Origin of the sequence: Actinomyces sp. HMT897 (assembly GCF_016626125.1) — a bacterium.
Classification (GTDB): Bacteria; Actinomycetota; Actinomycetes; order Actinomycetales; family Actinomycetaceae; genus Actinomyces.
The window spans coordinates 170,639-228,309 of the sequence record NZ_CP067336.1; the positions used below are offsets into that span (position 1 = coordinate 170,639).

General features: G+C 73.3%; 34 protein-coding genes and 4 tRNA genes (2 of these 38 running past the window's edge). 8 read left to right on the forward strand and 30 right to left on the reverse strand.

Going from position 1 to position 57,671, the window contains the following annotated elements; translation table 11 throughout:
* The 5 genes from JJJ15_RS00725 to rapZ all read right to left on the reverse strand — a co-directional run.
* Positions 1-968 carry the 5' portion of a phosphoglycerate kinase gene (locus JJJ15_RS00725; protein ID WP_106109100.1) on the reverse strand. 226 nt of this gene lie to the left of the window's left edge, so only the first 968 of its 1,194 coding nucleotides appear in the window; the start codon lies at positions 966-968; its stop codon lies beyond the left edge, outside the window.
* Between the two features lie 154 nt (positions 969-1,122).
* Positions 1,123-2,127 (reverse strand): type I glyceraldehyde-3-phosphate dehydrogenase, encoded by a 1,005-nt coding sequence (gap, locus tag JJJ15_RS00730; RefSeq protein ID WP_200511102.1) that lies wholly within the window; start codon positions 2,125-2,127, stop codon positions 1,123-1,125.
* A gap of 257 nt (positions 2,128-2,384) precedes the next feature.
* Positions 2,385-3,365 carry a DNA-binding protein WhiA gene (gene whiA / locus JJJ15_RS00735; protein ID WP_200511103.1) on the reverse strand — a complete coding sequence of 327 codons (981 nt, stop codon included), beginning with the start codon at positions 3,363-3,365 and terminating at the stop codon, positions 2,385-2,387.
* Between the two features lie 70 nt (positions 3,366-3,435).
* Complete coding sequence (gene yvcK / locus JJJ15_RS00740) at positions 3,436-4,449, reverse strand: uridine diphosphate-N-acetylglucosamine-binding protein YvcK (protein WP_200511104.1); 1,014 nt, start codon at positions 4,447-4,449, stop codon at positions 3,436-3,438.
* A 1-nt stretch (position 4,450) separates the two neighbouring features.
* Complete coding sequence (gene rapZ / locus JJJ15_RS00745) at positions 4,451-5,428, reverse strand: RNase adapter RapZ (RefSeq protein WP_106109103.1); 978 nt, start codon at positions 5,426-5,428, stop codon at positions 4,451-4,453.
* A gap of 106 nt (positions 5,429-5,534) precedes the next feature.
* Here rapZ and purT point away from each other — a divergent pair, with 106 nt between their 5' ends.
* Complete coding sequence (purT, locus tag JJJ15_RS00750; protein WP_246742092.1) at positions 5,535-6,782, forward strand: formate-dependent phosphoribosylglycinamide formyltransferase; 1,248 nt, start codon at positions 5,535-5,537, stop codon at positions 6,780-6,782.
* A 135-nt stretch (positions 6,783-6,917) separates the two neighbouring features.
* On the opposite strand, the gene JJJ15_RS00755 is transcribed toward purT, so the two are convergent.
* The 4 genes from JJJ15_RS00755 to uvrC all read right to left on the reverse strand — a co-directional run bounded on the left by JJJ15_RS00755 (position 6,918) and on the right by uvrC (position 13,543).
* On the reverse strand, positions 6,918-8,357 hold the full coding sequence (locus JJJ15_RS00755) for a glycoside hydrolase family 1 protein (RefSeq protein ID WP_200511106.1): 1,440 nt from the start codon (positions 8,355-8,357) through the stop codon (positions 6,918-6,920).
* A gap of 48 nt (positions 8,358-8,405) precedes the next feature.
* Complete coding sequence (locus tag JJJ15_RS00760; RefSeq protein ID WP_246742093.1) at positions 8,406-10,196, reverse strand: beta-glucoside-specific PTS transporter subunit IIABC; 1,791 nt, start codon at positions 10,194-10,196, stop codon at positions 8,406-8,408.
* A gap of 215 nt (positions 10,197-10,411) precedes the next feature.
* Entirely contained in the window at positions 10,412-11,323 is a 912-nt protein-coding gene (locus tag JJJ15_RS00765) for a PRD domain-containing protein (RefSeq protein ID WP_200511107.1), read from the reverse strand.
* Positions 11,324-11,356: 33 nt separating this feature from the next.
* On the reverse strand, positions 11,357-13,543 hold the full coding sequence (uvrC, locus tag JJJ15_RS00770) for an excinuclease ABC subunit UvrC (RefSeq protein WP_200511108.1): 2,187 nt from the start codon (positions 13,541-13,543) through the stop codon (positions 11,357-11,359).
* A 263-nt stretch (positions 13,544-13,806) separates the two neighbouring features.
* Between uvrC and JJJ15_RS00775 the strand changes: the two genes are divergently transcribed.
* Entirely contained in the window at positions 13,807-14,649 is an 843-nt protein-coding gene (locus JJJ15_RS00775; protein WP_200511109.1) for an HAD family hydrolase, read from the forward strand.
* Between the two features lie 55 nt (positions 14,650-14,704).
* Here JJJ15_RS00775 and JJJ15_RS00780 read toward each other — a convergent pair.
* The 3 genes from JJJ15_RS00780 to JJJ15_RS00790 form a co-directional block, all read right to left on the reverse strand.
* Positions 14,705-14,779: transfer RNA gene (locus JJJ15_RS00780), tRNA-Val, on the reverse strand.
* A 1-nt stretch (position 14,780) separates the two neighbouring features.
* A tRNA-Cys gene (locus JJJ15_RS00785) sits at positions 14,781-14,851 on the reverse strand.
* Between the two features lie 38 nt (positions 14,852-14,889).
* Positions 14,890-14,962, reverse strand: a tRNA-Gly gene (locus JJJ15_RS00790).
* 150 nt (positions 14,963-15,112) lie between these two features.
* On the opposite strand from JJJ15_RS00790, the gene JJJ15_RS00795 reads away from it, so the two are divergent.
* A tRNA-Val gene (locus JJJ15_RS00795) sits at positions 15,113-15,185 on the forward strand.
* 101 nt (positions 15,186-15,286) lie between these two features.
* On the opposite strand, the gene JJJ15_RS00800 is transcribed toward JJJ15_RS00795, so the two are convergent.
* Together JJJ15_RS00800 and JJJ15_RS00805 are read right to left on the reverse strand one after the other, a co-directional pair.
* Entirely contained in the window at positions 15,287-16,072 is a 786-nt protein-coding gene (locus tag JJJ15_RS00800; protein WP_200511110.1) for an inositol monophosphatase family protein, read from the reverse strand.
* An 85-nt stretch (positions 16,073-16,157) separates the two neighbouring features.
* Positions 16,158-17,534, reverse strand: coding sequence for a UTP--glucose-1-phosphate uridylyltransferase (locus tag JJJ15_RS00805; RefSeq protein WP_200511111.1), 1,377 nt, complete (start codon positions 17,532-17,534; stop codon positions 16,158-16,160).
* 180 nt (positions 17,535-17,714) lie between these two features.
* On the opposite strand from JJJ15_RS00805, the gene JJJ15_RS00810 reads away from it, so the two are divergent.
* A complete protein-coding gene (locus JJJ15_RS00810) occupies positions 17,715-20,381 on the forward strand; it encodes a DUF2339 domain-containing protein (protein ID WP_200511112.1) in 2,667 nt (888 codons plus the stop codon).
* A 33-nt stretch (positions 20,382-20,414) separates the two neighbouring features.
* Here JJJ15_RS00810 and uvrA read toward each other — a convergent pair whose 3' ends face one another.
* On the reverse strand, positions 20,415-23,261 hold the full coding sequence (gene uvrA / locus JJJ15_RS00815; RefSeq protein ID WP_200511113.1) for an excinuclease ABC subunit UvrA: 2,847 nt from the start codon (positions 23,259-23,261) through the stop codon (positions 20,415-20,417).
* Between the two features lie 107 nt (positions 23,262-23,368).
* On the opposite strand from uvrA, the gene JJJ15_RS00820 reads away from it, so the two are divergent.
* Together JJJ15_RS00820 and JJJ15_RS00825 are read left to right on the forward strand one after the other, a co-directional pair.
* Positions 23,369-23,653 carry a YciI family protein gene (locus tag JJJ15_RS00820; protein WP_200511114.1) on the forward strand — a complete coding sequence of 95 codons (285 nt, stop codon included), beginning with the start codon at positions 23,369-23,371 and terminating at the stop codon, positions 23,651-23,653.
* Between the two features lie 278 nt (positions 23,654-23,931).
* Positions 23,932-24,795, forward strand: a complete 864-nt coding sequence (locus JJJ15_RS00825; protein WP_200511861.1) for a hypothetical protein — start codon at positions 23,932-23,934, stop codon at positions 24,793-24,795.
* A 212-nt stretch (positions 24,796-25,007) separates the two neighbouring features.
* On the opposite strand, the gene JJJ15_RS00830 is transcribed toward JJJ15_RS00825, so the two are convergent.
* Positions 25,008-25,289: a DUF1540 domain-containing protein gene (locus JJJ15_RS00830; RefSeq protein WP_200511115.1), complete on the reverse strand. Its 282-nt coding sequence runs from the start codon at positions 25,287-25,289 to the stop codon at positions 25,008-25,010.
* Between the two features lie 302 nt (positions 25,290-25,591).
* On the opposite strand from JJJ15_RS00830, the gene JJJ15_RS00835 reads away from it, so the two are divergent.
* On the forward strand, positions 25,592-26,173 hold the full coding sequence (locus JJJ15_RS00835; protein WP_200511116.1) for a YbaK/EbsC family protein: 582 nt from the start codon (positions 25,592-25,594) through the stop codon (positions 26,171-26,173).
* Between the two features lie 62 nt (positions 26,174-26,235).
* On the opposite strand, the gene JJJ15_RS00840 is transcribed toward JJJ15_RS00835, so the two are convergent.
* From JJJ15_RS00840 to JJJ15_RS00875, 8 genes are all read right to left on the reverse strand, one after another.
* Positions 26,236-27,387: a glycerate kinase gene (locus JJJ15_RS00840; RefSeq protein WP_200511117.1), complete on the reverse strand. Its 1,152-nt coding sequence runs from the start codon at positions 27,385-27,387 to the stop codon at positions 26,236-26,238.
* Between the two features lie 29 nt (positions 27,388-27,416).
* Positions 27,417-28,901: a sodium/proline symporter PutP gene (putP, locus tag JJJ15_RS00845; RefSeq protein ID WP_200511118.1), complete on the reverse strand. Its 1,485-nt coding sequence runs from the start codon at positions 28,899-28,901 to the stop codon at positions 27,417-27,419.
* Between the two features lie 217 nt (positions 28,902-29,118).
* Positions 29,119-29,571 carry a holo-ACP synthase gene (locus tag JJJ15_RS00850; protein ID WP_348641481.1) on the reverse strand — a complete coding sequence of 151 codons (453 nt, stop codon included), beginning with the start codon at positions 29,569-29,571 and terminating at the stop codon, positions 29,119-29,121.
* Between the two features lie 329 nt (positions 29,572-29,900).
* Positions 29,901-39,365: a type I polyketide synthase gene (locus JJJ15_RS00855; protein WP_200511120.1), complete on the reverse strand. Its 9,465-nt coding sequence runs from the start codon at positions 39,363-39,365 to the stop codon at positions 29,901-29,903.
* A gap of 98 nt (positions 39,366-39,463) precedes the next feature.
* Positions 39,464-41,032, reverse strand: a complete 1,569-nt coding sequence (locus tag JJJ15_RS00860) for an acyl-CoA carboxylase subunit beta (RefSeq protein ID WP_200511862.1) — start codon at positions 41,030-41,032, stop codon at positions 39,464-39,466.
* 65 nt (positions 41,033-41,097) lie between these two features.
* Positions 41,098-42,951 (reverse strand): biotin carboxylase N-terminal domain-containing protein, encoded by a 1,854-nt coding sequence (locus tag JJJ15_RS00865; protein ID WP_200511121.1) that lies wholly within the window; start codon positions 42,949-42,951, stop codon positions 41,098-41,100.
* Between the two features lie 456 nt (positions 42,952-43,407).
* On the reverse strand, positions 43,408-43,650 hold the full coding sequence (locus JJJ15_RS00870; protein ID WP_210338794.1) for a type II toxin-antitoxin system mRNA interferase toxin, RelE/StbE family: 243 nt from the start codon (positions 43,648-43,650) through the stop codon (positions 43,408-43,410).
* Between the two features lie 51 nt (positions 43,651-43,701).
* Positions 43,702-43,938: a type II toxin-antitoxin system RelB/DinJ family antitoxin gene (locus JJJ15_RS00875; protein WP_200511122.1), complete on the reverse strand. Its 237-nt coding sequence runs from the start codon at positions 43,936-43,938 to the stop codon at positions 43,702-43,704.
* Positions 43,939-44,251: 313 nt separating this feature from the next.
* Between JJJ15_RS00875 and JJJ15_RS00880 the strand changes: the two genes are divergently transcribed.
* Positions 44,252-45,139 carry a hypothetical protein gene (locus JJJ15_RS00880; protein ID WP_210338795.1) on the forward strand — a complete coding sequence of 296 codons (888 nt, stop codon included), beginning with the start codon at positions 44,252-44,254 and terminating at the stop codon, positions 45,137-45,139.
* A gap of 174 nt (positions 45,140-45,313) precedes the next feature.
* Here JJJ15_RS00880 and rpe read toward each other — a convergent pair whose 3' ends face one another.
* The 6 genes from rpe to JJJ15_RS00910 form a co-directional block, all read right to left on the reverse strand.
* A complete protein-coding gene (gene rpe, locus JJJ15_RS00885; protein WP_106109122.1) occupies positions 45,314-46,015 on the reverse strand; it encodes a ribulose-phosphate 3-epimerase in 702 nt (233 codons plus the stop codon).
* 382 nt (positions 46,016-46,397) lie between these two features.
* Positions 46,398-48,053, reverse strand: coding sequence for a transcription antitermination factor NusB (locus JJJ15_RS00890; RefSeq protein WP_200511124.1), 1,656 nt, complete (start codon positions 48,051-48,053; stop codon positions 46,398-46,400).
* Positions 48,050-49,012, reverse strand: a complete 963-nt coding sequence (gene fmt / locus JJJ15_RS00895) for a methionyl-tRNA formyltransferase (protein ID WP_200511125.1) — start codon at positions 49,010-49,012, stop codon at positions 48,050-48,052. Before fmt ends, JJJ15_RS00890 begins: the two co-directional genes overlap by 4 nt.
* Positions 49,013-49,755: 743 nt before the next feature.
* Positions 49,756-50,394, reverse strand: coding sequence for an HAD family phosphatase (locus JJJ15_RS00900; protein ID WP_106109124.1), 639 nt, complete (start codon positions 50,392-50,394; stop codon positions 49,756-49,758).
* Positions 50,395-50,841: 447 nt separating this feature from the next.
* A complete protein-coding gene (locus JJJ15_RS00905; RefSeq protein ID WP_200511126.1) occupies positions 50,842-56,313 on the reverse strand; it encodes an endo-alpha-N-acetylgalactosaminidase family protein in 5,472 nt (1,823 codons plus the stop codon).
* 121 nt (positions 56,314-56,434) lie between these two features.
* Positions 56,435-57,671: the 3' portion of a primosomal protein N' gene (locus tag JJJ15_RS00910; protein ID WP_246742095.1), read on the reverse strand. The gene runs 806 nt beyond the window's last position; the window shows 1,237 of its 2,043 coding nt (coding positions 807-2,043); its start codon lies off the right edge, out of view — the gene reads right to left on this strand; it ends in the stop codon at positions 56,435-56,437.

The window sequence follows — 57,671 nt, forward strand, 5'->3', positions numbered from 1 at the left end:
ATGGGGCCGTTCCACACCACCGTCTTGGAGGTGGCGATGGCCTCACCGAAGAGCTTGCGGGTCTTGGGGCCGATGTCCAGGCCCATCTGGTCGGCCGGGATCTCGGTGGAGGGGACCACCGTGGCCGGGGCGTCGGCGGCGAAGACCGGGGCCACCACGGTGTCCACCGGCAGGAGCAGCTCCACGCCGTTGGCCTTGGCGGTGTCCAGGTAGCCCTTGACGGTCTCGACCTGGTCCTTCTCCAGCAGGGAGGTGCCCACCTGGTAGCCCTGGGCCACCAGGAAGGTGTAGGCCATGCCGCCGCCGATGAGGAGGCGGTCGGCCTTGCCCAGGAGGTTGGCGATGACACCGAGCTTGTCGGAGACCTTGGAGCCGCCCAGGATGACGGTGTAGGGGCGCTCGGGGTCCTTGACGGCCCGGCCCAGGGACTCGATCTCCTTGGCCACCAGCAGGCCGGCGGCGGCGGGCAGGAGCTTGGCGACGTCGTAGACGGAGGCCTGCTTGCGGTGGACCACGCCGAAGCCGTCGGAGACGAAGACCTCGCCCAGGGCGGCCAGCTCCTTGGCGAAGGCGGCGCGAGTGGCGTCGTCCTTGGAGGTCTCGGCGGCGTTGAAGCGCACGTTCTCCAGCAGGACGATCTCGCCGTCCTTCAGGGCGGCGACCGCGGCCTTGGCGGAGGGGCCCACGGTGTCCTCGGCCAGGGTGACGTGCACGCCGGTGACCTCCGCCAGGCGCTTGGCCACCGGGGCCAGGGAGTAGTCGGGGTTGACCTTCCCCTTGGGGCGGCCCAGGTGGGCCACGATAATGACCTTGGCCCCGGCGTCCAGCAGGGTGCGCAGGGTCGGCAGGGCGGCCTGGATGCGGCCGTCGTCGGTGATGTTCTTGTCGGCGTCGAGCGGGACGTTGAAGTCGGAGCGGACCAGGACGCGCTTGCCCTTGAGGTCGCCCAGGGACTCGATGGTCTTCATGAAACCTCTCATCGGTGGTGGGTTGGATGGCGGGGCCGCCGTCGGCCCCAGGGGCGGGGCCCTGACCGTGAGGCCTGGGTCCCTGAGCGGACTGCGCCCGCGCACGGGGGTGTGCGCGGGCGCAGTCTCTAGAGAGTCATGCTCTCGTCCGGCCTCAGGCGAGCTTGGAGCCGACCAGGGCGGTCAGGCGGACCAGGGCGTTGGAGTAGCCCCACTCGTTGTCGTACCAGGACAGGACCTTGACGAGGTTGCCGATGACCTTGGTCTCGGTGGCGTCGAAGATCGAGGTGTGCGGGTCGCCCATGATGTCGGTGGAGACGATCGGGTCCTCGGTGTACTCCAGGACACCCTTGAGCTCACCCTCGGCGGCCTTCTTGACGGCGGCCTTGACGGCCTCGACGGAGACCTCCTTCTCGGCCACGAAGGTCAGGTCGGTCAGGGAGCCGGTCGGGGTGGGGACGCGCACGGCCAGGCCGTCGAACTTGCCCTTGAGGGCGGGCAGGACCAGGGCCACGGCCTGGGCGGCACCGGTCTTGGTGGGGATCATGTTCAGGGCGGCGGCGCGGGCGCGACGCAGGTCCTTGTGCGGGGCGTCCAGGACACGCTGGTCACCCGTGTAGGAGTGGATGGTGGTCATAATGCCGCGCTCGATGCCAAAGTTCTCGTGGAGGACCTTGGCCAGGGGGGCGAGGCAGTTGGTGGTGCACGAGGCGTTGGACACGATGGTCATGTCGTTGGTGTAGTCGCCGTCGTTGACGCCCATGACGAAGGTGCCGTCGACGTTCTTGGCCGGGGCGGAGATGACGACCTTCTTGGCGCCGCCCTCCAGGTGGGCCTTGGCCTTCTCACCGTCGGTGAAGAAGCCTGTGGACTCCACGACGACCTCGACGCCGAGCTCGCCCCAGGGCAGGTCGGCGGGGTTGCGCTGGGCAAGGACCTTGATCTTCTTGCCGTTGACGATGATGCCGTCCTCGTCGTGGGAGACCTCGCCGTCGAAGCGGCCCTTGATGGAGTCGTACTTCAGCAGGTGGGCGAGGGTCTTGGTGTCGGTGAGGTCGTTGACGGCGACGACCTCGATGTCCGCACCCTGCTCGAGGGCGGCGCGGAAGAAGTTACGGCCGATGCGGCCGAAGCCGTTGATACCAACGCGGGTGGTCACTTTGTGTCCTCCTAGTGCGCCGGCAGGCGCACGGTGTCGTGGGTCTTCACACACGGTGTGTGCCCCGGACCTTGTGGGACGGATCCCTTATCTATCCGGCAGGCCTGAGTTTAGCGTGACGGACCCCTCCTTCGGGGGCACTTGGCACGCCAGGGGCGAACAGGAGGGGATTGACCAACGTTTGACAGGTCCGCGCCCGCCCCGGCGGGACCCTGGTCCTAGACGGCCTGGCGACCGACCGTCCGGACGGGAGGGGCCTAGAGGTCGAGCATGTCCTGGGTGAGGACCGACTCGGTGTCGGGCACCCCCAGCTCCTGGGCCCGCTTGTCCGCCATGGCCAGCAGGCGGCGGATGCGCCCCGCGACGGCGTCCTTGGTCAGCGGCGGGTCGGAGTACTGGCCCAGCTCCTCCAGGGACGCCTGCTTGTGCTCCAGGCGCAGGCGCCCGGCCTCGGCCAGGTGGGACGGCACGTCGTCGCCCAGGATCTCGAAGGCGCGCTCCACCCGCGCCCCGGAGGCGACGGCGGCCCGTGCCGAGCGCCGCAGGTTGGCGTCGTCGAAGTTGGCCAGGCGGTTGGCGGTCCCCCGGCTCTCCCGGTGGCTGCGCCGCTCCCCCCAGACCCGGTAGGCCTCGTGGGCGCCCATGCGCTGCAGGAGGATCCCGATCCCCTCCCCGTCACGGACGACGACCCGGTCCGAGCCGCGGACCTCACGGGCCTTGGCGGCGACGTCGAAGCGCCGGGCCGCCCCCACCAGCGCCAGGGCCGCCTCCGACCCCGGGCAGGTGACCTCCAGGGAGGAGGAGCGGCCGGGCTCGGTCAGCGATCCCCGGGCCAGGAAGGCCCCGCGCCAGGCCGCGGCCGCCGCCGTGCGCCCGCCCTGGACCACGGCCACCGGCATGCCGCGCACCGGCAGGCCCCGGGTGTCGACCAGGCCGGACAGGCGGGCCAGGTCCTTGCCCCGCTCGGCCACCCGCAGCACGTAGCGCGAGCCCCGGTGCAGGGAGCCCCCCTGGATCATCATGACCTCGGACTCGATCCCGTAGAGCTCGCGCAGGTCACGGTGGAGGCGGCGCAGGGCGCCGACGTGGTCGAGCTCGACCTCCACCACGATCTTCCCGGCCACGATGTGCAGGCCGCCGCCGAAGCGCAGCGTGGCCGCCAGCTCGGCGCGGCGCACGGCGGAGGCGGTGGTGCTCACGTGGGCGAGCTCGTCCTTGACGATGACCGTCAGTGACATGAGGCAGGATCTCCCTAGGTAGGTTTGAGGACGGGGCGGGGTGGCCAGCCCGGGGCCAGCCGCGCCGGGCTCAGGTGTCGAGGTCGGAGACGACGCCGTCGAAGGCGTCACGGAAGGCGGCTGCCAGCCGCAGGGGGTCATGGTGGCACATGGACTCCCCCGTGCGCACCTGGCGCAGCAGCAGGGACGCGCCCAGGTCCGAGGCCACCCGCTGGAGGTCGTCCACGTCGCCCACGGCCATCGGGTCGGCGACGACCGTGTCCAGCCGCAGGCCGGGAGCGTACTCGGCCAGGACCCGCAGGTGGTCGGCGGCGCTCATGCCGTCGGTCTCCCCCCGCTGCACGGTGAGGTTGAGGACCACCGCCTTACGGGCCCGGGTGCGCTCCAGGGCCTGGCGCATGGCCGGCAGGATGAGGTGGGGCAGCACCGAGGTGTACCAGGAGCCGGGCCCCATAACCACCCAGTCGGCCCGCTCGATGGCCCGCACCGCCTCGGGGTGGGCGTCCGCGTCGGTGGGCACCACGCTGACGTTCTCCAGCCGCCCGGTGCTGGTGGCCACCGCCACCTGCCCGCTGACGCGGCGGCGCCGTCCCCCGTCCACCACGTCCGCCTCGATGACCAGCGGGGAGGCGCTCATGGGGACCACCCGCCCGTGGATGGCCAGGAGGCGCCCCACCCAGTCCAGGCCCTTGATCTCGTCGTCGAGCAGCTGCCACAGGGCCAGGATGAGCAGGTTGCCCAGCGCGTGGTTGTCCAGCTCCCCGTGGCCGGCGAAACGGTGCTGGAGGACGTCCCTCCAGGTCAGCCCCCACTCGGAGTCGTCGCACAGGGAGGCCAGCGCCATGCGCAGGTCCCCGGGCGGCAGGCAGTCGAACTCCCGGCGCAGCCGGCCCGAGGAGCCGCCGTCGTCGGCCACGGTCACCACGGCGGTCAGGCGGTGGGTGACGTGCCGCAGGGCCCGCAGGGTGGCCGACAGGCCGTGCCCCCCGCCCAGGGCGACCACCGCGGCGCCCTCCTCCCCGCGCAGGGGCCAGCCTGCGGCGTCGAGCATGGTCCCGGTCTTGCGGGTGACTCGCTGGGGCATGTCACTGCCTCCCCAGGTCCCGGTGCTGGACGACGACGTCGAGGCCGCGGGCGCGCAGGCGGGCGGCGATGCGCTCGGCGGAGGCCACGGAGCGGTGCCTGCCGCCGGTGCAGCCCACGGCGAGGGTCACGTAGGGCTTGAGCTCGTCGAGGTAGCGCGGCAGGGCCGGGGCCAGCAGGTCGGCGTAGGCGTCGACGAAGGCGGCGGCGCCGTCCTGGGCGAAGACGTAGTCGGCCACGGGCGCGTCGCGGCCGGTGAGGTGGCGCAGCTCGGTGACCCAGTAGGGGTTGGGGATGAAGCGCACGTCCAGGACGTGGTCGGCGTCCAGGGGCAGGCCGTGTTTGAAGCCGAAGCTCACGACGTTGACCTGTAAGGCGATGTCGGACTCGTCGGCGACCAGGTCGCGGACCTGGCGGGCCAGGTCGTGGACGGACAGGTCGGAGGTGTCGATGACGGTGTCGGCCATGGAGCGCAGGCCGCCCAGGAGGGTGCGTTCCTTGGTAATGCCCTCCAGGACCGAGGTGGTGCCCAGGGGGTGGGGGCGGCGGTTGGACTCGAACCTGCGGACCAGGGCGGCGTCGGAGGCGTCCAGGAACAGGAGGCGGACGTCGGTCCCGGACTCGCGGACCTGGCGGAGGTAGGTCATGAAGGAGGCGAAGAACTCCCGGCTGCGTACGTCCACGACGGCGGCCAGGCGGTGGACGCCGGCGCCGACGGTGGTCATCATGCCGGCCAGGGCGGGCAGGAGCTGGGGCGGGATGTTGTCCACGACGTACCAGTCGAGGTCCTCCAGGGCCATGGCGGCCCGGGAGCGGCCCGCGCCCGACATGCCGGTGACGATAATCATCTCGGGGCGCCCGGCCGGGGAGACGGGCGGGGCCGCGGCGTCCATGGCGGGGATCTCCGCGGGTACGGTGTCCGGGCGGGGCGAGCGGGTGCGTGGGGGGCGTGCCCGTGGGGGGCGGTCCTGGGCGTCCATACCACCACCTTCTCACGGACGGCCCTGGCCGCGCTGGAGTGTGGCTACCGGTGTGTGGCGCCGGTAGCCTGGGCGGTGTCGTCCCTACCGTTTGCCAAGGAGCATGATGAGCGACGTCGTTGCCGCCCCCCACGGGGGCCCGGGAGCCCCGGTTATCGGTACCCCCTGGACGGGCTGTGCCACCAGGGTCGCGCTGCTGGGGGCGGGTGAGATCGGTAAGGAGGTGGCGATCGCGCTGACCCGCCTGGGCGTGGAGGTCACGGCCATCGACCGCTACGAGGGCGCCCCGGCCCAGCAGGTGGCGCACAACGCGCTGACGGTGGACATGGGTGACCCGGCGGCGCTGACCGCGGCGGTCCTCTCCAGCGGGGCGGACGTCGTGGTCCCCGAGATCGAGGCGCTGGCCACCGACGCCCTGGTGGCCCTGGAGGCCGGGGGGCGGGTGCGGGTGGTGCCCACGGCCCGGGCCGTGCAGCTGACAATGAACCGGGAGGGGATCCGGCGGCTGGCGGCTGAGGAGCTGGGGCTGGCCACCAGCCCCTACGCCTTCGCCTCCGGCCCCCAGGAGCTGGCTCGGGCGGCGCAGGACGTGGGCTTCCCCTGCGTGGTCAAGCCGGTCACCTCCTCCTCGGGCCACGGGCAGTCGGTGGTGCGCGGCCCTGACGAGCTCGCCGCGGCGTGGCGCCATGCGGCCGATGACGGCCGGGTGGACCGCGGGCGGGTGATCGTCGAGGGGTTCGTGGACTTCGACGCCGAGGTCACGCTGCTGACGGTGCGCTCGCGCGACCCGCGCACCGGCGGGACGGTGACGGGCTTCTGCGCCCCCATCGGGCACAGGCAGGTGGGTGGGGACTACGTGGAGTCCTGGCAGCCCCAGGCCCTGGCCCCGGTGGTCCTGGAGCAGGCCCGGGCGGTGGCGCAGCGGGTGACGGAGGCCCTGGGCGGCTGGGGCGTGTTCGGGGTGGAGCTGTTCGTCCGCGGCGAGAAGGTGCTGTTCTCGGAGGTCTCCCCCAGGCCCCACGACACCGGCCTGGTGACGTTGGCCAGTCAGCGTCTGAACGAGTTCGAGCTGCACGCCCGGGCCCTGCTGGGGCTGCCGGTGGACACCTCGCTGCGCTGCCCGGGCGCCTCGGTGACGATCAGGGCCGGTGGGGACTCGGCGCCGGGCCAGGGGGTGAGCTTTGCCGGCGTGGAGGCCGCGCTCGCCGTTGAGGGCGTCGACCTGCGCCTGTTCGGCAAGCCCGAGGCGCACCCGGGCCGGCGCCTGGGGGTGGTGGTGGCGTGCGCCGAGGACGTGGGTACCGCCCGGGCCCGGGCGGCGACGGCGGCCGCGTCGGTGCGTCCCAGCGTCTGAGGCGTGCCCCCGGGGCTGCGCGATCCGCGCAGGCCCCGGGGGACGGCCGGTGGTGGCCGGGCCTCTGGCGGCCCGTGCCCCGGCCGGTACCTGACCGAGCCTCTGGTGGCCGGGCCAGGTACCGGGCTGTGCCGCTCAGTCCTGCGCCCCGGTGCGCTCCACCAGGGTGGCCCCGTTGGAGGCAATGAGGTCGCGGTACCAGTAGAAGGACCTCTTGCGGTAGCGCTCCAGGGTGCCGGTGCCGTCGTCGTGGCGGTCCACGTAGATGAAGCCGTAGCGCTTGGACATCTGGGCGGTGGAGGCCGAGACCAGGTCGATGCAGCCCCAGGAGGTGTAGCCCAGGACCTGGACGCCGTCGGCGATCGCCTCGCGGACCTGAACAAGGTGGTCGTTCATGTAGTCAATGCGGTAGCCGTCCTTAACGGTGGGGCCGTCGGGGCCCGCCACGAGGACGTCCTTGGCGCCCAGGCCGTTCTCCACGATGAACAGCGGCTTGCCCCAGCGGTCCCAGTAGTCGTTCAGGATGGTGCGCAGCCCCAGCGGGTCAATGGCCCAGCCCCACTCCGAGACCTTAAGGGTGGGGTTGACCACCCCGCCCATGAGGTTGCCGCCCCCGGACTCGCGCTCCTGGGAGACGGTCTCGCAGGAGGACATGTAGTAGGAGAAGGACACGAAGTCCACCGTGTGCTCGGCCAGCAGCGCCCGGTCGGCCTCGGTGACCTCCAGCTCCACCCCCTTCTCGGCGAGCTTGCGCAGGAAGTAGCCGGGGTAGGCGCCGCGCACGTGGACGTCGCCAAAGGCGTAGTTGTCGCGCTCGGCCTGCTTGGCGGCCCACACGTCGCGCGGGTCGGGGGTCAGCGGGTAGAAGGGGATGGCCAGGATCATGCAGCCCACCTGGATGCCGGGATCGATCTCGTGGGCGATGCGGGTGGCGGCTGCGGAGGCCACGAGCTCGTGGTGGACCGCCTGGTAGAGGTCCTGCTCGCTGAGCTCCTCCTTGGGGGTGTTAATGCCCCCGGACATAAAGGGCTCGTGGAGCACGGAGTTGATCTCGTTGAAGGTCAGCCAGTACCTCACGCGCCGCCCGTAGCGCTCGAAGAGGGTCCGGGCGTAGCGCTCGAAGAAGCCGACCATGCGCCGGTCGGCCCACCCGTCGTAGGTGCGGGCCAGGTGCAGGGGGGTCTCGTAGTGGCTAATGGTCACCAGGGGCTCGATGCCGTACCTCTCGAGCTCGTCCAGGACCCGGTCGTAGAAGGCCAGGCCCTCCTCGTTGGGCTGCTCCTCGTCCCCGAGCGGGAAGATCCGCGACCAGGCGATGGAGAAGCGGAAGACCTTGAAGCCCATCTCGGCGAAGAGGGCGATGTCCTCCTTGTAACGGTGGTAGAAGTCGATGGCCTCGAGCTTGAGGTTGTCCGGCGTGGGCTCCTGCGTGCGGGGCCTGACAATGCCCCCGGGCATGACGTCCTGGACGCTCAGGCCCTTGCCGCCCTCGTTGTAGGCGCCCTCGACCTGGTTGGCGGCGGTGGCCCCGCCCCACAGGAAGCCGTCGGGGAAGGCAGGGGTAGTGGCTGTCATGGTGGTTGTCGTCCCTTCGTTGCTGTCGTTCCGGATGCGCCTGCGTCCTCAGTGGTCGATCTCGACCACGGTGGTGGCGGTGGTGACCTCGCCGTCCACGACGGGCACGACGGCGCCCAGGGAGGCGGTGTTGGTCACCACCAGGACGGTCGTGGGGTCGTAGCCGGCCTGCCGCACCGCGGCCAGGTCCACGTCCACCAGGGGGTCGCCGCGGTCCACCCGCTGCCCCGCGCCCACCCTGGGGCTGAAGCCCTCGCCCTTGAGGTTGACGGTGTCCAGGCCGACGTGGACGAGGACCTCGACGCCGTCGTCGGTCCTAATGCCGTAGGCGTGGCCGGAGTCCATGGCGGTCACCACGGTGCCCGCCACCGGGGCGCGCACGTGGCCGTCGGAGGGGACGATGCCGACGCCGTTGCCCAGCGCCCCGGAGGAGAAGACGGGGTCGGCCACCTTCTCCAGGGGCGTGGCGGTGCCGGCCACGGGCGCGGTCAGGGCGGTGGTGGGCTCGGCGTCCGACGCGGTCGTCGGCGCGGCCGGGCCCTGCGGCCTGCCCTCCACGGCGTCGTCCTTAACCCCGAAGAAGAAGGTGAGGGCGAAGGCGATAAAGACGGCGAGCACGACGCCGAAGGCCCACAGGGGGAAGTTCGGGGTCTCGAGGTAGGCGGGCAGCCCGATGAGGGACGGGAAGACCCCGGCCTGGGAGACGCGGCCTCCGGCAATGGCCCCGATGGCGCCGCCGATGGCACCACCGACGACACCGAAGTAGAAGGGGAGCTTGCGCGGCAGGTTGACACCGTAGATCGCGGGCTCGGTCACGCCGGCCAGGAACCCGGACAGGGACGCCGGCCCGGCGAGCCCCTTCGTCTTCTTGTCCCTGGTGCGGATCATGACGGCGAGGGTCGAGGCGGCCTGGGCGAGGACGGCCGCCTCGATCGGGCCGTAGATCAGGGAGTAGCCGTTGGACGTGATCTCCTGGGTCATAATCGGCACGAGGCCCCAGTGCAGGCCGAACATGACGAAGACCTGCCAGAACCCGCCGATGACGATCCCGCCGACGACGGGGACGGTGACGAAGAGCCACTGGACGCCGGAGGCGATGCCGTTGGCGATGATCGTGGTCACCGGGCCGATCGTGAGCAGGGTGAGCGGGACCATAATGAGGACCGTGATCCACGGCGTCATAAAGTTGCGGAAGGCGCTGGGGATAAAGCGGTTGCAGCAGCGCTCGACGTAGCCCTGGACCCACACCGCGACAATGATCGGGAGCACCGACGACGTGTAGCTCATAATGACGAGCGGGATACCCATGAAGGTGTGTGAGTGCCCGTCGTTCATGGCGATAATGGAGGGGTAGACGAGGGCGCCGGCGATCGCCATGGCGGTGAACTGGTTGGTCTTGAAGTGGCGTGCCGCCGTGACCGCCAGGACGAGCGGGAGGAAGTTCATGAACGCGTCCGCGGCGGCGTAGAGCACCTTGTAGGTGTCGGACGTGTCACTGATCCAGCCGAGGGTGAGGAACATGGCGAGGAACGCCTTGAACAGGCCGGTTCCCGCCAGCGTCCACAGCATCGGGGAGAAGATCGCGGAGACGAGCCCGATAAAGGCGTCGAGCGGGTTGAGCTTCTTCTTGGTCCCGCTCTCCCCCGAGTCCGCGCCCAGGCCGGGTAGGAGCCTCGTCAGCTCCTCGTAGAGGATGGGCACGTCGTTGCCAATGACCACCTGGTACTGGCCGCCGGCCTGGACCACGGTGACCACCCCGTCGAGCGCCTTAATGCCCTCGGTCGCGGCCTTGGACTCGTCCTTGAGGACGAAGCGCATGCGGGTGGCGCAGTGGCTCATGGCGGAGACATTGGCCTCACCCCCCCACGCGCTCCAGCAGGCGCGGCGCCAGTGCCGCGTAGTCCGTCTTCGCCATTGGTATCCTCCTTGATCCGGCGAACCTGTGCGGGGGAACAAAAAAGACCCGAGACCCCGCAGCGCGTCAACGCACACGTGTCTCAGGTCTTGCCCCCTTGGGTCACAATCCTGGAAGCCCTCACGGGCCGGTAACTATTCTACGGCGACCGGTAGTCCGTCGGACAGGTCTCACGCATATGATCCACATCACCTTCATGGCTGGTCGGCGGGCGTGCGGCGGCCGCGTCCTCGAGGCGGGCCACGTGCACCGTCAGGTAGGCGACCTCGTCCTCGGAGACGGCGGTACCGAGCCTCAGCTCGAGGAGGTCCCTGACACGCCGGGCGACCTGGTAGGCGTGGGGCCGGGCCTGGCGCAGCGCGGCACCGATGGTGGAGGCGGCGCCGTCGGCGACCTGGATCCCGCTGCGGGCCCGGGCCAGGAAGTAGCGCAGGTGCGCCGCGAAGCGGGCGACGTCAATGGAGTCGGGGTCGAGGCCGCTGCCGTAGGCGGCCCGGAGGACGTCCATGACCTGGCCGATGAGCCGCGACCGGCGGGCGGCCTCCCGGGTCGAGCGCGCCCCGACGGCGGCGGTGAACAGGTGGAGGGCCAGCGCGACCGCCTCCCCCGCGGGCAGCTGCACGTCCTGGGCCGCGTTGAGCTCGGCCACCATGGCCTCGGCCAGGGCCAGCTCCTGGGGGTGGAGGTGGGCGGCCTCGGCGCGCAGGGGGTAGTCCATGACCAGCCCCTGGCGTACCCGCTCCATGGCCTGGTTGACGTGGTCCACGACCGCGACGATGGTGGAGGAGGGCACCCCGGTGCCCAGCTCCCGGGCAGCGCGCCGGAAGACGCGCTCAATGAGGGCCAGGCGCTCCAGCGGGATCCCGGCGATCACCTCGGCCACGGACTCGGCGTTGTCGGCCGGGACGTAGCGGCGGGCGACGAGCGAGGCGTCCACGTCCTGGCCGGGCCTGCGCCCGAAGCCGAGGCCGCGGCCGGTGAGGATGGCCTCACGCCCGATCTCGTCGCGCGCCAGTACGACGTTGTTGTTGAGGACCCTCAGGATCACCATGCCCTGATTGTGCCACGAATCACGCGAAAGTCCTCACGGGGGCGTCCTTTCTTCGCGGGGCCCGGAGCCGCCGGGCGCGGGGTCCGGGCCGTTGAGGTAGGCCAGGATCGTACCCGCCAGGGCCTCCCCGATGCCCCTGACCCGGGTGAGGTCCTCCACGCTGGCACCGCGTAGGCGCTTGACGCTGCCGAACTCCTTGAGCAGCGCGGCCTGGCGGGCGGGCCCCAGGCCGGGGACGGAGTCCAGGACCGAGCGGGTCATGCCCGCCGAGCGCCTCTTACGGTGGTGGGTGATGGCGAAGCGGTGGGACTCGTCGCGCAGGTGCTGGAGCAGGTAGAGGGCCGGTGAGGTGCGGGGCAGGATGACGGGGAACTCCTCACCCGGCACCCACACCTCCTCCAGGCGCTTGGCCAGGCCCACCAGGGGTACCTCCACGCCCAGGTCGTCCAGGACGGCGCGCACGGCGCGCACCTGGGGCAGGCCGCCGTCGACCACCACCAGGCTGGGGGCGTAGGAGAAGCGGCGGGCGCGGCCGGTGGCGGGGTCGATCGGGCCGGAGGCAATGGGGAGGCCGTCGTCGTCAGCCCCGACGGGCCCCCCGCCGGTCCCGGCGCCCGCGTCCCCGGGCCCGGCGCCCTGCTCGGCGACGAGCCGCCGGAAGCGGCGGGTGAGGACCTCGGCCATGGCGACGGTGTCGTCCACCGCCCCGGCCCCGTCCTGGCCGCGGACGGTGAAGCGGCGGTAGTCGGCCTTGCGCGGCGCCCCGTCCTCGAAGACGACCATGGAGGCGACCTGGTAGGTGCCCTGGGTGTGGGAGACGTCGTAGCACTCAATGCGCAGGGGGGCCTCGGGCAGGTCGAGGGCCTCGGCGAGCTCCTCCAGGGCGGCCGAGCGCTGGGTCAGGTCCCCGGCCCGGCGGGTCTTGTGCAGGCGCAGGGCCTCCTCGGCGTTCCTGCGCACCGTGTCCATGAGGGCGGCCTTGTCGCCGCGCCGGGGGACGCGCACCTCCACCCGGCCCCCGCGCAGGCCGCAGAGCCAGTCCGTGACGGCCCCGGCGTCCTGGGGCAGGACCGGCACCAGGATCTCGCGGGGCACCGCGGTGGTGGCGGTGTGGGCCACGTCGTCCACGCTGGTGGCCGCCCGGCGGGCGGACCCGGGGGCGGGGTCGGCACGCGGCGCCGGGTCGGCGGGGGCGCGCTCCCCCACCCCCAGGCTCGTGGTGGGGCCCGAGCGCGGGGGTGCGCCCGCGGCCCGCGCCCCGGGGCCCGGGTCGGCGGGGTCGGGCAGGGCCCCGTAGACCTGCTGGAGCAGCCTGTGGACGAGCTCGGCGTCACCGGGGGCGTCCACCAGGTCGATGACCCACCCGCGCTGCCCGCGCACCCGCCCGCCCCGGACGTGGAAGACCTGGACGGCGGCGGTGAGCTCGTCGCGTACCAGGGCGAAGACATCGGCGTCGGTGGCGTCGGGCAGGACGACGGCGTTGCGCTCGACGACCTTGCGCAGGGCGGCGGCGTCGTCGCGCAGGCGGGCGGCCCTCTCAAAGTCCAGGGCGGCGGCGGCCGCCCTCATCTCGGACTCGACCTGGCGCAGGTAGGGGCCGGTGCGCCCGGCCATGAAGGCGCACAGGTCCTCGGCCAGGGCGCGGTGCTCCGCCTGGCTGACGCGACCCACGCAGGGAGCGGAGCACTTGTCGATGTAGCCCAGCAGGCAGGGGCGCCCCGAGGCCTGGGCGCGCCGCAGGACCCCGGGGGCGCAGGAGCGCACCGGGAAGACCCGCAGGAGCTGGTCGAGGGTCTCGCGTATGGACCAGGCCTGCACGAAGGGGCCGAAGTAGCGGGTCCCGGCCCTGCGGGCCCCGCGCACCACCTGGACGCGCGGGTAGGTCTCGGACATGGTGACCGCCAGGTAGGGGTAGGACTTGTCGTCCTTGTACATGACGTTGAAGCGGGGGTTGAACTCCTTGATCCAGGAGTACTCCAGCGCCAGGGACTCCACCTCGGTGGACACCACCGTCCACTCCACGGCGGCCGCGGTGGTGACCATTGTGCGGGTGCGCGGGTGCAGGGCGGACAGGTCCTGGAAGTAGCTGGACAGGCGGGCGCGCAGGCTCTTGGCCTTGCCCACGTAGATGACGCGGCCCTGACCGTCCAGGAATCGGTAGACGCCCGGCGCGGCGGGGATCTCCCCGGGAGCGGGCCGGTAGGTGGACGGGTCGGCCATGCACGGCAGCCTACGGGCTCCGCCCCCGTCGGCGCCACGGCCCCGGGCCGGGTGGCCCGGGGCGTCCCGGTGGCCCTGCTGCACACCGTCGGCGCCACGGCCCCGGGGGTCCACGGGCTGGGCAGGCAGTGGTGGGCGCGCGGCCCCGGTACGAGGGCGGGGGCTCCGGGTGGGAGCCGGGTACCGGGCCCGGGTATGGTGGTGCCCGGGCGCGGGGCGCCCACGACGACGGGGTCCTGCGGCCCGGGAAGGCGGTTCCTGCAATGGGGCACAACAGCCAGGTCGTCCTCCTGGACGTGGACGGCACCCTCGTGGACTACGACAACCAGCTGCCGCCCTCGGCGGTGCGGGCGGTGCGCCGCGCCCGGGCGGCGGGCAGGCGCGTCTACGTGTGCACCGGACGCTCGCGCGCGGAGGTGCCCGAGGAGATCTGGGACATCGGCCTGGACGGCATGATCGGCGGCAACGGCGCCTACGTGGAGGACGACGGCCGGGTCCTGCTCCACCGGCACCTGTCCCGGGAGCAGTGCCAGGCGGTCACAGTCTGGCTGCGCGCCCGCGGCCTGATCTTCTACCTGGAGGCCAACTCCGGCCTGTACGCCCCACCGGCCTTCCGCGAGGGGGCCCGCCCCGCTATCCGGTCCTACGCGGCCGGGCGGGGGCGGGACGCGCGGGACCTGGAGGTGGAGGACGTCCTGACCGGCCTGGTCCTCACCGAGGACCTGGTGCGCGGTGACGTCAACAAGATCAGCTTCGTGCTGTCCTCCTGGGCCGACGTGGAGGCGGCCCGGGAGCGCTTCCCCGACCTGCTGGTGGGCTCCTGGGGCGGGCGCGGGCACGAGGCCCTGTTCGGGGACGTCGCCCTGCCCGCGGCCAGCAAGGTGGAGGCCGTGGACGTCCTGCTCGCCGCCCTCGGGGCCCGCCTGGAGGACACGGTCGCCTTCGGGGACGCCGTGGTGGACATCGGCATGCTCCGGCACTGCGGCACGGGGGTGGCCATGGGCAACGCCGCCCCGCAGGTCAAGGAGGCGGCCGACCTGGTCACCGACGACGTGGAGGAGGACGGGCTGGCCCACGCCTTCGAGCGCCTGGGGCTGACCGGGTAGCGGCCGGGCCCGCCGCGCGGTGGTAGCGGGTGGCGGTGTCGCGGCGCCGGGCTGGTGGTGGGCGATACTGGGATCGAACCAGTGACCTCTTCCGTGTCAGGGAAGCGCGCTACCGCTGCGCCAATCGCCCGAGGTGGGTACCGGATTCGAACCGGTGTAAACGGCTTTGCAGGCCGGTGCCTAGCCTCTCGGCCAACCCACCGCCGAGACGCTGGGGGCTGGGCGCTCCCGGCTCCTCGGAGCGGATGACGGGACTCGAACCCGCGACCCTCACCTTGGCAAGGTGATGCTCTACCAACTGAGCCACATCCGCGTCGCCTCAGACCACCCCTGCCGGGGTGCCCGGTGCTGGAGAACCATAACACCCCCGCCCGGCCCGGACGCAAACGGCGGGCCGGTGATTCACCTCACCGGTCACGGAGTTGCCCCGGTGGGGGCCACCTGGCTAACCTACCTGCGCAGCGGGCGATTGGCTCAGGGGTTAGAGCGCCTCGTTCACACCGAGGAGGTCACTGGTTCGATTCCAGTATCGCCCACTCCCGGCCCCCGCGGGGGGCGTACGGGGTCGGAGCCAGGTGGCTCCGACCCCGTCTTTTTCTCCGCTGCCCGCCCCTGGCCGGTAGACAGTCGCGGGCCCTCAGCCGAGCTGCTCAGCGACCCCGGCCAGCAGCAGGGCGTGGGTCGCGGCGTCGGCGGCGCACAGGAGACCGTCGTGGCCGAGGTGGAGCGGCCCACCGCGCAGATCGGTCAGGACGCAGCCAGCGGCTCGGCAGATCCCGATCCCGCTGGAGAAGTGGACGCTGGCCTCGCGCCACCCCGGCAGGACGAAGCCCGCACGCAGTCCGGTGGCCACCCAGGCCAGGGCGATCCCGGTGCCTACGAACCGGGGGCTCAGGGTCCGCAAGGCCGGGGACCGCCAGAATCGAGCTGAGGAGAAACCCTGCTCGTCGGGGTCGACCGTCTCCATGAGGATCTCGACGATCCGCGAGGATGCGCTCGGGGCGGTGGGCTCGTCGCGACCGGCGACACGGGTGAAGGCCCTCGTCCCGTCCGTCCAGGTCAGCCGGTGTGGCTCCGCGACGGCTGCAGCCAGCACGTCGTCGCCGCGCGTGAGGGTCACCGAGGCGCCGTAGGGCCCCTGCCCGGCGGCGTAGTTGAGAGTGCCGCACAGCGGGTCCACGAGCCACACGCGCTCCGCGTCCTGCGGCCCGCTGCGACCGGACTCTTCGGCGACCACCGCGTCGTGGGGGCGCTGCTCACGCAGGACAGCCAGGACGGCGGCCTCAGCCGCGACGTCCACGTCGGTGGCGAAGTCGGCCCCGGACTTCCAGCGCCGTCCCAGCTGCCTGCCGGCCCACGAGCGATGGACCCGCGCGGCGGCCTCGGCTGCGACAGTGGTGGTCTCGACGTCAGTCAGGCTCATGGGGCCATGATAGTGCGATGCGACACAGCCGTCTCAGGAAGGTGCGGCAGAGCACGGCCCCCGGCGCGGGGCCGCCCCGGCCCTCTTAGATGCGGGCGCCGTCGGGGACGGTGCCCGGCGCGCCGTCGGGGCCCAGGTGGGCGTCACCGGTGGCCACGACGCCGGCCCCGAAGGTCCAGTCCCCCTCCACCCTCAGGGTGCGGGCACCGCGCAGGGAGGGCGGGCCCGCGGGGAAGCGGGCCTCGAAGTCGGCGATCGTCCTGTAGTAGCGGGCGTCCAGGCTCACCGTGCAGGCCTGCTCCGCCACCTGGACCAGCAGCCCGTCGGCGTTGAGCTCGTAGGCGTCGGAGCGCACCAGGAGCAGGTCGTTGGTGGTCTTGACCGGCTGGAAGCGGCTGCGCGGCACCTCCACGGCGGTGGCCCCCTCGAAGGCCTCCACGGCCGCCCCCATGGCGGTCTCCAGCTGGATGACGGGGGTGGAGGAGGGGTCGGCGGGGTCCACCGTCTTGGTGTTCCTGATCAGGGGCAGGCCCAGGATGCCGTCGCGCTCCTCCAGGGTCTGGCGCAGGACGCGCAGGTCGAACCACAGGTTGTTGGTGTGGAAGAAGGGGTGGCGGAACTGGTCGGTGAAGTAGTGCATCTGGTCGGCCGGCGTCTGGGCGGTGTCGCGCAGGATAATGCGCCCGTCGCTCCTGCGCACCGCCAGGTGGCCGCCCTTGACGTCGGCGGGGGTGCGTCGGCACACCTCGGGGGCGTAGGGGGCGCCGGTGGCCGCGAACCAGCCGGCGATGCGGGCCGAGGGGGCGGCACCCAGGTTGTCGGCGTTGGCGGTCATGGCGTAGCGGTAGCCGCGCTCCAGCAGGGCGTCCAGGACGCCGGAGGACACCAGGGCGGTGTAGATGTCGCCGTGCCCGGGGGGGCACCACTCCAGCGCGGGGTCGGCGTCCCAGGTCACGGGCGTCAGGTCGTCGGCCCTCAGCTTGGGCTCCTGGTTCTGCACGAAGTCCAGGGGCAGGCCCTCCACCTCCAGGTCGGGGTAGGCGGCCAGGGCCGCCAGGGTGTCCTGGCGGGTGCGGAAGGAGTTCATGAGGACCAGGGGCAGGGTGACGTCGTACCTGGCGCGGGCGGCCATGACCTGGGCCACCAGCAGGTCCAGGAAGGTCCTGCCGTCGCGCACGGGCAGCAGGGTCTTGGCCCGCTCCAGGCCCATGGAGGTGCCCAGCCCGCCGTTGAGCCTGATCAGGACGGTACGGCCCAGGGCCTGGCGGGCGTCGTGCTCGCTGACCTCGACGTCGTCCACGGAGGCGACCTGCCTCAGCGGCTCAATGGTCTCCTCGGGGACGAGCCCGGTGGCCCCCCGCTCGAGCTCGCCGTAGTAGTGGCTGAAGACGTTCATGGCCTGGGGCGCGACGCCGGCGTCGCGCATCTTGGCCAGGGCTGCGGACAGGCCGTTCTTGCTCATGGGACGAGCCTATCCTACGATGAGCGATTCTGTCCCTATTTGGTCGAGTCTGTTCGGTTGAGGGGGCGGTGTTCCTACAGCCCCACCATTCAACCACATCTGACAACTATCTGCGGCTACCTCTCGCTAAGGACGGAAATCCGGGATATCCTTCAGGTACCCGAACCACGAGGAGGTGCCATGTCGGCCCCCTACCCTCCCGGTCTCACCCCCGAGCCGGCCCCACCGGCCCAGGCAGACGCCCTGGACCCCGTGGACGTCGATGTCCTCGCCCGCCTGGACCGCCTGGAACGCAAGCTGGACTGGGTGGCCACCCGGGTCGCCCGGATCGCCGCCAGCCCGGCCGCCCGCTACCAGCCCGCACCACCGCAGGCGGCCGCACCGGCCGGACCGGCGCAGGCACCCCGGCCGCGCCCCTCCCCCGCCGCAGGGTCCCCCGGCGGGGCGGGGCCGGACGGCGCGCCCGGAGCGGCCCACGACCCGCGCCCGCACGCCGCCCCGGCGACGCGCCCCTCTCTGGCCGTCCCCGGTGCGTCCGCGGCGACGAGGGCCGTCATCGCGGCTATGGACGCATGGTCCCCGGATGAGGCCCCGGCCGTCAGGGCGCAGCCGGTCAGCCGCCCGGGCGACCAGGCCGCCACGCCGCGGCCCGCCCCGTACGCACCGCCCTCCCGCCCCTCCCCCGCCCCCTACCAGCCGCCCCCGGAGCAGCGCTCCGAGATCGAGGACGTGGACGCCCTGCCGGACTGGATGGCACGGATGACCCAGGAGGGCAACCTCGGACGCTACCTGCTGTCCGCCGCCGCGGCCCTGCTCGTGGCCCTGGCCGGCATCAGCCTCATCGCCCTGACCTGGGACTCCATCCCCGACCTGGTCAAGGTCGGCTCCCTGGCGCTCCTGGCGGGCGGGCTGACGGCCGCCGGGACGTGGGTGGCCGGCCACCGCCCCGGCCTGAGGGTGGCGGGGGCCACCCTGACGGGGACCGGCGGGGTCCTGGGGTTCGTGTCCGCCATCGGGGCGGTGCTGCTGGAGACGCTCCCCGCCTACCCCGCCCTGGCCCTCATGGCCCTGTGGGCCCTGTTCCTCCTGGTCCTGTCGGCACGCACCCGCCAGGTCTTCACCACCGTGGTCTCCACCCTGGGCGCCCTGGTCACCGTGTGGTTCGCCACCGACTGGGCCGTGCGCACCCCCGACCAGACGTTCCTGGCCTGCGCCACGACCCTGCTCTACGTCGTGCTGTTCGCGACCGGCACCGCCGTCCTGTCCGAGCAGGGACGCTCCGGCCGGTGGAGCCCCGGGATGCCCGCCGCCTCCCTGGTGCTGACCGCCTTCACCCTGGTCCGCCTGCCGGTGCCCACCTTCCAGGCGGCCAGTCCCCTGGTGGACACCCTCATGATCCTGGCCACCGGCACCCTGGGGCTGTGCCAGGCCGCCCACTGGTCCTCCCTGCTGTGGCGCAACGGGCACCGCTCCCTGACCGGCGCCGACTGGTGCCTGGGCCACGCCCTGGTGCTGGGGGCGGTGGCGCGCGTCCTGCACGGGGCCGCCCAGCGCAGCCTGACGGGCGCCACCCCCGCGGCGGTGCACGGCCAGCAGACCCTGGTGATCCTGCTGGCCCTGGTGGTCACCGGGGGCTCGGCCCTGCTCCTGCTGACCCCCTTCGCCGAGCGGGCCTGGCGCCAGCGCGCCGCCCCCACCGTCCTGGGGGCCTCCGTCCTGCTGGGGCTGGTCGCCGTCAGCGTCGAGCCCCACACCTACCTGACGACCGTGCTGGTCCTGGTCGTGTGCGCCCTGTCGGCCCTGCGCGTGGGCGCGTTCGTGCCCCTCCTGACGCTCCTGGCCGCCGGGACCGCGCTCATCCTGCCCGGGGACACCCTCACCGACGTCCTGCTCCTGGCCGCCGGGGCGGCCGTCGCCCTCGGCGGCTCCCTGCTCCTGGAGTACCTGCTGCCCGAGCGCGAGACGGCGGACCAGGAGCCCGGTCGGGAGAACCTCCTCACCGCCGCGGCCTGGGTGGCGGCCCTGGTCCTGACCGTCCTGCCCGCCAACCTCCTGTGGCGCCGCCTGCCGTCCGGTGACGTCGCCCGCACCCTGCCGGTCCTGGTGGCGGCCCTGGTCGTCATGGCCCTGGTGGGCCTGGGGCTGTGCGCCAGGGAGCTGACCCCCCTGGTCCTGCTGGGCGGTGGCGCCCGGGGCCAGCGCGCCGGCTCCCCGGGGACGCCCGGGGTCACCACCCTGCCCACGCCCCAGATCTGGGTCACCACGGTGGCCTCGTGGGCCCTGGCCGTGTCCCTGCTGTCCGTGGGCCAGGCGGACTCCTCGTGGCCGTGGAAGGCGGCCTGCGCCGTGGTCGTCCTGGCCCTGTGCGCCACCGCGGTCTGGCTCATGGCCCCGTGGACCCGTGACGAGCCCGGCCTCCTGCTCCTCGTCACGGCGACGACCACCCTCCTGGTGTGGGGGACCGTCGTCGCGCTCACCGACGTCACGGTGCAGGGGATGACCATGTCCGGGGTCGTCCTGGCCACCGGCACCGTGTGCATTATCGGAGGCTTCCTCAGGCGGCTGACCACCCTGCGCCACTACGGGCTGCTCGTGGTCCTGGCGGCCGTGCTCAAGCTCGCGGTCGTGGACGTGGGCACGCAGAGCTCCCTGGTACGCATCGCGGCCCTGGCCGTCGGGGGGCTGGTCTGCTTCCTGCTGTCCCTGGCCTACAACCGGCTGGCCGCCCAGGAGCCCGCACCGCCGCAGGCCCCGGGCGCGCCGCTCCCGGCGCCGCCGCTCTCGGACGCACCGTTCCCGGCGCCGGACGCGCCGCCGGGGCCCGTACGGCCCCCCTCCGCCCCCTAGGCCCGCGCGCCGGGCCGGCTCAGTCGGCCCGGCTCAGTCGGCCCGGCGGGCCAGGAGACGGGCCAGGAAGCGCCCGGTGTAGGAGCCCTCCACCTGGGCCACCTGCTCGGGGGTCCCGGCGGCCACGACGCTGCCACCGCCCGACCCGCCCTCAGGTCCCAGGTCGACCACCCAGTCGGCGTTGGCGATGACGTCGAGGTTGTGCTCGATGACCACCACGGTATTGCCCTTGTCCACCAGGCCCTGGAGCACCGACAGCAGCCTGCGGATGTCCTCGAAGTGCAGGCCGGTGGTGGGCTCGTCCAGCACGTAGACGGTCCGGCCCGTGGAGCGGCGCTGGAGCTCGGCGGCCAGCTTGACCCTCTGGGCCTCACCCCCCGACAGGGTGGTCGCCGACTGGCCCAGACGCACGTAGCCCAGGCCCACGTCGGTCAGGGTGGTCAGGTGGCGGGCGATCACGGGGGTCGAGGCGAAGAAGTCGGCGGCCTGGCTGATCGTCATGTCCAGCACGTCGGCCACCGTCCTGTCCTTGTAGCGGATCTCCAGGGTCTCGCGGTTGTAGCGGGCCCCGTGGCAGACCTCGCAGGGCACGTAGACGTCGGGCAGGAAGTTCATCTCGATCCTCAGGGTGCCGTCGCCCTTACAGGCCTCGCAGCGCCCGCCCTTGACATTGAAGGAGAAGCGCCCCGGGCCGTAGCCGCGCACCCTCGACTCCGGCACGGAGGCGAAGATCTTGCGCACGTGGTCCCACACACCGGTGTAGGTGGCCGGGTTGGAGCGCGGGGTGCGCCCGATGGGCGACTGGTCGACGTGGACCACCTTGTCCAGGTTCTCCAGGCCGCGCACGGTCCGGTGGCGTCCGGGTACGCCCCGGGCGTGGTTGAGGCGGTTGGCCAGCACCTGGTAGAGGACTGAGTTGACCAGGGAGGACTTGCCCGACCCGGAGACCCCGGTGACGGCGGTCAGCAGGCCCAGGGGGAAGGAGACGGTGACGTCCCTCAGGTTGTTCTCCCGGGCCCCCACCACCGTGACCTCCCGGCCCCGCTCGCGCCTGCGCCGCCTGTCGGGGACCTCGATGCGACGGCGACCGGCCAGGTAGTCCCCGGTGACGGAGCCCGGCACGTCGGCCAGGGCGCCCACCGGCCCGGAGTGGACGACCTGCCCGCCCCTCTCCCCCGCGCCCGGGCCAATGTCCACCACCCAGTCCGCCGAGCGTATGGTGTCCTCGTCGTGCTCGACGACAATGAGGGTGTTGCCCAGGTCCCGCAGCCGCTGGAGGGTCTCAATGAGACGGGCGTTGTCCCTCTGGTGCAGGCCGATGCTGGGCTCGTCCAGCACGTAGAGCACACCCACCAGCCCCGACCCGATCTGGGTGGCCAGGCGGATGCGCTGGGCCTCCCCGCCCGACAGGGTGGCCGCGCCCCGGGACAGGCTGAGGTAGTCCAGGCCCACGTCCACCAGGAAGCCCAGGCGGGCGTTGACCTCGGCCAGCACGCTGCCGGCGATCCGCGCGGCCTGGCCGGTTAGGGACAGGCCCGCCAGGAAGTCCCGGGCCTCACCCACCGGTAGGTCGCACAGCTCGGCGATGGACCTGCCCCCCACGCGCACCGCCAGGACCTCGGGGCGCAGGCGGGCGCCGCGGCACGCGGGGCAGGGGACCTGGCGCATGTAGGCCTCGTAGCGCTCCCGGGACAGGTCGGACTCGGTCTCGTCGTGCTTGCGCATGACGTAGTCCAGCACGCCCTCGAAGCCGGTGGAGTAGACGCGCTCGCGGCCCCAGCGGTTGCGGTAGCGCACCTGGACCTGGTAGTCCCGGCCGCGCAGGATCGCCTGCCTGGCGCGCTCGGGCAGGGCCCGCCAGGGGGTGTCCACGCTGAACGCCAGCTCCTCGCCCAGGGCCGCCAGCTGGCGGGTGAAGTGCTTCTGGTGGACGGTCCAGGGGGCGACGGCGCCCTGGGCCAGGGTGAGCTCCTCGTCGGGGACCACGAGCTCGGGGTCGACCTCCAGGCGGGTCCCCAGGCCCGAGCACTCCGGGCAGGCCCCGTAGGGGGCGTTGAAGGAGAAGGTACGCGGCTCCATCTCGTCCAGGGCCAGGGGGTGCTCGTTGGGGCAGGCCCGCCGCTCGGAGAAGCGGCGCCAGCGGTCCGGGTCGTCGGCCCCCAGGTCCACCTGCTCAATGACCACCAGGCCGTCGGCCAGCCCCAGGGCGGTCTCCACTGAGTCGGTCAGGCGCTGGCGCACGCCCTCGCGCACGACCAGGCGGTCCACGACCACCTCGATGTCGTGCTTGAGCTTCTTGGACAGGGCCGGGACGTCGTCGAGCCGCCAGACCTGGCCGTCCACCCGGACGCGGTTGAAGCCCCGGCCCCGCAGCTCCCCGAACAGCTCGGTGTACTCGCCCTTGCGCCCGCGCACCACGGGGGCCAGGACCTGGAAGCGGGTACCCTCGGGCAGGGCACGGACCTGGTCCACGATCTGCTGGGGGGTCTGGGAGGAGATGACGGCGTCGCACACCGGGCAGTGCTGGATCCCGGCGCGGGCGTAGAGCAGGCGCAGGTAGTCGTAGACCTCGGTGACGGTGCCCACCGTGGAGCGCGGGTTGCGGGAGGTGGACTTCTGGTCGATGGACACCGCCGGGCTCAGGCCCTCGATGAAGTCGATGTCCGGCTTGTCCATCTGGCCCAGGAACTGGCGGGCGTAGGAGGACAGGGACTCCACGTAGCGGCGCTGGCCCTCGGCGAAGATCGTGTCGAAGGCCAGGGAGGACTTGCCCGAGCCGGACAGCCCGGTGAAGACGATCATCTTCTCGCGCGGCAGGTCCAGGTCCACGCCCTTGAGGTTGTGCTCTCGTGCGCCGCGGACAATGAGGGAGTCGTTCACGGCCGTGAGTCTAGGGCGGGGGCGCTGAGCGGCCCCACCGCTCGTACACGTGTTCGACGACGGCGGAGCGGTGCTTGGTCACACCGCCCCGGCGCTAGGATGGCCTGGTGAGCACCGTCTTCGCCGTGGAGTACCAGTACGTGACCGACCGGGACCAGGACCTGGACCGGATCCGCCCCTCCCACCGGGCCTTCAACGCGGCCCTGGCCCAGGCCGGCGACCTGCTGGCCGCCGGCCCCTACGTGGGCACGCACGAGGCGCTGATCCTGGTACGCGCCCGGGACGAGGCGGCGGCCCTGGCGCTGCTGGAGGAGGACCCCTTCAACCAGGCCGGCCTCATCGCCCGGCGCACACCCCGGGAGTGGAACCCCGTGATCGGCGTCCTGGCCTGAGGACCGGCGCCCCGACCTGGGGCCGTAGGGGCAGGGCCCGCCGGGGCGTGCGCGCCCTGGCCCCCTGCGCCGTCCCGGACCCACCCCCGCGCCGGCGTCCACCAGCGGTAGACCCCGGGCAGTGGTGCCCCGGGGCCGTGAGGGCAGGGCCCGCGGGGGCGTGCGCCCCCTGGGGGCGCTGGCGGGGGACCCGCGGGGCGTGGCGGCGGCCAGGGCCACCTCACGGGGGCGCCACCCTGGTCAAGAACGGGCTCTGAGGGTAGCCTCACCTCGTGCCCATGAACGCCGACTCCCCAGACGCCCGCGCCCGCCGCACCGCACGTCGGCTCCTGGCCGGCGCCGGCTGCGCCAGCCTCACCGCCTACCACAGCGCCCCCAACGAGACCACCTACGTGGCCCACGCCCTGACCGACGAGGGCTACGTACTCGTCGCCGTCCGCCCCGCCGCCGGCTCGGCCCTGTGCGAGGACCTGGCACCCGAGGACGAGCTCCAGCACGTACGGCTGGACGTCACCCTGGACGCCGCCGACGCCTCGGTGAGGGTGACCGCGGCCACCGCCCACCTCCTGGGGCACCTGCACTGGGTGCCCGCGTCCATGCGGGAGACGGTCCTGACCACCGCCCGCACCCCCACCTGCCACTGCGCCGTCACCGGCGAGGACCCGCTCCTGGGGGTCGCCGAGCTGGCGGCCGTGGAGGGGGGCCGCCTGGCCCTCATCGAGACCGACAGGGTGGTGGTGCACGACGTCTCAGGGGTCAGCGCCCACGCCATCGAGGACGTGGTCGCGCTGAGCTCGGAGCCCACCGTCTCCTGGGGCTCGGCCGAGCTGCTGGTGGCCACCGAGGCGGTGCGCAACCTGGGGGACCTGTCCCTGAACGCCCTGTGCGACGCCGTCGCCTCGGGGAACGTCCCCGGCGTGCTGTGCTCGGAGCGGCCCAGCGAGGGGATCTGCCCGGGACTGGTCGGACGGGTCCTGTGCGTGGACGCCGACGCCCGCTCGGTCACCCTCATGCAGCTGGGCAGAGCCCGTACGCGCACGGTGGTCCTGCTCTTCCCCGACGCGCCCCTGACGCCCGCGGCGCTGGGACCGGCCCTGGAGGGGCTCTCCCTGAGCGCCCTGAGCCTGTCCCTCCTGGGCTAGGGGCCTCCTGGGCTAGGGGGCGGGCGCGGGCGGCGCAGCGAGACCACCCTGATACGGGCACGGGCCGGGGGCGCCCGCACCGGTCAGGACGGACGCCCCCGGTGCCAGCCGTTCTCACGGCAAACAAGTACCGTTCTCGCGAGCAACAAGTACCGTTCTCGCGACGAATAAGTACCGTTCTCGCGGTGGGTGGGTGGGCGTGGTGTGGGTGGTCAGCGGGCCCGGTAGGTCAGGCAGGTGGCCGTCTCCCCGCCCAGGGAGATGCCCTCGGCGGTGCACATGAGGTTCTGGTTGTGGACGCACTCCAGGCGCTGGCAGGTGCCCACACGCCCCTGGGCGACCGGCAGCCCGCCACGGGCGTCCAGGACCACGAGGGTGCCGCAGGCCGGGGCGCCGGTGGTGCCGCCGACGGTGATGGCGGGGGCCGTGCAGCCGTCGTGGTTGAAGGCGCAGGCGGTGGCGGCGCAGGAACGGATAGCGGTGAACGCGGTCATAATGAGCCTCCCGGTGTGAGTGGTGTCGCGCGAGGCGCGGTGACATTTAGAAAGGTAACCGCCCTCCTACCGCCCCGCAAGGAACCCAATGGATCAGAGCCGTGACCGTTCCGCCCGTCGTTGCCATATCAACGAAAGGTGAGAGTCAGTAAGGCCTGCCTGAGAAGACCGGGAGGCTCTGGCGAGGGCATTAATTACGCAACCTGATCGTTTCGGGAACGGAAGCGGGCCGCCTACCGGCCACCGTCCCGACCGCCGCCCACCAGGGCTAGGCTTGAGGCCGACGCACGGAAGGGAGCACCATGACCGAGCAGCTTCGTAACCCCGAGGACGTCTTCGAGTGGGTAGCCGCCCTGGACCACCCTGAGATGCTGGCGGCCCCGGTCCACGCGGCCCTGGCCGACCTGGCGGCCCGCTCGCCCCAGGACGCGGACCTGGTCCACCGGGCCAGGGTGGTGGGCATCGACCCGGCCTACTCCGACACCGAGGCCCTCAACACCAGGTTCGCCCTGGACCCTGACGCCACCGGCAACTGCGTCCTGGTGGCCGGCAGGCGGGCCGGTCAGGAGAGGATGGCCGCCTGCGTGGTGCGCTCCAGCGACCTGGCCGACGTCAACCACGTGGTCAAGCGGCTCCTGGACGTGCGCAAGGCGAGCTTCGTGCCCATGGAGCGGGCCGTGGAGGAGTCCGGCATGGAGTACGGGGCGATTACCCCGGTGGGCCTGCCCGCCCCCTGGCGCGTCCTGGTGGACGCCGCCGTGGCAGGACGGGACAGCGTCCTGGTGGGCGCGGGCGTGCGCCAGACCAAGCTCATCCTCCCCGGGGCCCTGCTGGCCGCCCTGCCCGGCGCCCAGGTCGTCCAGGGCCTGGGCCTACGCCCCTGAGCCCACCGGGCACGGCCCAGCCGCCCGCCCCGGTCACCACGGGAACCACCTGGCAGGCCCCCTCACGCCCCCGCCCACCGGCGCACAGCCCGGGCCGTGCAGCGGCGCAGGTTCTGCGGCCCCTGGGCCAGGGCGTCGCGCAGCGGCACCGACGGGTCGCTAATGCGGATGACCGCCTCAGCCCCCAGGTCTGCGAGGCCGCGGCCATTGCCGCCACCGCCGTCACAGCCGTGCCCGCAGGACCCGGCGTCGACCCTCCCGGCCAGGATAATGACGGGCACCGCGCACTCGCGGGCCAGGCGCACCATCCCGCTGACGGCCTTGCCCTCCAGGGACTGCGCGTCCAGTGACCCCTCACCGGTCAGGACCAGGTCCGCGTCCTGGATGCGCCGACGCAGTCCCACCGCCTGGGCCAGGCAGTCGATCCCCGGGACCAGCCCGGCGCCCAGGACCGCCGCCAGGGCGAACGCGGTGCCCCCCGCCGCGCCGGTCCCCGGGCGCGTGACCCACTCCCCCGCCTTGAGCAGCGCCGCCAGTCGTGAGGCCTGGGCGTCAAGGTGCTCAATCTGCGCCGCGGTCAGCCCCTTCTGGGGGCCGAAGACCGCTGCCGCGCCACGGGGCCCGGTGAGCGGGTTCGTCACGTCGCAGGCCAGGGTCAGGTCGATACCCTCCACCCGCCTGCGTGCCGGGCCCGTCTCAATGGCGGCGATACTGCTGAACGCGGCCGGTACCGGGGCCACGGGCCGGCCGTGAGCGTCCAGGCACCGGGCGCCCAGGGCCGTGAGCAGGCCCAGCCCCAGGTCGTTGGAGGCCGAGCCTCCCAGCCCGATGAGCAGCGAGCGGGCCCCGGCGTCCGCGGCGGCCGCCAGCACGCGCCCCATCCCGGCCGTCGAGGAGCGCATGGCGTCGCGGTCGGCGGCGGCGACGTGCTCAATACCCACCGAGGAGGCCAGGTCCACCACGGCCCGGCCGCCGTCGAGCCCGAACCCCGCGGTCCGCGCCCTGCCCAGCGTGTCCACGGTCTCGACCCGGTGCCAGGAGGCGCCCCAGGCCTCGGTCACGGCCCGGGCGAAGCCCTCACCGCCATCGGAGACCGGGATGAGGTCCACCTCACAGGACGGGAGTGCCTCACGGACCCCTGCCGCCATCGCCCGGGCCGCCTGCGGGGCCGTCATGGACTCCTTGAAGGAGTCCGGCGCCACTACGATCCTCACCACGGCCCTCTACCCTGGTGCCTCCGCGCTCAGGCCCTGAGGCCGGCGACGGCCCGGTCGAACTCCTGAGAGACCGCCGGGTCCGGGCGGCCGAGCAGCGAGACGCCCACGGCCACGGCCAGGTGCCCGACGAAGGCCGGCAGGAGCTCGTAGAGGTCGAAGATCCCGCCGGGACCGCCGTCGGTGTTCCCCCAGACGGCCACCAGGACCGCCCCGGCCACCATGCCGGCCAGCGCACCGGGAACGGTCAGGCGCCTCCAGTACAGGCACAGGAGCACCGTGGGCCCGAAGGAGGCGCCGAAGCCCGCCCAGGCGAAGGCGACCAGCGTCAGGATCGTCTCCGACGGGCTCCAGGCCATGACGGCCGCCACGAGGGCGACGACGAGGACGGCCGTGCGCGAGGCGATAATCAGGTGACCGGTGGAGAGCTCCTTCCTGCGCACGGTCCGGTAGAGGTCCTCAATGAGGGCCGAGGAGGTGACCAGCAGCTGGGAGGAGATCGTGGACATAATCGCCGCCAGGATCGCGGCCAGCATAAAGCCCGCCACCAGGGGGTGGAAGAGGAGCGTGCCCAGCGAGATAAAGACCGTCTCGGGGTCCTTGAGCTGGGCGGTGTCGCGCTGGTAGACGGCCACGCCCACCACGGCGGTGCCAATGGCCCCGAGTACGGCGAAGAGCATCCAGCTAATGCCGATAACACCGCCCTGGACCGCCTCACGCGGTGAGCGGATGGCCATGAAGCGCACGATAATGTGGGGCTGGCCGAAGTAGCCCAGGCCCCAGGCCAGGGCCGATATGACGCCCATAAGGGAGACCGTCGGCCCGACCAGTACCCAGTAGTCGGGATCGACCTCACCGACGGCGCGGAGCACCTCCCCCAGGCCGCCCACGTGCACGGTGCCGACGACCGGGACGGCCACCAGGGCGGCCACCATCATGAGGCCCTGGACCAGGTCGGTCCAGGAGACCGCCAGGAACCCACCGACCAGGGTGTACATGACTGTGATGGCAGCCACCAGGGTCGCGCCCAGGCGGTAGTCCATACCGAAGGAGGACTCGAAGAACTTGCCACCGGCCACCATGCCGGAGGAGACGTAGAAGGTGAAGAACACCAGGATAATGACGCCCGCGGCCCAGCGCATGAGGTGTCGCGAGTCGTGGAGGCGGTTGTCCAGGAAGCTGGGGATGGTGATGGAGTTGCCGGCCACCTCGGTGTAGCTGCGCAGGCGCGGCGCCACCACGAGCCAGTTGGCCAGGGCCCCCACGGTCAGTCCGACGGCGATCCAGGACTCCACCATCCCCGAGGCGTACAGGGCCCCGGGCAGCCCCATGAGCAGCCAGCCGGACATGTCCGAGGCCCCGGCGGACAGGGCCGCCACGAAGGGGTTCAGGTCGCGTCCGGCGAGCATGTAGTCGTCCAGGTCGGAGGTGCGCACATAGGCCCACAGGCCGATCATGATCATGGCGACGAAGTAGATGGTCATTGCGATGGCCTCGAAGGTCGTGTCAGTCATGACGCCTCCAGTCCTCTTACACCGGGCGGCGTTCCTCAAGACCACCGCGGGACGGGCATGTGCAGGTCATCAGTGTGACACACCACTCGCCGCCCCGCGGCGCAACCGGTAACGGACGGCGCGTCACCTCCAGGCTCCGGCCGCCTGCTGCCGGACGACTCGCCCCCGGGCCCCTACCGGGCCGGGGTGCAGGGCACGGTCACCGCGGGCACGGTCCCTACCGGGCCGGGGTGTAGAGCACGACGGCGGCCGCCCAGTTCCCGTCATGGGTCAGGGACACCGGCCAGTGCCCGGGCTCCGCGCTCCCGGCGCCCAGGCTCGCCTCGACGGCGTCGGCCACCTCGCCCACCAGGTGCAGGGACGGCCTGCCCCAGCGGTCGGAGACGACCTCGACCTGGCGCCAGTCAACGGACTGCGGGGCGATGACGGGGGCGGCGGACGCGCCGGTAGCGCGCGCGCGCAGCACCAGGGCCTGGCTCCAGGCCTTGATAAAGGACTCCTTGGCGGCCCACCGCGCGGCCAGGTGCTCGGCCTGCGCCGACCCCTTCTCCCGGGAGCGGCGGGCGGCCTCCCGGCGCTCCCGGGGCGTGAACGCGCGCTCGGCGAAGACCGTGCCCGGCTGCCCCAGCTGCTCGGCCAGGCCGGGGACGTGGACCAGGTCCGTGCCCACGGCGAGCCCTCCTCCCGGTGGGCCGGTAAGCCCGGGGAGCCGCGGGTCACTCATGGTCCCGCCCTCCCCCGCCGGGTCGGACCCGCTGGCCCGTCTCCAGGCGGTCCGCAGCGGGCAGGAGGTGGCGCGCACCGGCGGGTGAGTACACGGGGGCGGTCTTCAGGGAACTGGGTACGGTCCGCATTATCGGCCTCCTGTCAGCCTCCTGCCTGGGAGAACGTATATAGGGGCGCGCCGGGGCACGAGCGAGGACGACCGAGGCGATGCGGTGGGTCCGCCCGCGCGGCCAGAGCCGTGCGGGCGGACCCACCTCGCCGCCGAGCGGCCCGTCAGCCCCGGGGCAGGGTCTCCCCGGCGTGGTAGACGCCGTCGGCGCCCAGGCGGGCCTGCGGGTCGAGCAGCATGGCGGCCTCCACCTCGTGCGGGTCGCGACCGTCCTCGGCCTCACCCAGGCGGCGGCCCTTGACCTGCGTGAACAGCTCGGCCCGGCCGATCATGCCGGCGCGGCGGCGGCGCGTGCCGGCGGCCAGGCGGGCGTTGGCACGCTCCACCCAGGCGTCCACGGCCTCCTGGCCGCCGGAGCGGCGCAGGGCCGCCTCGAAGGCGCCGGGGTGGACGACCGCGATCAGGCCCGAGACGTGCCCGAAGCCCAGGGAGGTCAGCAGGCCCGCGCGCACCGGGCCGGCGCCCGGGACGCGCCCGGAGGCGCCCCCGCGCCCGGCCAGGCGGATGGGCCTGCGCGGCCACACCCAGAAGCCGTCCTTGCGCAGCGGGGCGTCCACCACGTCCAGGGAGGCGTTGCCCGGCGCCACGCCGGTGGCCAGGATCTCGGTCAGGCCCGCCACCTGGAAGACGGCGGCACCGCCCTTGGCGTGGCCGGTAATGGTCTTCTGGGACACGGCCACCAGCGGGTTGCCCTCGGTGCGGCCCAGGGCGCGGGCCAGGCGGGTGTGCAGCTCGGACTCGTTGGGGTCGTTGGCCCCGGTGGAGGTGTCGTGCTTGGAGACCACGGCGATGTCGTCGGCCTCCACGCCCAGGGCGGCCAGGGCGCGGGCCAGGCGGGAGCCGCGCCCGCCCCGGCCGGCCCCCAGGGCCCCCAGGCCGGGGGCCGGGATGGAGGTGTGGGCGCCGTCGGCGTAGGAGGAGACGAACCCGACCACGCCGGCCACCGGCAGGCCCAGCTCGGCGGCCACGGAGCCGCGGGCCAGGATGACCGTGCCGCCTCCCTCGGCCTCCACGAAGCCGCCGCGACGGCGGTCGTTGGCCCGGGAGAAGTGGCGGTCGGAGATGCCCTTGGCGCGCATGGCGGCGGCCTCGGCGGTGGCGTTCATATTGCCGAAGCCGACGACGGACTCGATCGAGATGTCGTCAATGGCACCGGCCACCACGACGTCGGCCTTGCCCAGGGCGATCTTGTCCCAGCCCTCCTCGATGGACACCGCGGCGGTGGCGCAGGCGCTGACCGGCTGGACCATGGAGCCGTAGCCGCCGACGTAGGACTGCATGACGTGGGCGGCCACCACGTTGGGCAGGGCCTCCTGGAGGATGTCGCTGGGACGCTCCTGGCCCAGGAGGCGGCCGACGAACATCTTGCGCATGGACTCCATGCCCCCGAAGCCGGTGCCCTGGGTGGAGGCGACGTCACTGGGGTGGACGGCGGCCAGCAGCTCGGCGGGGCTGAAGCCCGCGGACAGGAAGGCGTCCACGGCGGTGACCAGGTTCCACGAGGCGATGGGGTCCATGCCCTGGGTCATGGAGACGGGGATGCCCCAGCGTCCCGGGTCGAAGTCGACCGGGAACTGCCCGCCGACGGTGCGCGACAGGGCGGCCCGGCGCGGCACGCGGACCAGGGACCCGGCCAGGCGGGTGACCGTCCACTCGCCGGTGGCGGCGTCGGGCGCCACGAGCGTGTGCTCGGGGTCGGAGTCCTCAATGGTGCGGGCGGCGGCCTCGTCGGCCACGGACAGGGTGATGTCCCGGTCCAGGTAGACGCCCACCTCCTCGTCGGCGACGGTGGCGATGAGGCCGTCGTCGGTGAACTCGCGGATACCGCAGCGGGCGACCACCTGGTCGCGGTAGCGCGCCCAGACGTCCTCCTCGGGGACCAGGGCGCCCTCGGTGTCGTACCAGCCGGCCTTCGGGGAGTCCTGCCAGCTCAGCAGGCCCATGCCCCAGGCGAGCTCCAGGACCCCGGCGGCGGTGAGCTCCACGTCCTCCCCGCCGGTCATGCCCAGCTCGGCCTCGCGGCGGGTGCGCCCCGAGCCCCAGGTGGAGACCTCGCCGGTGGAGACGATGACGACCACGTCCTCCAGGTCCACGTCCACCTCGCCCCAGGCGGGGGCGGTGGGCTGGCGCGGGACCACGGGGGTGGGCAGGGCGGGCACGCTCACCTGACCGGGGGCCGCCTGGGCCGGGGCCGGGGCCGTGCCCGCCGCGCCCTGGCGCAGGGCGACCAGGTCCACCCCCTCGCCCAGGCCCCCGGTCAGGTCGGCCAGGACCGGGGCGGTGGCGGCGGCGGCACGCACCTGGGGGGTGCACAGGTCCAGCAGCTCGGAGGCGATCTCCTGGGTGGACCAGGTGCGCACCCCGGCGGCCTCGACGGCGGCCACGAGCGGGTCGTTGCCTCCCATGAGCCCGGTGCCCCGCACCCAGCCGATGCGCGGGTGGGCGAGGGTGACGCGCTGCGCCCAGGCCCGCTCGGAGCGCCAGCGGTTGACCACGGCGTCCAGGGCGGACTTGACCTCGCCGTAGGCGCCGTCACCGCCGAAGGTGCCCCGGTTGGGGGAGCCGGGCAGGACCACGTGGAGACGGTGGTCGACGTGGGTGTCGGTGCCGATGGCGCTCAGGGCGGCGATGGTGCGCTCCACGCTCCACAGCAGCAGGCGCGTCTGGGCCTCCGCGGCGGGGCCGGCGTCGGCCAGGGAGCCGGTCACGCGGGGGGCGGCGAAGGGGAAGAGCAGGGTGGGCACCAGGGCCTCCTTGACCACGGTGGTGGTGCCCCCGCTGGTGACGGACTGCTCCCCCCCGATCCACGCCGCCAGGGCGTCCACGTCCCGGTAGGAGGACAGGTTGGCGGGGACGATCCACAGGCGGGCCCCGGCGCTGGCGTGCTCCCGGTACAGGCGCGTGGCGAAGGCCAGGCGCTCGTGGGTCAGGCGCGAGCTGGTGGCCACCACCGTGGCGCCCCCGGCCAGGAGCTGGCCGGCGACCGCCGCGGCAATGGACCCGGGGGCCACGCCGGTGACGACGGCCACGTCGTCGGCCCAGCGTACGGCGTCCTGGCCGGGGGCGGGGCTGCGGCGGGCGGCGGCCGCCAGGGCGGCGGCCAGCTCCGCGCGCTCCTGGCGGTCGGGCAGGGCGGAGCGGGTCAGGGTGGTGGCCCACCAGTCGGCCTGGTCGGCCACGGCCTGCCCCAGGCCCGTGAAGCGCTCGGGGGCCAGGAGGCGGCGGGCCTCCTCCAGGGGGGTCTCACCGTTGCCCAGGCGGGCGAGGTCCTCGCGGGCGGTGGCCCAGCGGTCGTCAATGAGGACGGCGCGGGCGGGCTCGAAGGCCGGGGTCACCGACCTCACCCAGCCGCTGCCGAGCTCGGCGTCAATGGCTGCCAGGGCGGCCCTGGTGGCGGCGTCCTCGTCCCCGGCACCGGCTGGGACGCTGACCTTGTCGGCCAGGCCCAGGGCGTCCAGGAGGGTGCGGGCCGTGGTGGCCAGGACCCCCTGCTCGCCCGTGACCGTGGCGGCGAAGGCGTCCAGGGCCGCGGAGTCCACCACCGCGCCGCCTCCGGCGCCGGCGGCGGAGGCCTTGGCCACCGTCACCCCGTGCTCGGCGGCCACCGCCGCCACGGCGGCGTCAATGAGGGCGTCCACGGCCCCGGCGCTGGTCAGCGGGGCGGAGGTGCCCAGGCTCGCCAGGTCCTGGCCGCGCACGGAGACGCCCTCGCGGGTGCCCAGCACCAGGGCGGCGGTGACGTGGGAGACCCAGCCCTCGCCCAGCCCCCAGACGCCGGTGACCTGCTCGGCGACGCGCGAGGCGCGCACCCCCGAGGGCCCCAGGATCCGGGCCAGGCCGGTGCGGACGACCTCGGACAGGACCGGGCCGAAGGGCTTGTAGCCCGGGGCCCCCTTGGCCACGGTGGCGGCCAGGGCGGTCATGTCGGCGTCGGCCGCGCCGTCGATGCTGGCCAGCTCCAGCTCGGTGCCCAGGTCCATGAGGAGCTGGTTGCGCCTCGAGGAGACGCCGTTGGTGAGGGTCTCGGTGGTGTCGGTGGCACCGATCTGCTCGGGGCGGATGCGCGAGGCGTGGGCCAGCAGCACCGTCAGGGCGTCGGTGGCGCCAAAGGGCAGGTCCGCCACCGGGCCCGCCGGGGCGCCAGCCGGGGCGGGGGCGCTAGCCGGGGCGGCCGGGGCAGGTGCCGCCGGGGCCAGCTCAGGCGCGGGCGCCGCGGACGCCGCTGCTGCGGGCGTCGCTGCTGCGGACGTCGCGGGCGCCGGTGCGGCCGGCTCGTCCAGGACCTCCAGGTCCACGGCCGGGTCGGTGTCGGTGGCCAGGACCCGGGCCTCGTCACGGCGGGCGTTGTGCACCGTGACGTGGCGCCCGGCGTGGCGCGGCAGCATGAGGGTCTTGGCCGCGAGGTTGGCCAGGGTGGGGGCGTTGGCCAGCCCCACCTCGACCAGGTGCTCAATGCCCAGGCCGCCCTCGGCCGGGGAGGAGAAGAGGACGTCCTGCGTCTCGATCCAGCGCACCGGGGAGGCGAACTGCCAGGCCAGGAGCTCCACCAGGAGCACCCGGGCCAGGTCCACGGGACGGGCGGCCCACTCCTCCCAGGAGTCCAGGACCTCCTGGACCGGCTCGGAGGGGACCACCTGGAGGATGGAGCGGGCGAACTCCGGGGTCAGGGCGAAGGGCCGGGCCACCAGGTTGGGCACGTAGCGGTCCACCAGGCGGTGGTAGTCCAGGTCGGTGGGCACCAGGGCCAGGAGGCGGTCACGGAAGTCCGCCACGCCAGGGCGCAGGACCTCGGAGTGGAAGGGGACGTCGATACCGGGCACCAGCATGAAGGGGTTCTTGCCGCCACGCTCCCGGGCCCGGGCCCGGGAGTCGGCCGCCAGGGCCTTGAGGCCCTTGACGGTACCGGCCACCGCGTACTGGACGCCGGCCAGGTTGTGGTTGACGATCTGGAGGAACTCCCCCGTCTGCGCCGCCACGTCGGCCACGTAGGCCTCCACGTCCTCGGCGCGCACGCCGCACTGGTTGGGGCGCAGGGCCCCCATGCGGTAGTCGGAGGCGCCCTGCTCGTCACGCGGGACCAGGGTGTGCATGGTCGAGCCGCGCTGGAAGACGATGGAGATGGTGGTCTCCACGTCCATGACCCGCCCGTAGGAGCTCAGGGCCGTGTACTCCCCCAGGGAGTGGCCGGCGAAGGCCGCCCCCTCCACCAGGGCCCCGGCCTCGGCCAGGCGGGCGGTAGTGGCCATGGCCACGGTGGCCAGGGCGACCTGCGTGAACTGGGTGAGGTTGAGCAGGCCCTCGGGGTGGCGGTAGGTGACCCCGCGCGCCGTCATCTCGGTGGGGTTGTCACGCACCAGGGAGATCACGGAGAAGCCCAGGGCGGAGCGGGTGTGGGCGTCGGCCCGGTTCCACACCTCCAGGGCGGCCTTGGAGGAGGCCCGCTCGTCCAGGCCCATGCCCGCGACCTGGATGCCCTGGCCGGGGTAGACGTAGGCGGTGGGCTCGGGCTCGGTGACGGCGGTGCCGCGGGAGACGACCTCCCCGTCGATACGGCAGACGACCTCCAGGACGTAGCCGCCGCCGCGCACCAGGCCGGTACGCTCCACGGAGATCTCCACCTGGTCGCCCAGCTCCACGGGGCCGGTCATGACGTAGGTCCAGCCCGCCAGGACGAAGTGGGTGCCGTCGGCGGCGGTGGAGGCGGCCACCTGCTGGGCGGTGGCCGACAGCCACATGCCGTGCACCAGCGGGGCCTGCATACCGGCCACCTTGGCGGCGTGGTAGCTGGTGTGGATGGGGTTGAAGTCGCCGGTGACCCGGGCGAAGGCGGTCATGTCCGACGGCGCGGTCACACTCACCCGGCGCAGCAGGCGGCGGGCGGCCGGTGCGGTGGCCCGCCCGGTGCCGCCGGCGGTCTCGGGGGCGGAGGGGACGGCGGATCCCGAGGCCCGGCCCCGGATGGCGAAGCGCTCACGCATGAGGGCGATGAGGCTGCCGTCGGCGACGTCGGTCAGCTCCAGGCGCACGTCCACCACGCGCCCGGCACTGGACTCCTCCAGGGCCGCGACCCAGCCGTCGACCTGGACGCGGGGGCGGTCCCCGGCCGCGGCGCCCTCACGGGCGGCGGCCTCCAGCTGCGCCAGGGGGCGGCGCAGGTCGACGGTGTGGTCCAGGTGGACCGCGCCGAGCAGCCCCTCAATGAGGGGCATGCCGTCCTCCACCACGCTTCCCAGGGCCGCGTAGACCACCGGCCAGCACGGGCCCAGGAGGGCGTCGGGGACCAGGGAGGCGGCCGCCAGGGTGGTGGGCAGGGCGTCGGCGGTGACCGAGGCGTGGTCGTGGCCCAGGGTCTCGGCCAGGGTGAAGCGGGCGTGGACCGTGCCGAAGGGCTGGGTGGCGGGCCGGCCCAGGGCGTCGACGGCCCCCGGCACGGCCGGCCGGACCCGCGGCAGGGTCTCGACGTGGTCGCCGGTAACGGAGGTGGCCCCCACCCCGGCGGTCACCCGCAGCAGGTCGTTCATGGTCTCGCTAATGCGCTCGGGGTCCACCAGCGGGGCGGCCCCGTCCCAGGCGCGGGCCAGGCGCAGCGGCACCACCAGGCGGCGCACGGCGTGGATGGCCGACCCGCCGGGGGTGGAGTCCCAGTGGGTGTCCAGGTGGATGTCCAGGTCGTAGGCGTCAGGGGCGACGTCGGGGCGGGCCACCACCGTGTAGGCGTCGTCGGTGAGGACCCGGGCGGGGTTGACGGTCAGGTGGCCGTTCCACAGCACGTGCGGGGTGGTACGCACCAGCTCGGTGGCGTCGGCCACGGTGTGCGCCTCAGGCAGCCAGGAGGTTCCCAGGCGCCCGGCGACGGCCCGCTCGGGGGTCCCCGAGGCCTGGAGCGCCTCGACGGCGGCGGTCTCGAAGCGTCCCAGCAGGTGGCCCACGGGCTCGTTAATGGTGGTGATCCCGGCCACGGCCACGGGCCCGGGGATAATCCGGACCTGGTCGGCGGTGTAGCGCGGGTCCTGGGACTGCCACAGGGAGTCCGTGCCCCACCAGCGCAGGATGTCGGCGTCCAGGACGGGCACGAAGGGCACCGGCTTGGGGTGCTTGCGGCACAGGTCCACGAACCAGGCGGCGTCGGCGGGCTCCACCAGGGTGGTGGCGGCCGACGGGTAGCGCCCGGCCAGGGCCGCCAGGGCGGCGTCGGCGTCAATGACGGCGTCGTGGTCGGCGAACAGGGTGGGGACCTGGCCGTGGTCGGCCTGGCTCAGCCGGGCCTCGACACGGTGCAGCAGGTCCAGGAAGCGGTCGTACCAGCCCTCGTCGGCCCAGTCCGCCACCGTGGCGGCGCGCCCCGCGTGGGGGGCCACGCACAGCTCGGCGTAGCGGGTGGCCCACGCCAGGTAGGTCATCTCCTCCACGTCACCGAAGTAGGGCTTGGCGGTCCTGGCCAGGGCGGCGACCATCTCGTCACGGCGGGCGTTCATGGCCGCCTCGTCACCGGCGAGCTCCTGGATGAGGCGGGAGGCCCGCGCCGAGGAGTTGTCGATCTCGTACAGGTCGGCGCGCAGGTGGGACAGGCCCGAGGTCATGCCCCCCTCGGAGGCCCCGGAGGCCACCCAGCCGCGGTTGGCCCCGTGCGGGTCGATCCCGGGGGTGTCCACCAGCAGCTGCTTGACGTCGTCGTTGGTCCTGGCCTCCAGGCAGGTCATGGCGGCCGTGCCCACCATGACCCCGTCCACCGGGGCGGCGGCGGTGCCGTAGGCCAGGGCCCAGCGGCCGGTGAGGTAGTCGGCGGCCCGCTCGGGGGTGCCGATGCCCCCGCCCACGCACAGGATGACGTTGTCCTGCTGGCGGATGGCGTCGTAGGTGGCCAGGAGCATGGTGTCCAGGTCCTCCCACGAGTGGTGCCCGCCGGCGTGGCCGTCCTCCACCTGCATGATCACCGGGGTGGTGGGCACGGCGCGGGCGATGGCCAGCACGGAGCGGATCTGCTCCACGGTGCCGGGCTTGAAGGCCACGTAGGGGAAGCCCTCGGCGTGCAGGCGCTCAATGAGGGCGACGGCCTCCTCCAGCTCGGGGATGCCCGCCGAGACGGTGATGCCGTCCACCGGGGCCCCCCCGGCGCGGGCCCGCGACAGCAGGCGCTGGGTGCCCAGGTGGAGGTTCCACAGGTAGCGGTCCATGAACATGGCGTTGAAGGCCGCGGTGCGCCCGGGCTTGAGCTGCTTCTGGAGGCCGGCGAGGTTGGCGGCCAGGACCGGGCCGGTGGTCTGGCCCCCGCCGGCCAGCTCGGCCCAGTAGCCGGCGTTGGCGGCGGCGGCCACGATCTGCGGGTCCACCGTGGTGGGGGTCATGCCCGCGAGCATGACGGCGGAGCGGCCCGTCAGGCGGGTGAAGGCGGTCTCCAGGGTCAGGCGCCCGTCAGGCAGGCGGGTCAGGCGCGGGGCGAACCGGGAGCGGTCCACGGTGGCGGCGGGCCGGACCCCGGGGCGGTCCAGGTTATCCAGGGCGGCGGCGGTCCCGGCGGGCACCACGGTGGCCCCGGTCCCGGCCAGGACGGCCTCGGTCAGGCGGGACAGGACGGCCCCCGGACCCAGGTCCAGGACGGTGCGCACGCCCCCCTCCAGGGCGGCGGTGACGGTGGCGGGCCAGTCCACGTGGTCGGTCAGGACGGCGGCCCCCAGGTCCCGGGCCAGGGAGGTGTCCAGGCCGCAGGCACCCGCCCAGGCGACGACGTCCTCCACGGCACCGGCCAGCAGCGGGGTGTGGAAGGGCACGGAGGTGGTCAGGAACTCGGTGACGGGGGCCAGGACCGCCCCGCCCAGGCGACGCTCCTTACGGGCCCTGGCACTGGCGGCGGCCGCCGCCTCCAGGGCGGTGACCACGCGCTCCAGGTCGCCGGGGCGCCCGGAGAGGATGTGGGCGGTGCGCCCGTTGGTGACCCCCACCGACAGGCGCCCGGAGCCGGGCACCCGCTCCAGCACGGAGTCCAGCTCCTGGCGGGTCACGCCGCGCACCGAGAGCATGGGCGTGGACTCCCCCACCGTGCCCAGGTCCAGGCGGCGGGTGGCCCGGGCGGCGGCGGCCCCGATGAGACGGGCCAGGGCGTGGACGTCCACGACCGCGTCACGCGGGCCGCGCAGCGCCTCCAGCAGGGCCACGCCCAGGACGCCCTGGGAGTGGCCGACGGCCCCCGCCGGGGGCGTGGCCGACAGGGACACCCCCGCAGCCGGCAGGGCCTCCAGGACCGCCTGCTGGGCCAGGAGGATACCGGGCACGGACACGTCGGCGGTGTCCGCCGCGCCCCGGCGCCGGCCCACCACCGGGGCGGCCTGGTCGGTCAGCAGGCGGGCACCGGTAGGGGTGACGGTCAGCAGCTCGGCGGCCACGGGGGCCAGGCGGTCGGCCACGGCCGCGTCCAGGTCGGCCAGGGAGGCGGCGAGGTCACGGTCCAGGGCGACCAGGTCGGCCAGGACGGCGCGCCAGGGGGTGGCCTGGCCGCCGAAGGCCACGATGTAGGGCTCACCGTCAGTGAGTCGCTGCGCGGCGGTCGTCGCGGTGGAGGGGGTGGTGCTCATCGTCCGGTTCTCATCCTGGTTCTGCTCGGAGGGGGTCAAGGGGGTCGGGGCGCCCGGTGCGGGCGCGGATAGGGTGCTCACAGCTGGTCTGTCCTGCCTCACAGGGGTCCGTTGTCGTGCTTCTTGGGGGTCGTACGTCGTCCGTCACGCTTGCCGCGCAGGGCGGCCAGGGAGTCGACAATGACCGTCCGGGTGTCCTCCGGGGCGATGACGGCGTCGATCTCCCCGATGGCCACCGCCTTGTCGGGGTTGATCACGGCCCGGGTGTACTCGTCCACCAGCCGCTCGTGCTCGGCGGCGGCGGCGGCCTCGCCCTGCTGGGCGCGCACGGCGGCCAGGGTGCGGCGGTGGATAATGCCCACGGCCCCCTGCGCCCCCAGGACCGCGATCTCGGCCCCGGGCCAGCAGAAGTTCAGGTCCGCGCCAATGGCCTTGGAGCCCATGACGATAAAGGCCCCGCCGTAGGCCTTGCGCAGGATGACGGTGACCAGGGGGACGGTGGCGGTGGCGTAGGCGTTAATGACCTTGGCGCCACGGCGGATAATGCCCGCGTGCTCCTGGGCGGCGCCGGGACGGTAGCCGGGCACGTCCACGAAGGTGACCACCGGCAGGCCGAAGGCGTCGCAGAAGCGCACGAACCGGGCCAGCTTCTCGGAGGCGTCCACGTCCAGGGTCCCCGCGTCGTGGAGCGGCTGGTTGGCCACGACACCGGCCGGACGGCCCTCGAAGCACACGAAGCCCACCACCACGTTGGGGGCGAAGTCCTCCTGGACCTGGACCAGCTCGCCGTGGTCGGCCACCGCGCAGACCACCTCCACCACGTCGTAGGGCTGCCGGGTGGAGGAGGGCACCAGCTCACCCACCTGCCGGGCGGAGGCCAGGTCCTCCTGGCGGTCGGCGGCGTCGTAGTCGTAGGAGGGGGCCTCCTGCTCGGAGGAGGAGGGCAGGTAGGCCAGGACCGTACGCACCTGGCTCAGGGCGTCGTCCTCGTTCTCGGCCACGTAGTGCACCACCCCGGAGACCGAGCCGTGGATGTCGGCCCCGCCCAGCTCCTCGGCGCTGATCTTCTCCCCGGTGGAGGCCAGCACCACGTCCGGGCCGGTGACGAACATGTGGGAGGCCTGCCGGGTGGCGATAATGTAGTCCGTCAGGGCCGGGGAGTAGACCGCCCCGCCCGCGCAGGGCCCCAGGATGACGCAGATCTGGGGCACCAGCCCGGAGGCCGCGCAGGTGCGGTTGAAGATCCGCCCGTACTGGCGCAGGGCCCCCACGCCCTCCTGGATCTTGGCCCCCCCGGAGTCGATCAGGCCGATGATCGGGATGCGCAGGCGCAGGGCGTCGTCCAGGAGGCGGACGATCTTGTCCCCCTCCACCGCCCCCAGGGCGCCCCCGGAGATGGAGAAGTCCTGGGAGTAGACGGCCACCTGGCGCCCGTCGACCTGCCCGAAGCCGGTGACGACGGCCGAGGGCCGGGCCCCCTCCCCCGCCCCGGAGCCGGTGTAGCGGCCGATCTCCAGGAAGGAGCCGGGGTCCAGCAGGGAGTCAATGCGCTCGCGGGCGGTCTGCTTGCCCTTGGCGTGCTGGCGCTGGGCGGCGCGCTCCTCGGCGGTGGCGGCGACCTGGGCGGTGCGCTCGCGGAAGGCGGTGGTGGTCGCCGAGTCCGCCATGGTGGTCCCGCTCACGGGGGCCGCCCCGGCGTCGGCACCGGGCGCTGCGGGGGCGTGGGTGGTGGTCATGCTCGGGCCTCCTCAGGGTCGTCGCCGGTCAGTCGCACCAGCACGTCCCCGGCGCTGACGGTGCGCCCGGCCACCGCCTGGATGCTGGTCACGACGCCGTCGATCGGGGCGTGCACGTAGTTCTCCATCTTCATGGACTCCAGGACGATGAGCAGGTCGCCGGCCTGGACGCGGCGGCCCTCCTCCACGCAGACGCGGGTGACGATGGCCTGCATGGGGGCGATAATGAGCCCGGGCTCGCCCCCGGCCCCGGCGGCCCCGGGGCGCGCGGTGGCCCGGGCGCGGTCGCGCAGGGGCTGGACGCGACGGCGGTGCTCGGCGACGGTGGCGCGCGGGCCCGCCCCGCCCAGGATGCCGTCGGGGATGGTCAGCTGGACCCGCTGGCCGTTGACCTCGATGACGTAGGTGGAGCGGGTGCGCGCGGTGGGCGCGGGGGCGGCGGGGGCCTGGGAGCCGGCGGTCACCGGCCCGGCGGCCACGGCGGGGCCGGCCGCGTGGTCCCCCGCGGCCAGGTCGGGCAGGACGGTGTCCTCGATCCAGCGGGTGGTCACGCCCAGGCGCCCGTCGGCGGTGGGCCGGGTGAAGTCCGTACGGCCCAGGACGTCCTCGTGCAGGGCGGTGCACACGGTGACCCCCTCCACGAGGGTCTCGTACAGGGCCCGGCGGGCCCGCTCAATGGCCTGCTCCCGGCTGCTGCCGGTGACCACGATCTTGGCCAGCATGGGGTCGAAGAACGGGGTGACGACGTCGCCCTCCACGACCCCGGACTCAATACGGATCCCCGGGCCGGCGGGCCAGCGCAGGCGGGTGATGGCGCCCGTGCAGGGGGCCAGGCCCCGGGTGGCGTCCTCGCAGGTGATGCGCAGCTCGATGCTGTGGCCGCGGGGGGCGGGGATGGCGGGCAGGTGCCCCCCGGAGGCCAGGGTGAGCTGGACGGCCACCAGGTCGGTGCCGGTGACCTCCTCGGAGACGCAGTGCTCCACCTGGAGGCGGGGGTTGACCTCCAGGAAGTAGACCTCGCCGGTGGGGGTCAGGAGGAACTCGCAGGTGGCCACCCCCACGTAGTCCACGGCGTCCAGGAGCCGGTGGGAGCTGGAGACGAGCAGCTCCTCGACGCCCTCGGGCAGGAACGGGGCCGGGGCCTCCTCCAGGAGCTTCTGGTTGCGGCGCTGGAGGGAGCAGTCGCGGGTGGAGACCACGGCGAAGCCCCCGTGGGCGTCGCGGGCGCACTGGGTCTCCACGTGGCGGGCGGCGGTGACGAACCGCTCCAGCAGCAGGGTGGCCCCGGCGGCCTGGGCGCCGACCAGGGCGTCGGTGGCCCGGGCCTGCGCCTCGTCGTGGAGCACGGTAATGCCGCGCCCGCCCCCGCCGTCGGTGCGCTTGAGGGCCACGGGCCAGCCGTGCTCGGCGGCGAAGGCCAGGACGGTGTCCACGTCCGTGACCGGCTCACTCAGGCCGGGCACGGGGGCGACCCCGGCCCGCAGGGCGGTGGCGCGGGCGCTCATCTTGTCCCCGAGGGCGTCCATGGCCTCAGGGGACGGCCCCACCCAGGTGATCCCGGCGTCAATGACGGCACGGGCGAAGTCGGCGTCCTCGGAGAGGTAGCCGTAGCCGGGGTGGATCGCGTCGGCGCCGGTGGCCCGGGCCAGCTCCAGCACGGCGGCGGCATTGTCGTACCGGGTGTCGGCGGGCAGGGCGTGGGCCTCGTCGGCGAGCTCGGCGGGCGGGGTGAGGATGTCGTCGGGGGTGTAGGGCAGGATCGAGGTCACGCCGAGGTCCCGCAGGGTGCGGACCACGCGCAGGGCGATCTCGCCGCGGTTGGCGATGAGGACGCGGTTGATGCTGGCCACTGGGCTCCTTCCGGGTTCCTGGGGGCGACGGCCCCGCTCCCACGGACCTTACGGTAGGGGCCCGGCGACGGGAAGCCCGACTGTGGAATCCTCACAAAGGGCGTCGGGCACCTTGAAACCGCTGCCGCCAGGACGGTGCTTCTCGCAGGATATCGCGGGTGTTGGAGAGGGGCACCAAAGCACCAGCACGATTTGGAGGAACCCACAGGCGCTCAAGGCGGGGCCCGCAGGTGCCCAAGGCGGGGCCCGCCGCCCGCCACACCGCGACCACGACACCATCGGAGGAGCCCGCGGGCGCCTGGGTGCCGTGCCTCCCTGCTCCTGGCTGAGTACGGGGAGGGAGGAGCCCGCAGCCGCCCGGGCGCCGTGAGGCGCGCTGCCGTACGCGGCCGGGGCGGCGGGGCCTCGCCGCAGCAGCGGGGACCGGGTGGGACAAGCTCGGGGCGCCGGAGTCCCTCAGCCGACGCTCTCCTCGTGCGTGCCCGTGCGGGGGAGGACCGCGAGACCGCTCTCCGTCTTCCACACAAGGAGCCAGTCGCCTGCACTGGCGACGTGGCACTCACTCGCACCACGCCACTCGCCCTTGAGACGGTGCGCACGATGCCGACGACGGAGTTCCGAGCGGGAGCTGGTCGTGTCATCAAGAATGAGGTCCATGACCTCCTGCAGCAGTCGCGTACTCGCGTGACGGCGTTTCACGCGCTTGACGTCGGGTGAACGCCGGGCTGAGCTCGGGTTCGAGCACTCGTATCAGATTCCCAGCTCGGCGTAGCACTCCTCGCGGGACGTGAAACGCGAAGTACCGCGGGTGATGATCTCGTCCGCCTCGCGCAACGCCTCACGGGACTCCGTGTTCGGGGCGAGGTAGGCCAGGGGCAGGCGGTTCTCCCGTACGATCTGACGGTAGAAGGCCCGGGTGACGGAAGGCAGGTCGAAACCGAGGTCCTCCGCGATGCGTGCAGCCTCGCGCCTGGTCTCCTCGTCCACGCGGACGGTCGGACGACGTCATCGGCGGCCCCCTTCCACTGAGCGGTGCGAGCACATACTACGCCCTCGTCCGACGGTGGTCAGCTGTGTACCCCGCACCGTCCCGGTCCGCGGGCTCCGGGGCTGGCTGCACACCCGCGGGCACCCACCGCACATAGCACACCGGGGCCTGCTGCGTCAAGGCCTGAAGGGGGGCAGGAAGTTGCCCCTGATCACGTTACGGTAACGACGGTGCCGCTGGTAGCGTCCCCCGACATCGGCGCCCGAGCTGCCGACCACGTGTCCGAACCCGCCCCCACCAGGGAGTTTGTCCATGAGATTTCCGCCTACGCCACCACGGTCGCGCCTCGGGGCCGGCACGCGGGCAGTGGCCGTCGCCACTCTGCTGTGCCTGGCGGCCTGCGGGTCGACGCAGTCAGAGACCGGCGGCCCACAGGCCACGGGCCCGGGGGACACGCCCCAGGTGGACACGACGCCGTCCCCGACCCCGGCGCCCACCACCGCCGCGGCAGTGACCGGGCCCCTGACCACCGCGGACCACGTGTGGCACTACACCAACAAGAACGGGTACGGCTACGACCTGTCGATCGCCATGGGGGCCGCGGAGCACTACGTCCCCGGGATGGTGCTCAATGACGCGCAGGACAGGACGATCGGCTCGTCGTGCTCGATCGACCCCAGGACCGACGCCGTCATCCCCGTCCGGCTCACCGTCACCGCCACGACGTCGCAGTTCGACACGACCGTCTCCGTGCGCACGATCCTCACCGCCGTCAGCAGCGCCTCCTCCACGTCCAAGGTGGACTACCACGGCGCGGGGACCGCCCCCAAGCGTGACGACGACCGGGTCTCGGTGGAGAAGTACTACGCGGGCGGGCCGGAGTGCGCGCAGATGTCGAGCGTGAACACCTGGGGCTCCGGGCAGCCGAAGGCGATCACTGTCAAGTGGGAGAAGCCCCTGTCCCCGGGTGACTCCATTAGCCACCGGTTCGTCATCGTCATTAAGGACTACTACTCGCCGGCCACCCCGGAGGGCGACTCGGCCTACCTGGAGGCCGTCGGCCTGCGCCCCATGATGGGCGGGGACATGTCCGACCAGGCCAATGTGTACTCCGAGCCCAAGGATGAGCTGGACGGCCGCTACAGCCGCACGGTGCTCTCCCTGAACGGCCAGGTGGTCACCAACCCCAGCAGCCGCTAGCGTCCCGGCGCCCGGTAGCACCCGGCGCGCTGCCGGTGACGGTCCCGCGTCGGTATCTGGCCGGCCTCCTCGCGGGCCGACGTGCCTTAGTCACCGGGGACGTACCTCTAGGGTACGTCGCCGCCGACTAAGGCACGTCCCCGCCAGCTAGGGTACGTCGCCGGCACCGGCCCGCTAGCAGCTGACGTAGCCGTGGCGGTGGGCGGAGGCCAGGGCCCGCAGCTGGTCCACGGCGTCCAGGGCGTCGGACGCCCGGTAGACGGCGCTGCCGGCCACGAAGACGTCCGCCCCCGCCTCGGCGGCCCGGCCGATGGTCGTCGCGCTCACCCCGCCGTCGACCTGGATGCGCAGCTCCAGGCCCCGGCGCCCCACCATGCGCCGGGCCCGCTCGATCTTGGGCAGCATGGCATCGATGAAGGACTGCCCGCCGAAACCGGGCTCGACGGTCATGATCAGGAGCATGTCGAACTCCCCCAGCACGTCGGCCACCGCCTCCAGGGGGGTGGCCGGGCGCAGGGCGATCCCCGCCTGGCTGCCCAGGCGGTGCAGCTCGCGGGCCAGACGCACCGGCGCCGTGCTGGCCTCCAGGTGGGCAGTGACGGTGTGGCACCCGGCCTCCGCGTAGGCCGGGGCCCAGCGGTCGGCGGCCTCGATCATGAGGTGGGCGTCCACGGGCAGGGGGGTGTGGGCGAGCACGGCCTGGACCACGGGCAGGCCCCAGGACAGGTTGGGCACGAAGTGGTTGTCCATGACGTCCACGTGCACCCCGTCGGCCCCCGCCCGCCCGCTGGAGGGGTCGGCCGCCACCCGGTCCAGCTCACGGGCCAGGTGGGCGACGTCGCAGTTGAGGATGGAGGGGTGGATAGCAGGTTCCATGGGCTCTCTCCTGGTGGTGGGGGACGGTGGTGCGGGCCGGCGCGCGGTACCCGGTGGGCGGGTGGCCGGTGCGGGTTGGTGGGCAAGCGGCCGGTGGGTGGCCGGTGCGGACGGGCGGACGTGGGCCAGCAGGCGGTACCCGGCCAGCGGGCAGCTGGTGGCGACGTGCCTTGACCGGGGACGTACTGGGCGTGCCGTGGTCTACCAGGCGCACCCCGGGGACGTGCCGCCACGCGGGGCCCGGAGGTGGTTCTCACGGGGGACGTACCTTGGTAACCGGGGACGTACCTCTAGGGTACGTCGCCGCCGACTAAGGCACGTCCCCGCTGGCTAGAGGGTACGTCGCTGGCACCAGCCCGCTAGCAGTAGCCGTGGCGGCGGGTCAGTGACGGCGCAGCAGCGCGCAGAACATGGCGTCGGTACCGTCCAGGTGGGGCCAGAGCTGGAGCATCTGCTGCTCCACCCCCGCCGGCGGCACCGGCGACACCCGGGCGGCCACCTCACCGGCGTGGAGGGGACTCGCCTCCACCCCCTTCCTGGCCAGGGCGGCCAAGGTGTCCTTGACCACGAGGCTGGTCTCCAGCAGGTGCGGGGAGCAAGTGGTGTAGGCCACTACTCCCCCGGGGCGTGCGGCGAGCAGGGCGCTGGCCAGGAGGTCGCGCTGGAGGGCGGCGAGCTCGGTGACGTCGCGGGGCTGACGGCGCCACCGGGCCTCCGGGCGCCGTCGCAACGAGCCCAGGCCCGAGCAGGGCACGTCCACGAGCACCCGGTCGTAGGCCCCCGGCTCCTGGCGTCCCGCCTCCCGGCCGTCGGCGCAGCGGACCTCCACGACCCGCTCGGGCAGGGCCCGCACGGCGGCACGCACCAGGTCACAGCGATGGGGGGCGACCTCGTTGGCCACCAGGGTGGCGCCGCGCTGGGCGGCGCGGGCCCCCAGCAGGGCCGCCTTGCCCCCGGGCCCGGCGCACAGGTCCAGCCAGCGCTCGTCACGCCCCTGAAGGGGGGCCTCGGAGAGCACCAGGGCCACGAGCTGGCTGCCCTCGTCCTCCACGCCCGCACGTGAGTCGCGCACCGCGGCGATACGCACCGGGTCCCCCCCTGCCAGGACGACGGCGTAGGGGCTGCGCTCCCCCCGCCGGGGCTCCTGGTGGCTGGCGTCCCAGGCGGCGGAGGCCAGCTCCTCGGGGGTGACCAGGCCCGGACGGGCGCACAGGGCCACCTCGGGCTCGGTGTTGTCGGCCTCCAGGAGGGCCTGGAGCTCGCCGACGTCCCGCCCGTTGCCCAGGAGGGCCTGGCGCATGGCCCTGACCACCCAGGCCGGGTGGGAGTGGGTCCGGGCCAGGGCGCTCACCTCGTCGGGGGCGGCGGAGGCCACCCGCTCCAGCCACGACTCCAGGTCGCCCTGTGCCACCTTCCGCAGGACGGCGTTGACGAAGGTGGCGGCACCCCGGCCGGCGGCGTAGGAGGCCAGGTCCACGGTGGTGCTCACCGCGGCGTGGGTGGGCACGCGCATGCCCAGGAGCTGGTGGACCCCCAGGCGCAGCACGTCCAGGACCAGGGCGTCGACCTGGTCCAGGGGCCGGTTCGAGCACATGGCGATCACGGCGTCGTAGCGGCCCTGGAGGCGCAGCGTGCCGTAGGTCAGGGAGGTGGTGAAGGCGGCGTCACGCCGACCCGCCCGAGCCTGGTCCAGCATGGGAGGCAGGACCAGGTTGGCGTAGGCGTCGTCCTGACGGACCCGCTCCAGGGCCCTGAGGGCCAGGAGCCGGGGGGTGTCGGGCTCACCGGAGCGCCCTGGGGCACGCCCCGACGGCGTACGGCCGCGGTCCCGGCCGTCATACCGGTCCCGGCCGCGGCCTCCATGACCCAGCTGGCTACGACCGTCGCCGCCGGGGCGGTCCCCGTCCCGGCTGCCGCCGTCATAGCGATCCCGGCCCCGGCCGTCGTCCCGGCGTCCTCGCCCCCGCTCCCCGTCGTAGCGGCCCCGGTCCCGGCCGTCATTCCGGTCCCGGCCCTGCCAGCCGTGGCTGCCGGTCATGAGCGCTCCTCCCCGGTGGTGGCGTCATCCTGGCCCAGCCGCTCTCCCGGCCCGGGGCGCGCGCCCCGGGCCCAGGCGTCGGCCGCCATCCAGGAGCGTCCGGCCGGGGCGACCTGCCCCAGGCGCAGGGCGTGCGAGCCGGTCCCCACCAGGACCTCGTGGCGGGAGGGGCGCAGCTCGCCGGGGGCCAGGTCGGTGACCTCGGGGACCAGGGTCAAGGGGCCCAGGCGCAGGCGGACGCCGCGCCAGGTGGTGTGCGCCCCCGGGGAGGGGGTGACGCCCCGGACCCGCCGTTCCAGCGCGAGGGCCGGGTCCTGCCACCGCAGCAGGCCGTCGGCGGTGGTGAGCAGCGGGGCGAGGGTGGCCGCGGCGTCGTCCTGGGGCTCGGGACGCACGCTGCCGTCGGCGACGGCCCCCAGGGTGGTCAGGAGCAGACCCGCACCGGCGGCGGCCAGGCGCTCCAGGAGGTCACCGCTGGTGTCGGTGGGGCGGACCGCCTCGGTCAGGCGCGCGTAGACGGGACCGGTGTCCAGGCCCTCCTCAAGCCTGAACACGCAGGCCCCGGTGACGTCGTCGCCCGCGATAAGGGCCCGCTGGACGGGGGCGGCCCCGCGCCAGGCGGGCAGGAGGGAGAAGTGCAGGTTGAGCCAGCCGTGGACGGGCACCTCCAGCAGGCTGACGGGCACGATCCGCCCGTAGGCCACGACGACGGCGACGTCGGCCTCCAGGGAGCGGATCCAGTCCTGGACCTCCACCTGGCGCAGGGTGGCGGGGGTGCGTACCTCGAGCCCGGCCGGGCGGGCCAGGGCGGCCACGGGTGAGGGGTGGAGGCCCCGGCCCCGGCCCCGGCGCGCGTCGGCCCGGGTCAGGACCCCTACCACCTCGTGCTCCGGGCTGTCCATAAGGGCCGTCAGGGCGGGTAGGGCGACCTCAGGGGTCCCGGCGAAGAGCACACGCATACCCGTCAGTCTACGGGGACCGGCAGGACAGCACGACGTCACCCCCGCCGCGCACCCCTCGCGCCCCTCGCGAGAACGGTACTTATTCGTCGTGAGAACGGTACTTGTTTGTCGTGAGAACGGTACTTGTTCCTCGTGAGAACGGGGGCCGCTCCGGTGGCCCGGCTGTAGACGCCCCCTGTCGCAGGGTCGCCTGCCGTGAGGACGGGGTTGCCCAGAGGGCTCGCCGGGGTCTGTGACGTCTCCGACAGGAATGGGAATCCATGCGATCTTCCGCATGTTATTCCGATTGCTCGCGGGTCGCCTGACGATCTCGGGATCCTGCTTTGACGCAGCCTGGCTTAAGGTCGGACCCACTCCGCCCTACCTTTTGTAGCAATGAATGCCCACGCAGGTCAGGGGCATGACCTCGGCGCGGCCGAGGACGGCCCCGGCGGAGATCGCGCTGCGTCGGGCCCCGATGCGGCCGAGGACGGCCCCGGCCCTGAGCCTCAGACTGCGTCAAAAGCAGGTCTGCGGACCGACAGTTTTGCACGAGTTCTTGCAGATCGCACAGGTTCTTGTGTCGGCTCCCTACCTGACCCTGAGATATCCGCGTGATTCTGTAGGCCCCGAAGGAGCCACCGACAAGAACTCGTGCAGTCCAGAGGTCGCACCACGTGACCGTTCCGCGACCCGCCCGTTCTCACGAGCAACAAGTACCGTTCTCACGAGGAATAAGTACCGTTCTCGCGAGGGGTGGGTCAGGGGCGCGGGAGGAGGCCGCGCTCAATGAGGTCGGCCCGCAGGCGGCCGGCGCCGGTGAAGTGGTGGGTCCGGAGCCCCACCGCCCGGGCGCCCCTGATATTGGCCGGTGAGTCGTCCACGAAGAGGGTGAAGGCGGCTATGAGGCCGTAGCGCTCCAGGAGCCGGCGGAAGATCACCGGTGAGGGCTTGACCTGGCGCTCCTGCCCGGAGACCATCAGGCCGCGAAAGCGCTCCAGCTGGGGCACCATGGCGCGGGCGGCCGGGAAGGTGGGGGCGTCGAAGTTGCTCAGCAGGTACAGGGGGACCCCGGCGGCCAGGAGGTCGTCCACGACGCCCAGGGTCCCGGGCACGGGACCGGTCAGGGAGTCAGGGAAGTTCGCCCGATAGGTGGACAGGATCTCCACCCAGTCGGGACGCCGGGGGTGGGTGGCCGCCAGGTCCGCGAGAATGTCCTCAAACGGCTCACCCAGGTCGCTACGGGCGTTGAGGGCGTCAAAGTCCGCGCCCTGGCAGAACTCGTCCCAGTCGGCCTGGCTCACCCGCCCGGCCACGGCCGCCATGGCCTCCCAGGCCACCAGGACGTTGCCGTAGTCCAGGACGACGGCACTCACCCGTGTATCCGTGGTAGGGCTCATGGGCCTATTGTGCCCGACAACCCCCGGTAACGCACCGGTTCCCGGTGCACCGACCAGCCCCCTGCCACTGAGGTCGCGCGGGCCTCGCCACGCTGGACCTCAGCACACCGGCCTCAGCCGTGCCCGACGCGGCTGCGTGGGCTGCCGCGCAGGCTGGCCCTCAGCGCACCGGCCTGCCACTGTCGGCCCCGCAGGCCGGACCGTCTCAGCTGTCACCACCGGCTGGCTCGACCCGGGGCCCGAGCCCCTGGCCCGGACCGTCCACGAGCAGGTGCGGCCGCTTAGCACGCACCCGGTCCCGCCACGCACCACGAGGGCGCGTGACGGGACCGGGTGGACAAGGGCCTCAGTCCGTGTGGCCCGACGGGCGCCGCCTGCGGGGCAGGGGCGCTCGGGCCGCCAGATGACGACGCCGCCAGGCCTTGCGGGACAGGACCGTGAGGGGCCTCAGGTCTGGGGGACGAGCACGTCCTTACCACCCTGCCTGACCACGTTGAGGGTCGCACCGCGCGGGACCGTGCCGGTGGTCGTCGCCGAGGACTCCACGCTGGTCTGGTAGTAGACGGTGGAGCCACGGCGCAGCGCCACCGTGTCCTTCCCGTCGCCGTCCCAGTCACCGACGTAGATCTCGTCGCTGGCACGCCCGATGGACACCGAGGCCACCGGCGCGGCCAGGGCCGTGTTGTCGTTGTAGAACACCACGCGGGTGCCCACGCGGACGGCCCAGGACCTCACCCCGTCGCCGTCCCAGTCGCCCAGGAACACGGTGCCCTTGGCGGCCGCCTCCACGGTGGCCACGAAGATGGGCTTAGTGGGCTTCTCCGGGTTCGGGCCGGGCGTGGGCCCAGGGGTCGGACCAGGTGTCGGCTCGGGGGACGGCGTGGGCCTGGGCTCCGGGGTCGGCTCAGTGGTGGGCGCCGGCGTCGGGCTGGGTCCGGGCGTCGGCTCGGGCGTCGGGGTGGGCCCGGGCTCCGGGGTGTCACCGCCCGGCCGGGCGGGGGTGGACAGGCCCAGCCGCGCGTTGGCGGTGGCCGAGGTGCAGGCCTGGGGCACCGGGCTGGCCGTGCAGTCCACACCGAGCAGGTCGTTGTCGGCGGCCCGTTCCACCCTGACCAGGCGCAGGTTGTCCACCAGGACCGGGGCGGAGCCGTCACCGGCGGTGACGCTCAGGGTCACCGCGGTGCGGTCCTGGCCCACCGTGAAGCGCACCGGCACCCGCTGGAAGTAGGTGCCGTGCTTCTGGTCGGCCGCCACCCAGTTGGCCGCCGAGGTCGTGGAGATCCGGGTGGTCACGGTCCCGGTGACCGCACCGGCGTCGCTGGCCGTCCTGACCCCCAGGTAGTCCTGGCCCACCAGGCCCGGCGCGGCGGTGTCGGTGACCACGCCGTTGGGGTCGGGCTGCGCGGGCGGATCCGAGGGTGTCGAGGGGTCCGGCGGGGTGGGCGCGGGGGTGGCCGTACCGGTCAGCGGGGCGATCTCGGCGATCGTCAGCAGGCCGTCGGGCTCGGTGGGCTTGGTCTTGTAGGTGGAGGTGACCACGAGCCTGACGAGCTTGGCGCTGGCCGGGGTCGGGAAGACGATCCGCTGCTCGTCCCCGGTGTCCCTCAGGGTGCCGGAGGCCACCAGCTGGTTGACGTTCGCGGCGTCCTGGCCCACGTAGACCTGGTAGTCCCGGACGCGCCCGTTGGACTGGGAGGCCCGGCCGGTGACCGACAGCCCGGAGACGCTGGTGGGCTCCACGGCCGTGGGGTCGTCCCCCTGGTAGAGGGACATGAGGACCTCGGAGGGGTGCGGGGTCGGGTTGACCCAGTCCTTGTCGTAGAAGGTGGCCGGGTTCCCGTCGATCATGTTGCTGACCGGGTTGCTGGCGTAGGCCTCCGGCGCGCTGACCGTCAGGGGGCCCGTGTAGGGGCTCAGCCCGTCACCGGGCGGGGTGGTGCCCCCTGATCCCCCCGAGCCGCCCCCGTCCAGGTTGGCGGTGCCGCAGGCCACCCTGGCATCGGCCCAGTCGGCGTGGTCGTTGCCGTTGCCGTCCCCGCCGTCGCCGACGACCAGGCGGATGGTCCGCATCCCGGTGACGTCGCCGCTGACCTGCTGACCGGCCTGGCCCCCGCGCAGGACCGCGGTCTGGGGAACCACCCGGCTCCAGTTCTCGCCGTCAGCGGTCCCCCACACGGTGAAGGTCACACTGCCGCGCGACGACTGGGTGGAGTCCACCCCGACGACGGCGCTGAAGCTGTGGCACTGGCCGCCCAGGTCGAAGCCGACGTCGGAGAGGGCGTGGGCCCCCAGGCCCTTGCTGTACCTCACCCCGCCGATGGTCAGGGGGGTCCCGTCGCCCTGCCCCTGCTCACCGTTCTCCTGGTCGCGCTCCACCGGGCCCCAGCCGTTGCCGTTGTAGTCCGGGTTAATGGGCAGGTCCGAGAGGTAGTTGACGGCGTCGGCCTTCAGCCCGCCCAGGGGGGTCACCTCGGTGCTGGCGGTGGCCTGACGCTGGGCGCCGTCCAGCTCGTAGGTCACGGTCTCGGTCAGGCGCGCGGCGGTGCCCGCAGCCGAGTGCGGGGCGGTCACGCGCCAGGAGGGCGACAGGGTCTCACCGGGGGCGAGGCTGGCGGCGCTGGTGGAGTCCAGGGGCTCCACGCTCCAGCCCTCGGGGGCGGTGAGGGTGGCCGTCACGTTGGTGACGGTGCCGCTCTCGGCGTTACTGACGGTGGAGCGGACGGTCCCGGCCTGGCCGGTGACCAGGCTGCCCTCCACGCTCAGCTGCGGGGTCATGCAGGAGGGCTGGGTGGGTGCGACCCCCAGGTCCTCGACCCGGAAGTTGTCCAGTGAGAAGTCGACCTGCTCGCCGCCCCCCTGGTTCTTGTACAGGCCCACGAAGTACTCTCCGCAGGCGCCCGCCGTGAGCTCCTCGGTGAAGTGGGTGGGGGTGGTCTGCTGCGGGATGTCGGTGGTGTCCAGGTAGGTGTCCACCGGCTCGGTCGCACCCAGGGTGGTGTACCCGGTCACCCAGCTGTAGGCGCCCGCGTCCGTGCTCTCGTAGTCGAAGGAGACGCGGTAGCGGTGCCCGGCCTGGAGCGGCACGGTCTGGGGGACGGTGCGGTAGACCAGGCCCTGGTTCTCCGAGTGGGCCTTGAGGCTCCAGTGCCCGGCGACCACGTCGTCAGTGACCTTGACCCTCCCGTTGGGCGCCGTCCAGCCCCTCTGGGTGTAGGGGGCGTTGAGCGGGGCCAGGACGGTGCGCGGGTCGGTCGAGCCCCCGGCGTTGCCCTTGACGAAGGGCCCCCAGCCCTCGGTGACGTGCTCGAAGTCCTCGAACACGGTGGTCACCGGGCTGGTGGGGGTGGCGGAGGAGGTGTCGGCCCCGGGCTGGTTGCCGGTGCCCGCCACGCCCTGGCCGCTGACGGAGACGGACACGTCCCGGCTGGCGGTACCGTGTCCGACCTCCGTCCAGGCGCTGGCCTCGTAGGTGCCCTTGTCCAGGGTCACCTGCTGGCCCAGGGAGCCCGCGCCGGCGTCAATGGCGGCCACGGGGTCGCCCTGGGCGTCCTTGGTGGCGCTCACCGCGCCGGTGGTGGTGTAGGCGTCCAGGCCGGCGTTGAAGCCGGGGTCGGACAGGACCGTCCCGGCCCCCCAGCTGGGCTGGGGCGTGGTGGCGGGGGTGGAGGCGGGGTAGAGGACGAAGGCCGTGGAGGCGTACTGCCCGGCCTCGATACCGTCGTAGGCCGAGGCGGGGATGGTCACGGTGCCGTTGGTGACGGGCAGGTCGGCGACCTTGACCCTGCCGGAGTCGGTCAGGCGGTACAGGGCCAGGGAGGTCTGGTCCTTGTAGCTGTTGGTCAGGGTCCAGGTGGACTCCCCGCCCGCGGGGTTGTAGTAGTACAGGCGGGGGCTGCCCTGGGAGCTGCCGTTGTCCGCCCAGGGCAGCAGGTAGGAGGAGCCGGACAGGACCTGGGCGCCGTCGTAGGTGATCGAGCGTGTCGCGGCCATGTCCGCGGCAATGGTGGAGGCGGCGGCGTCACCGTTGGTCAGGTTGGTGTACGACGTCGTACCCGAGGCGACCGCGCCGTTGGCCAGGGTGTAGGTGTAGGTGGTGCCCCTCTCCCCCGGGGTGGAGGACTGGCTCATAATGCGGCTGGCCTGGAGGAACTTCACCGGCAGGTTGTTGCCCCAGACGTTGGCGTAGAAGGCCTTCTGGTCCTGGTGTCCCGTCCACCCCTCGAACTCCACGATCTGGGGGTAGCCCAGGGCCACGTTGGGGTTCCAGTTGTCCTTGTTGGCGTTGTCGATAAAGCGGATGATCTCGGAGTTCAGGCCCTTGAGCTTGGAGCCGCCGTAGCGCTCGTCGTTGGACCAGTGGGACCAGGTGGAGAAGCGCTCGAACTTGTCCGCCCACTCGCTGCCGACCTCCCAGCCCTGCTGGTTGAGGTCGCGGCCCAGGCGGTCGGCCAGCCACCCGGAGCTGTAGTAGACGTCGATGTAGATCCAGCGGAAGCTGGGGTACTGGGCCAGGGGGAACTGGTCACGCAGCTCCTGGAAGCGCTGGGTCACCTTGCCGCTGCCCAGGTCGTCGCGCTGGTTAATGTAGTAGGAGGGGCCCAGCCAGTCCCAGCCCTTGGAGCCGGTGAAGGCCAGGGAGCCGAACTGCTCGGCGTCGGGGTAGGCCTCGGTGGTATTGACGTGGACCCCGTAGATGGCGTTGCAGTCCCGGGTGGTGTCGAAGAGGGTCTTCATGTCCCTCTCCCCGCCAGCGCGCTCGTTAATATTGTTGCCGTAGTCCGGGTGGGCCGAGTCGTGGCCCTCGGAGGCGTATCCCTTGAGCATGACGCGCTGGCCCAGGCCGTCGGTGGCCAGGCAGACGCGCCTGACGTCGTCGGCGGTACGCAGGAAGGGGTGGGTGGCCTGGGAGGCGAAGTTGAAGGGGATGTGGGTGACGACCCACTTGTGGTTGTCCGCGGCACCGTTCACGCTCTCGGCGATGTCCGCGTAGGCGACGGCGCCGTCCTGCCAGTCCACGCTGCCCGAGCGGTTGGCGTCGGAGGTGAACACGAAGGTGGCGTAGGGCCTGGGCTCGTCGCCGACGGCGTCGGTGGCGGCCGTGGAGCGGTAGGTCCACTGCCCGGCCTGGACGGTCAGGGCCCGGCCGGTGCCGTCACCGCCGGTCCCCACCACCTGGCGGGTCCACCGGCTGTTGTTCATGCTGGTGGCCCCGCTGGGCTGGTCGGGGGTCGCGTTGGTCTCCATGCCGACGGCGACCTCGGCGGTGTTGACCAGGAGGTAGGCCGACCCGACGGCGGAGGCGTCCGTGGGGGTGTCGGTGGTCACGGTGCCGTAGGCGTCCTGGACCCCGGCCCGGGGGTTGTCGGCGGTGGCGCCCCGGGCCACGCCCGTGGTGGCGGCGGCGAAGGCGGCGCCGGCGTCGTCGGAGGAGACCGACACCAGGGACTGCCCGGGGATCTCCACCGTGTGGCCCCCGGTGAGGCTGGTGATCCGGAAGGTCAGGGTCGGCCGGATGGCCCCGGTAGTGCCGTCGGCCTGCGAGGTGACGGTGTCCACCGAGATCTCCGCGGTGAGGTCGACTCCTCCGTCCAGGGTGACGTCGTAGCGCACCGCGGTCGGCGTCGTGCGGTAGGCCTTGACGTCGGTGACCTGGTAGGCGGTGTCGTCGACCAGGACGCTGGTGACCGTCGAGACGCGCCCGCCCAGGTGGCTCCCGCCGACCTCGTAGCCGGTGACCTGGGGGAAGTCCGTCGCCAGGGTGGCCGTCAGGCCGGGGACGGACAGGTCGACGGTACCGGTCAGGGCGGTGGCCGGCTCCGCGGCGGCGCCCGCGCCCAGGGGTAGGCCCAGGACGAGGGCTCCCAGGAGCGCCAGTGCTCGCGGGCCTCGACCTCGGACGTGGAGAGATGGTCGTTTCATGGGGGCTCCTTCGCCTTCATGCTCGACAGGGATCGTGTCACGATCGTATCTCTCCCAGCGGAAGATTGTCGAATAGAGACCTGTTAGCTCCGTTTCCGCTCAGAATCAGTCAGTTCTCCGTCTACCACAGCAGGGTCGGGTCGAGCTCGCAGCGTACCGGCTCCTCGCGGTGGACGGAGGCCTCACGCAGGCGCAGGCGCAGCATCCCGGCCAGGTCCCGGCCCCGGGAGCGGGGGGCGCGCAGCAGGGCGCGCAGCTGCTCGCCCCGGGACGGCTCGCCCCCGCCCCCGGGAGCGGGCACCGGCCCCAGGACCTCAAAGCCCTGTGCCGCCCCCGCGGCCAGGAGCCGCTCCACGGAGCGCCGGGGCCCGTCGAGGCGGGCGGCCCTCCACGCCGGGGGCAGGTGCAGCCCGGCGCGCTCGGCCAGCTCACGACGGGCGTAACCGGCCTGGTCCCACCGCAGGAGCGCCTGGGCCGCCCCGGGCTCGGGCCCGCCCAGCAGGATGACCCTCGCCCCGGGACGGGCCAGGGCGACGGCGTTGCTCCACAGGCGCAGGGCCTCGCTGGTCGCACCCAGCTCGGGGCGCGCGGACAGGGTGGCGGCGTCCAGCAGCAGGACCGCGCCGTAGCCGCCGGGGGCCGCCGGCTCCGCCCCCGGCGTGGCCACCACCAGGCGCGGCTCGTCGTCCACGGTCGCCACCACCCCGTGGTCCTCCCGGGCGCCGGAGACCAGCACGGGCACCCCGGGGAAGGCCCGGCCCAGCTCCTCGCCCGTACGGGCGCTGCCCACACCCACCATACGCAGGCCGGTGGCCCCGCAGGCGGGGCAGGACCAGTCCCGGGTGCGCCGGGCGCACCACCGGCAGGTGGTGGTCCCGTCCCGGTCCATCCCCAGGGGCCCGGAGCACAGGGCGCAGCGGGCGGCGGCCCGGCAGGCGGCACAGGCCACCACCGGGACGTAGCCGCCGCGGGGCACCTGGACCAGGACCGGCCCGCCGCGCAGGGCCTCACGCAGGGCGCGGTGGGCCAGGGAGGGGACGCGGGCGGCCCCGGAAGCCCCCTCGGCCTCCAGCTCGGGCCCGGGCACCTGGACCCGGGCCACGGCGCGGCGTACCAGGGCCCGGGGGGCCGCGACCTCGCGCGCCCAGCCCGCCTCCACGTAGGACTGGGCCTCCACGCTGCGGGAGTAGCCGGCCAGGAGCAGGCCGCAGCGCTCAGCGCCCGCGCGCAGGGCCACGACGGTACGCGCGTGGGTGTAGGGGGCCCTGGGCTCGTCCAGGCGGTCGTCGCCGTCGTCCCAGACCACGGCCAGGCCCAGGTCCGCCACCGGTGCGAAGGCGGCCGCGCGCGTCCCCACC

Excerpts from the sequence above, each read along its gene's own strand:
- whiA (WP_200511103.1), bottom strand. The coding sequence starts at position 3,365 with ATGTCACTGACGGTCATCGTCAAGGACGAGCTCGCCCACGTGAGCACC.
- yvcK (WP_200511104.1), bottom strand. The coding sequence starts at position 4,449 with ATGCCCCAGCGAGTCACCCGCAAGACCGGGACCATGCTCGACGCCGCA.
- rapZ (WP_106109103.1), bottom strand. The coding sequence starts at position 5,428 with ATGGACGCCCAGGACCGCCCCCCACGGGCACGCCCCCCACGCACCCGC.
- purT (WP_246742092.1), top strand. The coding sequence starts at position 5,535 with ATGAGCGACGTCGTTGCCGCCCCCCACGGGGGCCCGGGAGCCCCGGTT.
- JJJ15_RS00755 (WP_200511106.1), bottom strand. The coding sequence starts at position 8,357 with ATGACAGCCACTACCCCTGCCTTCCCCGACGGCTTCCTGTGGGGCGGG.
- JJJ15_RS00760 (WP_246742093.1), bottom strand. The coding sequence starts at position 10,196 with ATGAGCCACTGCGCCACCCGCATGCGCTTCGTCCTCAAGGACGAGTCC.
- JJJ15_RS00765 (WP_200511107.1), bottom strand. The coding sequence starts at position 11,323 with ATGGTGATCCTGAGGGTCCTCAACAACAACGTCGTACTGGCGCGCGAC.
- uvrC (WP_200511108.1), bottom strand. The coding sequence starts at position 13,543 with ATGGCCGACCCGTCCACCTACCGGCCCGCTCCCGGGGAGATCCCCGCC.
- JJJ15_RS00775 (WP_200511109.1), top strand. The coding sequence starts at position 13,807 with ATGGGGCACAACAGCCAGGTCGTCCTCCTGGACGTGGACGGCACCCTC.
- JJJ15_RS00800 (WP_200511110.1), bottom strand. The coding sequence starts at position 16,072 with ATGAGCCTGACTGACGTCGAGACCACCACTGTCGCAGCCGAGGCCGCC.
- JJJ15_RS00805 (WP_200511111.1), bottom strand. The coding sequence starts at position 17,534 with ATGAGCAAGAACGGCCTGTCCGCAGCCCTGGCCAAGATGCGCGACGCC.
- JJJ15_RS00810 (WP_200511112.1), top strand. The coding sequence starts at position 17,715 with ATGTCGGCCCCCTACCCTCCCGGTCTCACCCCCGAGCCGGCCCCACCG.
- JJJ15_RS00825 (WP_200511861.1), top strand. The coding sequence starts at position 23,932 with ATGAACGCCGACTCCCCAGACGCCCGCGCCCGCCGCACCGCACGTCGG.
- JJJ15_RS00830 (WP_200511115.1), bottom strand. The coding sequence starts at position 25,289 with ATGACCGCGTTCACCGCTATCCGTTCCTGCGCCGCCACCGCCTGCGCC.
- JJJ15_RS00835 (WP_200511116.1), top strand. The coding sequence starts at position 25,592 with ATGACCGAGCAGCTTCGTAACCCCGAGGACGTCTTCGAGTGGGTAGCC.
- putP (WP_200511118.1), bottom strand. The coding sequence starts at position 28,901 with ATGACTGACACGACCTTCGAGGCCATCGCAATGACCATCTACTTCGTC.
- JJJ15_RS00855 (WP_200511120.1), bottom strand. The coding sequence starts at position 39,365 with ATGAGCACCACCCCCTCCACCGCGACGACCGCCGCGCAGCGACTCACT.
- JJJ15_RS00860 (WP_200511862.1), bottom strand. The coding sequence starts at position 41,032 with ATGGCGGACTCGGCGACCACCACCGCCTTCCGCGAGCGCACCGCCCAG.
- JJJ15_RS00880 (WP_210338795.1), top strand. The coding sequence starts at position 44,252 with ATGAGATTTCCGCCTACGCCACCACGGTCGCGCCTCGGGGCCGGCACG.
- rpe (WP_106109122.1), bottom strand. The coding sequence starts at position 46,015 with ATGGAACCTGCTATCCACCCCTCCATCCTCAACTGCGACGTCGCCCAC.
- JJJ15_RS00890 (WP_200511124.1), bottom strand. The coding sequence starts at position 48,053 with ATGACCGGCAGCCACGGCTGGCAGGGCCGGGACCGGAATGACGGCCGG.
- fmt (WP_200511125.1), bottom strand. The coding sequence starts at position 49,012 with ATGCGTGTGCTCTTCGCCGGGACCCCTGAGGTCGCCCTACCCGCCCTG.
- JJJ15_RS00900 (WP_106109124.1), bottom strand. The coding sequence starts at position 50,394 with ATGAGCCCTACCACGGATACACGGGTGAGTGCCGTCGTCCTGGACTAC.
- JJJ15_RS00905 (WP_200511126.1), bottom strand. The coding sequence starts at position 56,313 with ATGAAACGACCATCTCTCCACGTCCGAGGTCGAGGCCCGCGAGCACTG.